This is a genomic window from Sporosarcina koreensis (genome assembly GCF_001531445.1).
In the GTDB taxonomy this organism is placed as follows: domain Bacteria; phylum Bacillota; class Bacilli; order Bacillales_A; family Planococcaceae; genus Sporosarcina; species Sporosarcina koreensis_C.
The window spans coordinates 1-57671 of sequence record NZ_LQYA01000003.1 but is presented as its reverse complement, the minus strand read 5'-3'; the positions used below and the strand labels follow the sequence as shown (position 1 = coordinate 57671).

Annotated in this window: 61 protein-coding genes and 1 riboswitch (1 of these 62 running past the window's edge); of the genes, 24 read left to right on the top strand and 37 right to left on the bottom strand. The window is 46.4% G+C overall.

Going from position 1 to position 57671, the window contains the following annotated elements; translation table 11 throughout:
- From clpC to AWV70_RS00775, 5 genes are all read right to left on the bottom strand, one after another.
- Nucleotides 1-111, bottom strand: partial view of an ATP-dependent protease ATP-binding subunit ClpC gene (gene clpC, locus AWV70_RS00795; RefSeq protein ID WP_060203365.1) — the 5' portion only. 2337 nt of this gene lie to the left of the window's left edge; 111 of the gene's 2448 nt are visible here — the first part of the coding sequence; its start codon is at nt 109-111; its stop codon lies off the left edge, out of view.
- Between the two features lie 177 nt (nt 112-288).
- Complete coding sequence (locus AWV70_RS00790; RefSeq protein ID WP_060203364.1) at nt 289-1371, bottom strand: protein arginine kinase; 1083 nt, start codon at nt 1369-1371, stop codon at nt 289-291.
- On the bottom strand, nt 1358-1924 hold the full coding sequence (locus AWV70_RS00785; protein WP_060203363.1) for a UvrB/UvrC motif-containing protein: 567 nt from the start codon (nt 1922-1924) through the stop codon (nt 1358-1360). Before AWV70_RS00785 ends, AWV70_RS00790 begins: the two co-directional genes overlap by 14 nt.
- A 27-nt stretch (nt 1925-1951) precedes the next feature.
- Entirely contained in the window at nt 1952-2422 is a 471-nt protein-coding gene (locus tag AWV70_RS00780; RefSeq protein ID WP_060203353.1) for a CtsR family transcriptional regulator, read from the bottom strand.
- Nucleotides 2423-2971: 549 nt separating this feature from the next.
- Nucleotides 2972-4648, bottom strand: coding sequence for a hypothetical protein (locus tag AWV70_RS00775; RefSeq protein ID WP_060203346.1), 1677 nt, complete (start codon nt 4646-4648; stop codon nt 2972-2974).
- A 143-nt stretch (nt 4649-4791) separates the two neighbouring features.
- Between AWV70_RS00775 and AWV70_RS00770 the strand changes: the two genes are divergently transcribed.
- Nucleotides 4792-5496: a hypothetical protein gene (locus AWV70_RS00770; protein WP_060203339.1), complete on the top strand. Its 705-nt coding sequence runs from the start codon at nt 4792-4794 to the stop codon at nt 5494-5496.
- Between the two features lie 38 nt (nt 5497-5534).
- Here AWV70_RS00770 and bioB read toward each other — a convergent pair whose 3' ends face one another.
- The 3 genes from bioB to AWV70_RS00755 form a co-directional block, all read right to left on the bottom strand.
- Nucleotides 5535-6539, bottom strand: a complete 1005-nt coding sequence (bioB, locus tag AWV70_RS00765; protein WP_060203335.1) for a biotin synthase BioB — start codon at nt 6537-6539, stop codon at nt 5535-5537.
- The gene (locus tag AWV70_RS00760) at nt 6536-7132 is read right to left on the bottom strand and encodes a biotin transporter BioY (protein WP_060203333.1); all 597 of its coding nucleotides are present in this window, start codon (nt 7130-7132) and stop codon (nt 6536-6538) included. The genes bioB and AWV70_RS00760 overlap by 4 nt, the downstream gene beginning before the upstream one ends.
- A 133-nt stretch (nt 7133-7265) precedes the next feature.
- Nucleotides 7266-7451, bottom strand: a complete 186-nt coding sequence (locus tag AWV70_RS00755) for a hypothetical protein (RefSeq protein ID WP_060203330.1) — start codon at nt 7449-7451, stop codon at nt 7266-7268.
- Between the two features lie 114 nt (nt 7452-7565).
- A riboswitch (SAM riboswitch) is annotated at nt 7566-7672 on the top strand.
- A gap of 236 nt (nt 7673-7908) precedes the next feature.
- Here AWV70_RS00755 and AWV70_RS00750 point away from each other — a divergent pair.
- Both AWV70_RS00750 and metH read left to right on the top strand, forming a co-directional pair.
- Entirely contained in the window at nt 7909-9756 is a 1848-nt protein-coding gene (locus tag AWV70_RS00750) for a bifunctional homocysteine S-methyltransferase/methylenetetrahydrofolate reductase (RefSeq protein WP_060203328.1), read from the top strand.
- A complete protein-coding gene (metH, locus tag AWV70_RS00745) occupies nt 9749-13186 on the top strand; it encodes a methionine synthase (RefSeq protein ID WP_060203326.1) in 3438 nt (1145 codons plus the stop codon). Before AWV70_RS00750 ends, metH begins: the two co-directional genes overlap by 8 nt.
- A gap of 192 nt (nt 13187-13378) precedes the next feature.
- Here metH and AWV70_RS23330 read toward each other — a convergent pair whose 3' ends face one another.
- Complete coding sequence (locus AWV70_RS23330; protein WP_153009871.1) at nt 13379-13642, bottom strand: spore coat protein D; 264 nt, start codon at nt 13640-13642, stop codon at nt 13379-13381.
- Between the two features lie 183 nt (nt 13643-13825).
- Nucleotides 13826-14002 carry a hypothetical protein gene (locus tag AWV70_RS23675; RefSeq protein ID WP_160327610.1) on the bottom strand — a complete coding sequence of 59 codons (177 nt, stop codon included), beginning with the start codon at nt 14000-14002 and terminating at the stop codon, nt 13826-13828.
- Nucleotides 14003-14205: 203 nt separating this feature from the next.
- On the opposite strand from AWV70_RS23675, the gene AWV70_RS00735 reads away from it, so the two are divergent.
- Both AWV70_RS00735 and AWV70_RS00730 read left to right on the top strand, forming a co-directional pair.
- On the top strand, nt 14206-14598 hold the full coding sequence (locus AWV70_RS00735; protein WP_060203322.1) for a thiol-disulfide oxidoreductase DCC family protein: 393 nt from the start codon (nt 14206-14208) through the stop codon (nt 14596-14598).
- Nucleotides 14599-14776: 178 nt separating this feature from the next.
- Entirely contained in the window at nt 14777-16420 is a 1644-nt protein-coding gene (locus AWV70_RS00730; RefSeq protein WP_060203320.1) for an S-layer homology domain-containing protein, read from the top strand.
- A 324-nt stretch (nt 16421-16744) separates the two neighbouring features.
- Here AWV70_RS00730 and AWV70_RS00725 read toward each other — a convergent pair whose 3' ends face one another.
- Nucleotides 16745-17107, bottom strand: coding sequence for a DUF779 domain-containing protein (locus AWV70_RS00725; protein ID WP_060203318.1), 363 nt, complete (start codon nt 17105-17107; stop codon nt 16745-16747).
- Between the two features lie 40 nt (nt 17108-17147).
- A complete protein-coding gene (adh, locus tag AWV70_RS00720) occupies nt 17148-18689 on the bottom strand; it encodes an aldehyde dehydrogenase (RefSeq protein ID WP_060203316.1) in 1542 nt (513 codons plus the stop codon).
- 356 nt (nt 18690-19045) lie between these two features.
- On the opposite strand from adh, the gene AWV70_RS00715 reads away from it, so the two are divergent.
- Entirely contained in the window at nt 19046-20197 is a 1152-nt protein-coding gene (locus tag AWV70_RS00715) for a S1C family serine protease (RefSeq protein WP_060203314.1), read from the top strand.
- A gap of 239 nt (nt 20198-20436) precedes the next feature.
- On the opposite strand, the gene AWV70_RS00710 is transcribed toward AWV70_RS00715, so the two are convergent.
- From AWV70_RS00710 to AWV70_RS00690, 5 genes are all read right to left on the bottom strand, one after another.
- On the bottom strand, nt 20437-21390 hold the full coding sequence (locus AWV70_RS00710) for a hypothetical protein (RefSeq protein WP_060203312.1): 954 nt from the start codon (nt 21388-21390) through the stop codon (nt 20437-20439).
- A gap of 90 nt (nt 21391-21480) precedes the next feature.
- Nucleotides 21481-23487 (bottom strand): dipeptide ABC transporter ATP-binding protein, encoded by a 2007-nt coding sequence (locus AWV70_RS25175; RefSeq protein ID WP_060203307.1) that lies wholly within the window; start codon nt 23485-23487, stop codon nt 21481-21483.
- Nucleotides 23488-23512: 25 nt separating this feature from the next.
- Nucleotides 23513-24427 carry an ABC transporter permease gene (locus AWV70_RS00700; protein WP_060203511.1) on the bottom strand — a complete coding sequence of 305 codons (915 nt, stop codon included), beginning with the start codon at nt 24425-24427 and terminating at the stop codon, nt 23513-23515.
- A 59-nt stretch (nt 24428-24486) separates the two neighbouring features.
- Entirely contained in the window at nt 24487-25422 is a 936-nt protein-coding gene (locus tag AWV70_RS00695) for an ABC transporter permease (protein ID WP_060203306.1), read from the bottom strand.
- 43 nt (nt 25423-25465) lie between these two features.
- Nucleotides 25466-26476, bottom strand: coding sequence for an asparaginase (locus AWV70_RS00690; RefSeq protein WP_060203304.1), 1011 nt, complete (start codon nt 26474-26476; stop codon nt 25466-25468).
- Nucleotides 26477-26735: 259 nt separating this feature from the next.
- On the opposite strand from AWV70_RS00690, the gene AWV70_RS00685 reads away from it, so the two are divergent.
- From AWV70_RS00685 to AWV70_RS00660, 6 genes are all read left to right on the top strand, one after another.
- Nucleotides 26736-27461: a gamma-glutamyl-gamma-aminobutyrate hydrolase family protein gene (locus AWV70_RS00685; RefSeq protein ID WP_060203302.1), complete on the top strand. Its 726-nt coding sequence runs from the start codon at nt 26736-26738 to the stop codon at nt 27459-27461.
- Nucleotides 27448-28413, top strand: a complete 966-nt coding sequence (locus AWV70_RS00680; protein WP_060203299.1) for a dipeptidase — start codon at nt 27448-27450, stop codon at nt 28411-28413. The genes AWV70_RS00685 and AWV70_RS00680 overlap by 14 nt, the downstream gene beginning before the upstream one ends.
- 24 nt (nt 28414-28437) lie before the next feature.
- Nucleotides 28438-30081 carry a peptide ABC transporter substrate-binding protein gene (locus AWV70_RS00675; RefSeq protein ID WP_060203297.1) on the top strand — a complete coding sequence of 548 codons (1644 nt, stop codon included), beginning with the start codon at nt 28438-28440 and terminating at the stop codon, nt 30079-30081.
- A 90-nt stretch (nt 30082-30171) separates the two neighbouring features.
- Nucleotides 30172-30873 (top strand): response regulator transcription factor, encoded by a 702-nt coding sequence (locus AWV70_RS00670; protein ID WP_060203295.1) that lies wholly within the window; start codon nt 30172-30174, stop codon nt 30871-30873.
- Nucleotides 30870-32276 (top strand): sensor histidine kinase, encoded by a 1407-nt coding sequence (locus AWV70_RS00665; protein ID WP_060203293.1) that lies wholly within the window; start codon nt 30870-30872, stop codon nt 32274-32276. The genes AWV70_RS00670 and AWV70_RS00665 overlap by 4 nt, the downstream gene beginning before the upstream one ends.
- 184 nt (nt 32277-32460) lie before the next feature.
- On the top strand, nt 32461-33003 hold the full coding sequence (locus tag AWV70_RS00660) for a hypothetical protein (protein WP_060203291.1): 543 nt from the start codon (nt 32461-32463) through the stop codon (nt 33001-33003).
- 219 nt (nt 33004-33222) lie between these two features.
- On the opposite strand, the gene AWV70_RS00655 is transcribed toward AWV70_RS00660, so the two are convergent.
- From AWV70_RS00655 to AWV70_RS00640, 4 genes are all read right to left on the bottom strand, one after another.
- Nucleotides 33223-33828: an alpha/beta hydrolase gene (locus AWV70_RS00655; protein WP_060203290.1), complete on the bottom strand. Its 606-nt coding sequence runs from the start codon at nt 33826-33828 to the stop codon at nt 33223-33225.
- Between the two features lie 99 nt (nt 33829-33927).
- Nucleotides 33928-35124, bottom strand: coding sequence for a DUF3238 domain-containing protein (locus tag AWV70_RS00650; protein WP_060203288.1), 1197 nt, complete (start codon nt 35122-35124; stop codon nt 33928-33930).
- Nucleotides 35125-35465: 341 nt separating this feature from the next.
- Nucleotides 35466-37136: a ribosomal protection-like ABC-F family protein gene (gene abc-f / locus AWV70_RS00645; protein WP_060203283.1), complete on the bottom strand. Its 1671-nt coding sequence runs from the start codon at nt 37134-37136 to the stop codon at nt 35466-35468.
- Between the two features lie 299 nt (nt 37137-37435).
- Nucleotides 37436-37987: a histidine phosphatase family protein gene (locus AWV70_RS00640; RefSeq protein WP_060203280.1), complete on the bottom strand. Its 552-nt coding sequence runs from the start codon at nt 37985-37987 to the stop codon at nt 37436-37438.
- A gap of 127 nt (nt 37988-38114) precedes the next feature.
- Between AWV70_RS00640 and AWV70_RS00635 the strand changes: the two genes are divergently transcribed.
- Complete coding sequence (locus AWV70_RS00635) at nt 38115-38300, top strand: hypothetical protein (protein ID WP_060203278.1); 186 nt, start codon at nt 38115-38117, stop codon at nt 38298-38300.
- Nucleotides 38301-38337: 37 nt separating this feature from the next.
- Here AWV70_RS00635 and AWV70_RS00630 read toward each other — a convergent pair whose 3' ends face one another.
- Genes AWV70_RS00630 through AWV70_RS00615 form a run of 5 tightly spaced genes read right to left on the bottom strand, consistent with a single transcriptional unit; the run spans nt 38338 to nt 42125 of the window.
- Nucleotides 38338-39324 (bottom strand): alpha/beta hydrolase, encoded by a 987-nt coding sequence (locus tag AWV70_RS00630; protein ID WP_235588500.1) that lies wholly within the window; start codon nt 39322-39324, stop codon nt 38338-38340.
- Between the two features lie 40 nt (nt 39325-39364).
- Nucleotides 39365-39508: a hypothetical protein gene (locus AWV70_RS24255; RefSeq protein ID WP_235588499.1), complete on the bottom strand. Its 144-nt coding sequence runs from the start codon at nt 39506-39508 to the stop codon at nt 39365-39367.
- Nucleotides 39509-39538: 30 nt separating this feature from the next.
- Nucleotides 39539-40315, bottom strand: coding sequence for a 3-hydroxybutyrate dehydrogenase (locus tag AWV70_RS00625; RefSeq protein WP_060203276.1), 777 nt, complete (start codon nt 40313-40315; stop codon nt 39539-39541).
- Between the two features lie 24 nt (nt 40316-40339).
- Nucleotides 40340-41608, bottom strand: coding sequence for a DUF4179 domain-containing protein (locus AWV70_RS00620; protein ID WP_060203275.1), 1269 nt, complete (start codon nt 41606-41608; stop codon nt 40340-40342).
- The gene (locus AWV70_RS00615; protein WP_060203273.1) at nt 41601-42125 is read right to left on the bottom strand and encodes an RNA polymerase sigma factor; all 525 of its coding nucleotides are present in this window, start codon (nt 42123-42125) and stop codon (nt 41601-41603) included. Before AWV70_RS00615 ends, AWV70_RS00620 begins: the two co-directional genes overlap by 8 nt.
- A gap of 170 nt (nt 42126-42295) precedes the next feature.
- On the opposite strand from AWV70_RS00615, the gene AWV70_RS00610 reads away from it, so the two are divergent.
- From AWV70_RS00610 to AWV70_RS00595, 4 genes are all read left to right on the top strand, one after another.
- Nucleotides 42296-42589 carry a PadR family transcriptional regulator gene (locus tag AWV70_RS00610; RefSeq protein WP_235588502.1) on the top strand — a complete coding sequence of 98 codons (294 nt, stop codon included), beginning with the start codon at nt 42296-42298 and terminating at the stop codon, nt 42587-42589.
- Nucleotides 42586-43686 (top strand): DUF2812 domain-containing protein, encoded by a 1101-nt coding sequence (locus AWV70_RS00605; protein ID WP_060203269.1) that lies wholly within the window; start codon nt 42586-42588, stop codon nt 43684-43686. Before AWV70_RS00610 ends, AWV70_RS00605 begins: the two co-directional genes overlap by 4 nt.
- 259 nt (nt 43687-43945) lie before the next feature.
- Nucleotides 43946-44710: a peptidoglycan editing factor PgeF gene (pgeF, locus tag AWV70_RS00600; protein ID WP_060203267.1), complete on the top strand. Its 765-nt coding sequence runs from the start codon at nt 43946-43948 to the stop codon at nt 44708-44710.
- Between the two features lie 840 nt (nt 44711-45550).
- Nucleotides 45551-46639 (top strand): CotH kinase family protein, encoded by a 1089-nt coding sequence (locus AWV70_RS00595; protein ID WP_060203265.1) that lies wholly within the window; start codon nt 45551-45553, stop codon nt 46637-46639.
- Nucleotides 46640-46689: 50 nt separating this feature from the next.
- Here AWV70_RS00595 and AWV70_RS00590 read toward each other — a convergent pair whose 3' ends face one another.
- From AWV70_RS00590 to AWV70_RS23665, 5 genes are all read right to left on the bottom strand, one after another.
- The gene (locus AWV70_RS00590; RefSeq protein WP_060203262.1) at nt 46690-47361 is read right to left on the bottom strand and encodes a hypothetical protein; all 672 of its coding nucleotides are present in this window, start codon (nt 47359-47361) and stop codon (nt 46690-46692) included.
- A 2-nt stretch (nt 47362-47363) separates the two neighbouring features.
- Nucleotides 47364-48017 (bottom strand): GNAT family N-acetyltransferase, encoded by a 654-nt coding sequence (locus AWV70_RS00585; protein ID WP_060203507.1) that lies wholly within the window; start codon nt 48015-48017, stop codon nt 47364-47366.
- A 4-nt stretch (nt 48018-48021) separates the two neighbouring features.
- A complete protein-coding gene (locus tag AWV70_RS00580) occupies nt 48022-48918 on the bottom strand; it encodes a carbon-nitrogen hydrolase family protein (protein WP_060203260.1) in 897 nt (298 codons plus the stop codon).
- Nucleotides 48919-49137: 219 nt separating this feature from the next.
- Nucleotides 49138-49293 (bottom strand): hypothetical protein, encoded by a 156-nt coding sequence (locus AWV70_RS23670; protein WP_160327609.1) that lies wholly within the window; start codon nt 49291-49293, stop codon nt 49138-49140.
- Between the two features lie 69 nt (nt 49294-49362).
- On the bottom strand, nt 49363-49512 hold the full coding sequence (locus tag AWV70_RS23665) for a hypothetical protein (protein WP_160327608.1): 150 nt from the start codon (nt 49510-49512) through the stop codon (nt 49363-49365).
- Between the two features lie 118 nt (nt 49513-49630).
- On the opposite strand from AWV70_RS23665, the gene AWV70_RS00570 reads away from it, so the two are divergent.
- Nucleotides 49631-50536: an NAD(P)/FAD-dependent oxidoreductase gene (locus tag AWV70_RS00570; protein WP_060203258.1), complete on the top strand. Its 906-nt coding sequence runs from the start codon at nt 49631-49633 to the stop codon at nt 50534-50536.
- A 60-nt stretch (nt 50537-50596) separates the two neighbouring features.
- On the opposite strand, the gene AWV70_RS00565 is transcribed toward AWV70_RS00570, so the two are convergent.
- From AWV70_RS00565 to AWV70_RS00550, 3 genes are all read right to left on the bottom strand, one after another.
- A complete protein-coding gene (locus AWV70_RS00565) occupies nt 50597-51394 on the bottom strand; it encodes an N-acetylmuramoyl-L-alanine amidase (RefSeq protein WP_060203256.1) in 798 nt (265 codons plus the stop codon).
- Nucleotides 51395-51630: 236 nt separating this feature from the next.
- Entirely contained in the window at nt 51631-51831 is a 201-nt protein-coding gene (locus tag AWV70_RS00560; RefSeq protein WP_060203254.1) for a BhlA/UviB family holin-like peptide, read from the bottom strand.
- Nucleotides 51832-52073: 242 nt separating this feature from the next.
- Complete coding sequence (locus AWV70_RS00550) at nt 52074-52496, bottom strand: DNA-binding response regulator (RefSeq protein ID WP_235588498.1); 423 nt, start codon at nt 52494-52496, stop codon at nt 52074-52076.
- A 170-nt stretch (nt 52497-52666) separates the two neighbouring features.
- On the opposite strand from AWV70_RS00550, the gene AWV70_RS00545 reads away from it, so the two are divergent.
- The 4 genes from AWV70_RS00545 (at nt 52667) to AWV70_RS00530 (ending at nt 54223) form a co-directional block, all read left to right on the top strand.
- Complete coding sequence (locus AWV70_RS00545) at nt 52667-53002, top strand: helix-turn-helix domain-containing protein (protein WP_060203250.1); 336 nt, start codon at nt 52667-52669, stop codon at nt 53000-53002.
- Between the two features lie 9 nt (nt 53003-53011).
- Entirely contained in the window at nt 53012-53461 is a 450-nt protein-coding gene (locus AWV70_RS00540) for an ImmA/IrrE family metallo-endopeptidase (protein WP_060203248.1), read from the top strand.
- Between the two features lie 128 nt (nt 53462-53589).
- Nucleotides 53590-54009: a hypothetical protein gene (locus tag AWV70_RS00535; protein WP_235588497.1), complete on the top strand. Its 420-nt coding sequence runs from the start codon at nt 53590-53592 to the stop codon at nt 54007-54009.
- 40 nt (nt 54010-54049) lie between these two features.
- A complete protein-coding gene (locus AWV70_RS00530; RefSeq protein ID WP_235588496.1) occupies nt 54050-54223 on the top strand; it encodes a type II toxin-antitoxin system HicA family toxin in 174 nt (57 codons plus the stop codon).
- 220 nt (nt 54224-54443) lie between these two features.
- Here the strand turns inward: AWV70_RS00530 and AWV70_RS00525 are convergent, their stop codons facing one another.
- Both AWV70_RS00525 and AWV70_RS00520 read right to left on the bottom strand, forming a co-directional pair.
- Nucleotides 54444-55904, bottom strand: coding sequence for a protein adenylyltransferase SelO (locus tag AWV70_RS00525; RefSeq protein ID WP_060203501.1), 1461 nt, complete (start codon nt 55902-55904; stop codon nt 54444-54446).
- 50 nt (nt 55905-55954) lie between these two features.
- Nucleotides 55955-56335 (bottom strand): VOC family protein, encoded by a 381-nt coding sequence (locus AWV70_RS00520; RefSeq protein WP_060203241.1) that lies wholly within the window; start codon nt 56333-56335, stop codon nt 55955-55957.
- Nucleotides 56336-56562: 227 nt separating this feature from the next.
- Between AWV70_RS00520 and AWV70_RS00515 the strand changes: the two genes are divergently transcribed.
- The gene (locus tag AWV70_RS00515; protein WP_060203239.1) at nt 56563-56802 is read left to right on the top strand and encodes a YkuS family protein; all 240 of its coding nucleotides are present in this window, start codon (nt 56563-56565) and stop codon (nt 56800-56802) included.
- A gap of 110 nt (nt 56803-56912) precedes the next feature.
- Here AWV70_RS00515 and AWV70_RS00510 read toward each other — a convergent pair whose 3' ends face one another.
- On the bottom strand, nt 56913-57104 hold the full coding sequence (locus AWV70_RS00510; protein WP_060203236.1) for a hypothetical protein: 192 nt from the start codon (nt 57102-57104) through the stop codon (nt 56913-56915).
- 295 nt (nt 57105-57399) lie between these two features.
- On the opposite strand from AWV70_RS00510, the gene AWV70_RS00505 reads away from it, so the two are divergent.
- The coding region (locus AWV70_RS00505; protein WP_201024291.1) for a hypothetical protein at nt 57400-57671 on the top strand (272 nt) is incomplete at its 3' end.

Here is a 57671-nt window from a genome sequence, read left to right as displayed (position 1 = left end):
TCCCAATAAAATATGCTCGGTGCCGATGGATTCATGTTTCAGTCTGATCGCTTCTTCTTGTGCAAGTTGCAGGACTTTTTGTGCCCGCTGTGTAAAACGATTGAACATCATATTCATTCCACTCCTTCTATAGTAACGTCTATCCCGTCCCCACTACTGAAAGTGCGGAATAGGAATTCCTTTTACTCTATTCCAATGGATCATAAAGCAATCCCATTCCGATAAATTGACTTTGACCATCTTTGACGTAAGTATAATAAAAAGAAAAGTCCGTTGCAAAAGTATCGCTCAATTTTCGTTATTATTTTCTTCGATTTGCTGTTCCGATCGCAGTCTTTCCCTGAAGAGATCGGCTCTGAATATATCCCTTTCCTCCGCCGTCAATTCCGCTCCAGCATATTGCTGAAGGAACCCTGGCTGCATGAAAATCATCAGTTCATTCAATATGGACATATCCACATCTTCGATAATTCCGAGATCGATGCCAAGACGAACATCTGATAGGCAACGGGCCGCTTCGCCCGATGGCAGCAGTCTTGCATACGAAATGATGCCGAGAGAACGGAACAGCTTGTTTTCTAGCGCAATACGCGATTTAGATAGAAGAAGTTCACGGGAACGCCGCTCGTGGGCGATCAGCCGAAGCGCCACATTTTTCAAATCGGAAAGGATCTCACCCTCCGTTTTGCCCAAAGTCGTCTGATTCGAAACCTGATAAATATTGCCCGGCGCCTCGCTGCCCTCTCCGTAGCTCCCCCTGACGATCATTCCCAGCCTTGTAATTGCCGGGATAATTCGCTCAATCTGCTTCGTGATTGTCAATGCGGGCAAATGCATCATGACGGACGCCCGCATGCCTGTACCCGTATTTGAGGGACAGCTCGTCAAATAACCGAAATCCTCGTCGAAGGCATAAGGAAGTTCATTCTCCAAATAGTTATCGACATCGTCTGCATGCTCGTATGCATTTTCCAGTTGGAATCCAGGATAGATGCATTGGATGCGGATGTGGTCTTCTTCGTTCACCATGATGCTCAGCGTCTCGTCTTCCGACAGGATGACCGCTCCATGGCGCTTCACGTCCGTCAATTGCGGACTGACCAAATGCTTCTCAACGAGCACATGCCTTTCAAGTGCGGGAAGCTCCGACATCTTCATATAGGCATACCCTTTTTCATCGGAAGTAAGCAAGGCAGCCGAAACTTGTGCATCGACTTTTTGTGCTTCATCTGCTGTGAACGCAATCGGAAATCGATAGCCCCGTAAATTCCGGGCCAGCCGAATCCTCGTCGACATGACAATATCCGAGTGTTCACCATGCGATGTCATCCATCCCGCAACGGCGCCTTTCATGAATTTATTGATTGACATCGCTGCCTTCACCTCCATTGCCGCATTCCGCTAAGCGGTCTTTCAGCGCCTTTGCCTCATCGCGCAATGCAGCGGCATCTTCAAAACGTTCCATCTCGATCGCTTCCTGCATTTTCAAACGGATTTCTTCGATTTTCTTCTTCAAAGAGAATCGCTCATTGAAGGATTCCGGCATTTTTCCTACATGTGTCGTATGCCCGTTATGGAGCTTGCTGAAAACGCGAGGCAGTTGCTCCCTGAACGTCTCATAGCATGTTGGACAACCGAACTTGCCGATATCAAGGAATTTCCTGAACGTCAATTGGCAGTCGGGGCAAGTCGGCCCTTCCGGCATGCTTTCCCTAGTCTGCTGAAAAGGCTGTATCGATTCGCTCCCTCCGAACCAATGTGACAGGAATTGTTGGATTGACAACGGCTCCTGATTTGGATCAAAATGAAACATTTGTGTTTGGAACGCGCATTTCTCACATAGATGCCGTTCCGTAGATCCGCCCATGCCTTCCTGAGTGAAAATCACGGAAGCCGGCCGTTCTTTGCAATTGTCGCATAGCATACTGTGCCACCTCGTATTCGTCGAATTCTATTCAAGCTGCTTGTAAATAAGCGTCTGGAGCATTGCCTGCATGATCCGTGCACGTATCAAATCTCGCTCCGGCAGCGGGTAATGCAGCGTCGTCCGGTCTACTGCGGCGAGAATGATCCTTGCCTCCCTCTCCGAAATGACCTCCTCGTTCAACAGTCTGTAGATGATCCCTTCTGCCATTGTATATGTGGCACCTTGTTGGATTCCTTCTAAAATATGTTCAATCAATTCTTTATGCGAATTCGTCTGGACGCGGTAAATGCGGATATAGCCTCCGCCTCCACGCTTCGATTCGACGGCATAACCGCGTTCGACGGTAAAGCGTGTGTTAATGACATAATTGATTTGCGAAGGGACGCATTGGAATTTCTCCGCGACCTCGCTTCGTTTGATTTCCACAGTCCCGCTATCTTCTTTTTCGATAATCGCCTTTAAATACCCTTCAATAATGTCGGAAATGTTTCGCATGATGTCACCTCTTTTCTCCGGTGTTAAGCCATTGACTTTGACTATCTTTGACTTAATTGTACATGAAAATACATTATACGTGCAATTGATATGCAAATTATCCCTTTCGATGTTTAGAATTGGATAAATCGGGTAATAAGGTACTTGAGGATTTTCTGAACCTCTTCTTCCTCTTCATGGGTTCTGTTTGAAAGGGCAGATGGAAACGATTGAGGCAAACAGTCGTCTTTCTCGCCCCGAGCAATCTGTCCTTTTGAACAAACTCCTTTCATCCTTCCCCGTAAAACCAAGGATGGGATAATTCTCTAGGATCAATACGACTTATTGAAGAAAGTGCTGATTTTATTGAAATGAAGACTCCCAAAAACGCATAAACAGCCGGAAAAGCTCATAAGTCGTTCTAAAAGTCCATAAATCGCTAGAAACATCCATAAAACGTTGAAAAAGTCCATAACCCGAAAAAGACGCGCATAAAACGTTGTAATTGCTCATAAATACTTGTCCATAAGCATAAAGGCAGCCCCCGATAGTCCGGAGGCTGCCTTTATTTTATTCAATCGTAGCGTTCTTCAATTCCTTGACCGGTAAGAAGAGTTCGCCCGCTTCGTAATAGGTGATGGCGAGATGGTCGCCTTCCTGGATATAGATTGCTAGCGGAACGGCTTCAGTGGAAACGATATAGTTCCGGCCGTCGTCGGCAAGGATCGAAACGATTGTGAAGTCGCCGGCACGTTCCTTATAGACTCGGACGACGTTTACAGATGCTTTCCCTTCCTCGGCGTTCGAGCTGCCGTCGACTGTATTGCCCCCGCGCTGCAATGCTGTTTTATAGAGCCTTAATGCTTCATTCGGCGAATTGGCGTAAACAGAAATTTCCGGGTTCGCCGCCGAAACGATGAAGTAGTTTTGAAGGAAGCCATTCGAGTCAAGTACCGGCGTCAGCCAGCTCGCTTCCCCGTAAAAGTTATAAAGCACCGGCATTTCCCCGGTCCATTTTTTCTCAATGAATTTCTTTTCAATAATCTGCAGAGTTCCTTGCGAATCCATATACGACTCTTCTAGATTACCCGTATAGTAAATCGCCTCGCCCGTGCGGCCATCCGTCAATGCATAGCCTAGCATTGAGTCGACCCCTTCTTTCGGACTTGTGAAATCAGTGAAGTAATACATATGTCCGTTTTCGTCGAACACCGGGCTGACATTGGATTCAGTCCCTTCATCCGAAGGCAGCTTCACATCTTTCTTTCCGACAATTGAATTCCAGAATCCATGGACGTACTTTCCGAAATAGCTGTTTTGGAGGCTGACCGCTTCAGGTGAAACGGCTCCATCGATGAATTCAGGAACTTTCGAAAGCGGATATTGGCTCACTTCTCCGGTACCCGGATCGACTACGACGATCCCTTGGACATCAAAACCGTTTCTCGCTGTAATGAAATTTCCGTAAGAGCGAATATAATGCGGCTTTCCTTCATCATCAATTTCAAGCTGTACATCGCCGTAAAAGATGAGATCCGGCATCGCCATCCGCATATGGCGCTCCACTTGTTTATGGAAGTATGATGAAGGCGTATATGACATTTCCGTCTTCACGAATTTCGGATTATCCGCAGAATCGGTCGCGCTCATCGTGAAGTAGCCGGGTGTCGTTTTTCCGTTCATCCATTTGAAGAAGCCCGAAAACTCGACAGGTGCGATATAGACAAACTTCCCGTCCACTTTTTGAATCTGCAAGTTGCCTAGCTCATAATAGCTCGTATTCGGCACTTGCCCGAATGCCTTCTTCATTTTATTTCGCGCAAATTTTGGCGGTACGCTTGCAGGTGTCTTCGTTTCGTCAAACGCCTTAATTTCCACCTGTTGATCCATTTCGACTGCTTTATATTTTTGATTCGCATTGAACAGCGGCGCGCTCAGGATGAACGCACTCCCCGCCAATGCCACTAACGCAAGGACAACTTTGAAGCTGCGCTCTTTACCGGTTGCAAACACGATGCCTGCAATTGCAACGAGCAGGAACAACGCCCACAACGACGTCCAATTTCTGTCCAGGTTCGTAATGTAATAAAAAGCGAAAGTGACGATCGTCATGAGAACGACTGTTGTAGACAGTGCGCCGATTCGATTGAAAGCAGGCTTCCCTTCTTTGGATACCGACGTGAAAGGTACAATGATCACCGCGGCAACGATGCCCGCGACTAATGAAAATAACAGTAAATTTATCATATGAACACTCTTTTCTATAGAAAATTAAACCTCCCCTACTATACGGATAAAGCCGTGAAACGATTCATATTTTTGATTATTATTTTGAATCCTTCCCCTTCATTCTTCCGTACAAAATTATGAGAAAAAGGAGTGGAGCCACAATGCAGAACAATGTTTTTCGCACCGATAAACCGCCAGCTAAAATGTCAGCAGCCAAAAAGGTTTATTACTATCTTGCCCTTTCCGGCTTCGGAGTGTTTGGCGTTGCACTATTATACTTGTCCATAGATACATTTTCGGACGGAGAATGGCTACTGGCAGCCCTGCTCGGTGGCATTTCCCTGTTCATCGGATGGATATTCATTCAGCTTCTAAAACTGCCCTGGCAAAAAGGGCCAACAACGTTCACAAAGGTGGAGGAACGAGATGGTTACACACTTTATTTCACCAACGAGTGGACCGGCGAAACGAAATCCGTCACCTTTCGCTACAACCAAATAACCGACCTGCTGATTGGCCTCTGGACGAATCCCGGGTTCAAAGGAAGGAAAAACGATTATATCGGAGCACGTCTTCTTTATCGATATCAAGAGGAGAATGGGAATATGAAATATTCTGAGACGGTCATCATTAGTGAGCCGTCACTGGAAGAATGGGTTACAACGATCAAGGAGCGCCAACTTCCTGCACGAATAACAAACAGAAATATTTCCGCAGTAACAGAAGCTCAGTTTGACGAAATGCTAGAAACGATTGAAGCGATACCTTTTGACAGTTCAATCTCCGTAAAAGATTATTTTATGCAGCAAGATGACTTTTCTTTTTGGCAGTCGCCATCAATGAAAAAGGGCAATCCACCAAGTTGAGACTTATCAACTTGAAGGATCGCCCTTTATTTATTCAATTATTTTATCACCGGTTGTTTCGCCAACGGTTCCAAATCGATTTCAAATCCTAGGTCCTCGAGCATTTGCCGATCCCGGTCGCTTTCCTGACCCGCTGTCGTCAAATAGTCTCCAACAAAGATTGAATTTGCAGGATAAAGGCCAAATGGTTGGAGAGAGCGCAAATTCACTTCACGTCCGCCGGAAATCCGAATTTCCTTTGTCGGATTCATAAAACGGAAAAGGCAGAGCACTTTCAAACAATAGCGCGGTGTCAGCTCATTCGTCCCTTCAAGCGGTGTCCCATCCACCGCATGCAAGAAGTTCACAGGAATCGAATCGGCATCCATCGCATGCAGGCTGCGCGCCATCGCGATGACATCCTCTTTCGTTTCCCGCATGCCGATGATCACGCCCGAACACGGCGAAATTCCCGCTTCCTTCGCAAGTTCCACCGTATTCACGCGGTCATCATACGTGTGAGATGTCGTTATGCTTTCATGATGTGCGGCAGATGTGTTGATATTGTGATTGTACCGGTCAACGCCCGCTTCTTTCAGACGTTTCGCCTGTTCAGGTTTCAAAAGCCCAAGACAGGCACATACGGTCATTCCATTGTATTTCGCCTTAATTTCCTTGACGGAATCAATGACGATTTCAAGCTCCCGGTTGACCGGCCCCCGCCCGCTTGCAACGATGCAATACGTTCCAGCGTTCACGGATGCGGCACGTTCTGCCCCAGCAACGATCTCCTCCCGCTTCATCATCGCATATTTTTCAATCGGGGCTTTCGAGACGATCGATTGCGCACAATACCCGCAGTTTTCCGGACATAGTCCAGATTTGGTATTGATGATCATGTTCAACTTCACTTTATTTCCATAATAATGCTTTCGAATCTTATAGGACGCATGCAGCAATGGAAGCAGATTATCATCCGGGCAACCCAAAACGGAAAGCGCTTCTTCGTCTGACAGCGCGCCGCCAGCAAGAACGCGGTCCGCTAGTTCCTCATAAACCGTCAATGCACCCGCCTCACTTTCAACACCTTATACATTCGATGACCGAAGATCCCAGCAAGAATCGAAAGGAGTATATCCTTCGGCAACGGCGGTACCATCCAGATCCACGCTACCTTATAGGTGAATACGTCTGGCGCGGCGGCCCAAAGCTTGTAAGCGGCATACATCCAATTCGTTCCGAACAGATAATTTACACTCATGGCAACTAAAGCTGCTATAACATAGCTTCTTAAGCTTCCGTTTTTTTCAACAATTTTCCCCGCAATATACGCGACAAGAATGAAAGAGACGATAAATCCGAATGTCGGAAGAAGAATTGCACTGAACCCGCCTTGGAATTTCGAGAATATCGGTGCCCCTGCTAAGCCTACCACCATATAGACCGTCATCGAAATGGCACCAAGACGGCTTCCGAGAAGAAGACCCGCCAAGACAGCAAAAAATGTCTGTAATGTAATCGGCACGCCGCCGATCACAAGGAACGGCACAAACGACGTAATATTCGCCCCGATCATCATCAATGCCGCAAACATCCCACAATAGACGAGACTGAGTGCACTCATCCCATTTTTCGTTTTGACTGTAGCTGTTGTCATAATTCACCTCGTAATTTGAGTTATCTTTAATAGAATAAAAGTTAACTTAAATTGTGTCAACCTATTTTTATTTTAAGTTAACCAAAATTCCAGAATAAAAAAACCGACAGCTTATTAGCTATCGGTCCGTGGTTCAACGTTCTTTGTCTTCGTTTTTCGGGAATAAAAAATGGGCAATTATTCCGCTTAGTATGGCTGCGCCTATTGTTATCCACACTCTGGATGTCCCCGGCACTTCCTGAAAGTTTTTATGGAGCATCCACCATGAAATTCCTGCGACAAGGAGCGCTATCGGAACGGCAAATTTGAAAATCCTCAACGTCTTCACCTTCTACTTTTTGTTCATATGCCGATTCTATCACAATTCGGCTATTGACGTATCTAACAATTAACGATATGATGTTTTAAATTATTCAAACAACTGCATAACAAATTCTTATCAAGAGAAGCTGAGGGACTGGCCCGTCGAAGCTTCAGCAACCAGCCGTTAACGGTCAGGTGCTAATTCCAGCAGGTCCGATTCGGCCTGGCAGATGAGAAGGAGCGAGATTTCACTTGTAAAGCCTTCTTTTTTAGCGAAGGCTTTTTTATTTTTCATTGCAGTCGGAACTTTTTGCGTATTTCGTGAGGATTATGCGCGGATTTTTAGATTTATGCGCAATTAGCGGTAGTTATGCGTGAGTTTTAGGATTTATGCGTTTCTGACAGCGGTTATGCGTCAATTATGGGATTTATGCGTGAATTGTGGATATCGAATGATGAGAGGATGAGTTCTTATGAGATTGCTTGATCGGTTAAAAGATAATGTACTGGTGGCAGATGGAGCGATGGGGACGCTGCTTTATTCATATGGCATTGACTTCAGTTATGAGGAATTGAATGTTGAGAAGCCGGAAATTATCGAGAAGATCCACCGGGAGTATATCGACGCGGGAGCGGATATCATCCAGACGAATACATATGGCGCCAATTCCCTTAAGCTCGCCCGCTACGGTTTAGATCATCGGGTAAAGGAGTTCAACGAGGCGGCGATCCAGATTGCAAAACGGGCAGCTGCACCTGGCAATCAATATGTACTCGGGACGATCGGCGGGCTGCGAGGCATCCGGAAAAGCGACGCTTCTATTGCCGAAGTGCTTACGATGGTTCATGAACAGGCAGACGCCTTACTTTCAGGAGATCCCGACGGACTGTTGTTAGAAACGTATTATGATTTTGAAGAGTTGTCAGCGGTTGTCACCGAATTGCGAAAGCTGACAGATATACCGCTTATTGCACAAGTCGCGATGGATGAGCCCGGTGTCTTGCAAAATGGAATGCATTTGAATGATGCACTTCATCAGTTGGAAACGCTCGGAGCGGATATCGTCGGCGTCAATTGCCGGTTGGGCCCCTACCATACAATCCAGGCATTTGAAAAAGTGACGATTCCAGATCGTGCATTTTTGTCTGCTGCACCGAATGCAAGCTTGCTCGATGTCGAGGATGGTCGGATCGTCTATGCGTCCGAAGCCGATTATTTCGGTCGCGCAGCTGCGCTTCTTCGGGATGAAGGCGTCCGTCTGATCGGAGGATGCTGTGGAACGACGCCGAAACATATCGCCGCCGCGAAAAAGCAGTTGGCAGGACTGCCGCCGGTGACGGAAAAAACCGTCACGCCGCAAAAACCGATCGTTATCCGGGAAGCAGAGCCTGCAAAACACGAACCGCTTCACATCAAAGCGAAGACAGAGCGTACCATCATTGTGGAACTCGATACGCCCCGCCATTTGGAAACGGAGAACTATTTCGAAGGCGCGAACCAATTACATGCAGCCGGCGTCGATGCCGTTACGTTGGCGGACAATTCCCTCGCCTCCCCTCGCATCAGCAATATGGCGATGGGATCGATGTTGAAGCATGAACATCATATACGTCCGCTCGTCCACTTGACGTGCCGCGATCATAACTTGATTGGCCTGCAATCGCATTTGATGGGGCTCGACGCGCTAGGAATACATGATATCCTTGCCGTCACAGGCGACCCGACGAAAGTTGGTGACTTCCCTGGCGCGACGAGCGTCTATGACGTCTCCAGCATGGAGTTGCTGCAACTCATCAAACAATTGAACGAAGGAATTTCATTCACAGGCAAGCCACTTCGCAAAAAAGCGAAGTTCTCCGTCGCCGCAGCGTTCAATCCGAATGTCCGCGTACTCGACCGTGCTGTGCAACGGCTTGAAAAGAAAATTGAATGCGGAGCGGATTATTTCATTACGCAGCCTGTTTATACGAAGGAGAAGATCGTCGACATTTACGAAGCGACGAAGCATTTGGATACACCAATCTTCATCGGCATCATGCCGCTGACAAATATACGGAATGCAGAATTCCTGCATCACGAAGTGCCAGGCATCAAACTATCCGATGAGGTGCTCGAACGGATGCGCGCCTGCGGGGATGATCGCGAAAAAGCGACCCAAGAAGGCATCGACATCGCCAAGGAACTGATCGACACAGCGGCGGAACTTTTCAATGGCATCTATATCATTACACCGTTCCTCCGCTACGACATGTCTTTGGAGCTGATCAGCCATATAAAAGAGCTTGACGCTGAGAAAGAGAGGAATATTGTCCATGCCTAAACATCCAATCGAACAACAACTGAAAAATAGAATCCTCATCATAGACGGAGCGATGGGCACGATGCTGCAAGCGGAAGATCTCTCAGCAGACGATTTCGGCGGAGAGGAATACGAAGGCTGCAACGAATATTTGAACATTTTACGCCCGGATATTTTGGACCGGATCCACCGGGCCTATTTGGAGGCGGGAGCGGATATCATCTGTACGAACACATTCGGAGGCACTCCACTCGTACTGGACGAATTCAGCCTCGGGCCCCGCGCTTCAGAGATTAATAAAAGAGCTGTGGAGATCGCGAAACAGTGCGCAGCCGACTACTCGACACCGGAGTGGCCGCGTTTCGTCGCCGGTGCAATAGGTCCGACTACGAAAACTCTGTCCGTCACCGGAGGGATTACATTCGATAAGCTTTCCGAGGACTTCTACGTTCAAGCAAAAGCCTTGATCGAAGGCGGCGCGGATCTTTTATTGATGGAAACGAGCCAAGATATGCTTAACGTAAAAGCCGGAACGATTGGTATCAAGCGGGCATTCGATGAAACAGGCATCGAGCTGCCTGTCATGATTTCCGGGACGATCGAACCGATGGGGACGACGTTAGCCGGTCAAAGCATCGAAGCATTCTATATTTCCATTGAGCATATTAAGCCGCTATCTGTCGGGTTGAACTGTGCAACGGGACCGGAATTCATGACCGATCATCTGCGGTCGCTTTCCGATCTCGCAACGAGCTTTGTCACTTGCTATCCGAACGCCGGGCTGCCGGATGAGGAAGGTCATTATCACGAGTCACCCGAATCATTGTCGCAAAAGCTGAAAGGATTTGCGGATAAAGGATGGCTGAATATGGTCGGAGGCTGTTGCGGAACGACGCCTGACCATATTCGTGCAATCCGCGAAGCGGTGGACGGTCTTGCTCCGCGACAAAAGCCGGAGAATGAACATGAGCATGCCGTTTCCGGGATTGAACCGTTATTGTACGACCCATCGATGCGGCCGCTATTGATCGGTGAGAGGACGAATGTCATCGGGTCAAGGAAATTCAAACGGTTGATCGTTGAGGAGAAATTCGAGGAAGCTTCCGAGATCGCACGTGCCCAAGTGCGCGGCGGCGCACATGTCCTGGACATCTGCCTCGCGAATCCTGACCGTGATGAGCTCGAAGACATGAAGAACTTCATGCAGGAAGTCGTCAAAAAGGTGAAAGTGCCTCTCGTCATTGACTCGACAGATGAAAAGGTCATCGAAGAGGCGTTGAAATTCTCCCAAGGAAAAGCGATCATCAACTCCATCAACTTGGAGGATGGCGAAGAACGGTTCGATGCAGTGCTGCCTCTCGTGAAGAAATTCGGCGCTGCGGTCGTCGTCGGGACGATCGATGAAATCGGGATGGCAGTAACGCGCGAACGGAAGCTTGAAATCGCTGAACGTTCGTATGACCTGCTTGTGAATAAATGGGGAATCGCCCCTGAAGATATCATTTTCGACCCGCTCGTGTTCCCTGTCGGAACGGGTGATGCACAATACATCGGTTCTGCGGTCGAAACGATTGAAGGCATCAGGCTCATCAAGGAGAAAATGCCGCGGTCATTGACGACGCTTGGTGTAAGTAATGTATCCTTCGGGCTGCCTCCTGTTGGCCGGGAAGTATTGAACGCGGTGTACTTGTATCATTGCACCCAGGCAGGACTCGATTACGCGATTGTCAATACAGAGAAATTAGAGCGCTTCGCCTCGATTCCTGAGAATGAAATAAACCTTGCAAACGATCTTCTATTCCATACGACAGATCAGACACTAGCAGATTTCACTGATTTCTACCGGGATAAAAAGAAGGAAAAGACGGAGGATGATATTCCGAAGACGGTGCCTGAACGGTTAGCTTATTACGTTGTGGAGGGGACGAAGGAAGGATTGATCCCCGACTTGGAAGCTGCGCTTACGATGTATGACACGCCACTAGATGTCATTAACGGACCGTTGATGGAAGGCATGTCCGAGGTCGGCCGCCTCTTCAACGATAACCAGCTGATTGTCGCGGAAGTTTTGCAAAGTGCGGAAGTGATGAAGGCGTCGGTTTCATTCCTTGAGCAGTTCATGGAGAAGAAAGAGGATGATTCCGGCAAAGGGAAAATCATTTTGGCGACCGTGAAAGGCGACGTCCATGACATTGGGAAAAACCTCGTCGATATCATTTTGAGCAATAACGGATATCGCGTCATCGACATTGGCATTAAAGTGACGCCCGCGACGCTCATTGACGTTATTCGGAAAGAGAAGCCGGATATTATCGGTTTGTCCGGCTTGCTTGTGAAATCGGCGCAGCAAATGGTAATTACCGCTCAGGACTTCAAGGCAGCAGGCATTGATACGCCTGTCATGGTTGGAGGCGCTGCGTTGACTCGTAGATTTACGGAAACAAAGATTGCTGCGGAATATGATGGACCTGTTATTTATGCGAAGGACGCCATGCAAGGGCTTGAACTTGCGAATCGATTGCAAGGCGGCGACAAAGAGGCATTGTTGAATGAACTTGTCGAGAAGCAGGAAAAGCGGCTTGAGTCGGAGGCGATCCGAGCGACGCGGGATACTGCGGTTGCCGTGTTACCGAGACCTGTGAAGACAGTACGGGAGGATGCACCGGTATTCGTTCCGTCGGATCTTCGTAGACGTGTCCTGAGAGATTATTCCGTTTCACATTTGTATCCATACGTCAATATGCGGACGTTGATCGGGCATCATTTAGGCTTGCGCGGAAATGTCGACAAGATGCTTGCGAATGGTGAGGAGCGAGCGGTGCAGCTTCATAAGATGGTGACCGGATTTTTGGAATCAGGTAATTTATCAGCTTCTGGCATGTATCAATTCTTCCCTGCACAAGCTGACGGTGACGATGTGATCATTTATGATCCGGTAGACGGGAAGACGGAAATCGAGCGGTTCACATTCCCTCGTCAAAGCAAGGAGCCATTCCTTTGTCTTGCCGACTATTTGAAGACGGTCGATAGCGGGGAGATGGATTACGTCGCATTTATGCAAGTAACTGCAGGTCACGGCGTTCGGGATTATGCGAATAAGCTAAAAGCGGAAGGGAAATTCCTTGAGAGCCATGCGTTCCAAGCGACTGCGCTTGAACTCGCAGAAGGCTTCGCAGAACGTGTCCATCAGGAAATCCGTGACCAATGGGGCTTCCCGGATGCTACCGACTTTACGATGCGCGATCGGTTCGCCGCCAAGTACCAAGGCCAGCGCTTCTCGTTCGGCTATCCGGCTTGTCCGAATTTGGAGGATCAGGCGAAGCTGTTCGGATTGCTGAAGCCGGAAGATATCGGTGTGCATCTGACGGAGGAATTCATGATGGAGCCCGAAGCATCAGTGTCTGCAATCGTGTTTGCACATCCGGATGCACGTTATTTTAATGTGGATTGAAAATTGTAGTCGCCTCCTATTCGGGGGGCGGCTTTTTGTTGGGAATTAGACCTACGAGGTACTACTTTGGACGCGCGGGGATTGCTTTGGACGCGGGGATATCGCATGCTTCAGAAATTCCACCTACGCGATTCAAGCAAAAAAGCTGTCCCTTTGTCGATGTGCTCGACGCTGGAGACAGCGGTATTGCTGTTAGTATCCTCTTCTCCCAAAGAAGCCTCTGCCTCTTCTATCGAAACCAGGCCCTCGTCCAGGGAATACTGGCGCTCCCATTACGTTTTCCGTTGTTTCGGTGAAATAATGTCGCGGTGTAACAACCGGATGCTGCCTATTCACGTTTACAATCGGATGGATAAATGGTTGTTCAACTGGGAAGAATTGGTCATGGTAACGACATTGTGTCGGGCATACGATTGGCTGCAATTGGCTCTGTGGCATTTGGCTGGCTGGCAACATTCGGGTCCCTCCACAGTGCCCCCCACAGTGGCCTCCGCAATGTCCACAATGTCCATGGTGCATCATCATCTTCACTCACCCCCCTCTATCTATTACATGTGAAAATGGACGGGACATACGGGCGAGCGACCATGGACAGCGGAGAAATAAAGTGAAACTGCTGAGATAGGCAGTTTGTGTTTGTTATTGATAAGCTTGCGGCAATTCATTCGGATCATATCCGGCAGTTTCTTTTAACTCCTTCTTTGTGTACTGCGGATAATGGACAGGTGACCCTTCGCCGATCATTTCAAGTGATGCGATATAATCGGGATCCTGTCTTAGCTCCATTTCGTACGGATCAATGAATACGCGTTCCATTCAATCACTCTCCTTCATATGGTACCCAAGGCAAATGTGACGAGAATTGAAAACACTGGCCGCGATAGAATAAATTCACGGGATCATCTTTCTTCACTACTATTATACCGAATTTTCTGTAACAATCAAAGAATTACAGATTGCGTTTCTTTTTGTTCAATAAGGATATAATGATACTAAGCATGTCGGAAGGAGATACGATGATGAAGCGGATTGTGTTATTCGATGGGGAATGCAATTTTTGCAATTCAAGTGTGCAATTCATTATAAAACGGGATCCTGCCGCCCACTTCCTTTTTTCTTCATTGCAAAGCGAGACCGGCGAAAAGTATGTGAAGCAGTTTCATATTCCGGATGATGTCGACAGTCTCGTGTTGATTGAAAATGGTAAGGCATACACAAAATCTTCTGCTGCTCTTCATATCGCAAAGAAGTTGGATGGTTTGTGGCATCTCTTTTTTATATTTATACTCGTCCCACGTAAAATACGTGACGGCTTTTACGACTATTTTGCGCGCAACCGGCATCGTTGGTTCGGCAAAACGGAAGGCGCATGCATGCTCCCATCTCCTGAGGAAAGAAAACGATTTATTTAACGGTATTCCGGTGCTTCTTCTTTTATGAGAGGCGCCTTATTTTTTTGCTCATACGATGGTAAAAGTGAACATACATATGGCAGTGGGTAGCAGATTGTCCAACAAGATTTTCCATACCATATTGAAAAATTCCCAATAGTCAGGTAAAATTAAAAAAATAGTTCCAAAGGGAGGAAATATGAGAAAAAAGTTCTTATGCAATTGGTTCGCTATTTTGGCGCTCGTGCTTTATGTCGGACTCGCGCCAACGCAAAATGTAAGCGCTAATACAACGGTAGAAGAAAACACGACAGAAGTTTCCGCACCGACATGGGTCGCTTCCGCTAGCTATCTCGCTTTGGGGGACTCACTCGCTGCCGGAATGGACCACCTCGGTGAAATGGGCGACGGCTATGCCGATTATTTGGCAGGCACTATGGAAGAAACGGGGCTCTTGGAATCTTTCAATAAAACCTTCGCCGCGCCTGGCTATACGACAAAGGATGTGCTGAAGGATATTGAAGAAAATGCGACGCGGGACGTTGGCGGCAAGTCCATTCGTCTTCATGACGCGATTGCCAATGCCGGTCTAATTACGATCAGTGCGGGTGCGAACGATGTCCTTGCTCATGTGAAAATCGATCCGACGACGTTTGCTGTCATGTATGACGAGCAAGCGCTCCAGTTGGAAATCAAGCAAGTCGGCATGAATCTGATGAAGATCATTACAGCTATCCATACGATCAATCCTGAGGCGCAAGTTTACGTGATGGGTTATTACAATCCTTACCCTCATCTACCGAAGGAGATTCAACCTTTGCTTGCGCAGCTGTTGGCCGGTGTAAACAAAGCGATTGAAACGGCAGCACAATTGCCGAATGTCGATTGGGTGCAAACGGCTGATATCGTTGCAAAAGATTTCAAGGCCAATTTACCGAATCCGCAAAATATCCACTTGAGTCCGGAAGGCTATCAGGTCGTGGCGGAACTGTTTTGGAATAAAGTCCAAGCTGATTATCCGTGGATTCCAGTCGACGCTTTTGTAGCGGATGAGGTTACAACTGATTCTGTCACACTTGCTTGGAAGGCGGCGACCACCGAAGGGCAGATTGCGACATATGATATTTATCTACAGGATGAAAAGATTGGTTCTGTTGATGGCGATGTGCTTTCATTCACGGTCGAGGATTTGGATGAAAATCAATCGTATGCTTTTTCCATCATGGCAGTAGATGGAAACGGAAACAGCAGCGAGGAATCACCATCCTTAAATGTGACGACGGAAGCAGCCGTCTCTTCGTTCAGCGATGTTAAAGGTCATTGGGCAGAGGGTGCAATCGAGCAGGCCACATTGCTCGGGATTTTCAATGGATATGCGGACGGGACTTTCAAGCCGGATAATGGATTGACTCGCGCGCAAGCCGCTTCGGTTTTCGTGAGGGCGTTGCAGCTGCCAGCGGCCAATGTTGCGGTTCCATTCGATGATATCGGGGATTATTCAGAGGCTACGCAAGCCGATATTCAAACCGCTTTTGCGAACGGCTTGGTTAAAGGCGATAACGGCAATTTCAAACCGACAGAAAATGTGACACGTGCACAACTTGCACTTATGGTATGGCGTGTAGCTGCGAGTGAACTTGGTGGCGATATGCCTGCATCCAATACATTCACGTCGCCGACGGATATGGGCGATTATGACGTGGAGACGATCCAAGCAATTGCAACGATGAGTGGACTCGGTGTCATTTCGTTGGAGGACGGAGCTTTCCATCCGACTGAACCGGCGACGCGCGCGTTTGCTGCGAGTCTATTGACGAAGTTGTTAAGCCTGACGAATCAATGATTTGAAAAAGGACTGTCCAGAAGGTCGATGGATCGACTTTCAAGGGCAGTCTTTTTTGCGTGGGGGTGACATTTTACACACTTGCTGAGATTTATGATCATTTGTTGTGATTTATGATCGCTTGCGGAGTTTTATGATCACTTGCCAGGTTTTATAATCGCTCGCTGAGTTTTATGATCACTTATCAGGTTTTATGATCACTCGACGTGATTTATGATCACTTATCAGGTTTTATGATCACTCGACGTGATTTATGATCACTTATACTAATGAAACGGGGCTATCCAGAAAGTTAGTAAAAACTGACTTTCCGGATAGCCCATTCTATGCTTCTTGCTGGAGCTTTTCATTTTCCTCTGACGTGAAGGCACGGGACCGCGTGAGGAACCGCTTCCCTTCCACTCCTTCCAATGAGAACATGCCTCCCCTGCCTTCCACGACGTCAATGATCAGCTGGGTATGCTTCCAATAGTCAAATTGGTTTTTATGCATGTAGAAAGGCGTGCCGCCGATATGTCCAAGAAGGACGTCCTGGTCTCCAATGATCAGGTCGCCTTCCGGGTAGCACATCGGGGAGGAGCCGTCGCAGCATCCTCCCGATTGGTGGAACATCAATGGGCCGTGCTTTCCCTTCAGTAATTCGATCAATTCCAAAGCGGCGTCCGTTGCAAGAACGCGTTCGGGCATTGGCATTCCTCCTTTCATTCAAAGATCATAGATTACTTCATCAAAAGAATCCTAATTTGTCCTCGCTATAGCTAACGAGCATATTTTTCGTCTGTTGGTAGTGCGACAACATTTGCAGATGGTTTTCGCGTCCGATTCCGGATGCTTTGTAGCCTCCGAACGCGGCGTGCGCCGGATAGGCATGGTAGCAATTCGTCCAGACGCGCCCTGCTTCAATGCCGCGCCCGAAGCGATATGCTGTGTTCATATCGCGTGTCCAAACGCCCGATCCCAAGCCATATAATGTGTCGTTCGCAATTTCCAACGCTTCTTCCTTCGTTTTGAACGTCGTGACGGAAACGACCGGCCCGAAGATCTCCTCTTGGAAGATGCGCATTTTATTATTCCCTTTGAAGACTGTCGGTTGGACGTAGTAACCTTCCGCCAGTTCTCCTTCAAGCTTGTTTTGCGCTCCTCCAGCGAGGCACTCGGCTCCTTCCTGTTTCCCGATATCAAGGTACGAAAGGATTTTTTCCAATTGCTCCGTCGAGGCTTGTGCACCCATCATGACTGTAGGGTCGAGCGGATTGCCGATTTTGATCGCCTTGACGCGCTCAAGTGCACGTTCCATGAACTTGTCGTAAATGGATTCCTGGATCAATGCACGCGAAGGGCATGTGCACACTTCCCCTTGATTCAAGGCAAACATGACGAATCCTTCGATCGCTTTGTCCAAGAATGCATCGTCTTCAGCCATGACATCCTCGAAGAAGATGTTCGGCGATTTCCCACCGAGCTCAAGCGTCATCGGAATCAAGTTTTGCGATGCATATTGCATGATAAGCCGACCTGTCGTCGTCTCGCCTGTGAATGCGATTTTACCGATTCGTGGATTCGATGCAAGTGGCTTACCAGCTTCTAGACCAAAGCCGTTGACGATATTGACGACTCCTGCTGGCAAGAGGTCCTCGATCAATTCCATCAGCACAAGGATGGATGATGGCGTTTGCTCAGCCGGCTTCAGCACGACGCAGTTCCCCGCAGCAAGCGCAGGCGCAAGCTTCCACACCGCCATTAACAACGGGAAATTCCAGGGGATGATTTGGCCGACTACCCCGATCGGCTCATGGAAATGGTACGCGACTGTATTGTTGTCGATTTGGCTGACGCCGCCTTCTTGCGCACGGATCGCTGAAGCGAAATATCTGAAATGGTCGATTGCGAGCGGCAAATCGGCATTCAATGTTTCGCGGACCGCTTTTCCGTTTTCCCATGTTTCCGCAACGGCAAGCATTTCAAGATTCTCTTCTATGCGATCAGCGATTTTCAAAAGGATATTTGCACGTTCCGTAACTGAAGTCTTCCCCCAGGCATCCTTTGCCGCATGAGCCGCATCCAGCGCAAGCTCAATGTCTTCAGCAGTCGATCTCGCCACTTGCGTAAACACTTTGCCTGTGACAGGCGTCGGGTTGTCGAAGTATTGCCCATTCACCGGGGCGACCCATTTTCCGCCGATGAAATTATCATAGCGTTCCTTGAAATTCACCTTCGCCCCTTCTGTGTTCGGAAATGCATAAACGTGATTCTCAACAGCTTGTACCATGTTCCATTCCTCCCTATTCTTTATAGATTGCTATAGTAAGTGCAATAATTGCACACAAAGCCACCATATGCAGAAGTATGCAGCGCCATTCGCATTGAATGCGCTTACATTTAATGAATGAAGAGTCTGTTAATTCATTCTATCTGACTATATAATTTATTGCAAGTTACACAGTTTGTCACTGCTTAGGGAGAAATTATCACCGCTCGGGCTATGTTTATCACCGCTTACGAAGACTTTATCACCACTCACAAAACTTTCATCTGTCACTGTTTACCACTTGTTCATTCCCCCGTAATAATTTGTTCATACTTTCCACTTACAATGAAAACAACGAGAACAAGAGAGGGGTAATCATGATGGAAAATTCATTTGGCAAACGTTTCATCACAACAGTCGGCGCAGGCATCCTCGGATCCGCGCTAACGCTCGGCGTCGTGGCGAACACGGACATCTTACAGGCAAAAACACAGAACGAGGCAACGGCGGGCGCTACGGAAAATTCGGCCAACACACCGAATGTCGTTCAAACTTCGGCAAACTCCCCAACCTCACTTTCTGATATGGTGGAGCATGCATCAAAAGGGATTGTCGGTTTATCGAACTTCAAAAATACAGGCAACCGGTTCGCCGGCAGCTCGGAGCTTTCGGAATTTGGGACTGGCTCCGGCGTCATCTATAAAATCGATGGCGGCGATGCCTATATCGCAACGAATAACCATGTCATCGAAGGAGCAGGGAAAATCGAAGTGACATTGCACGGCGGGGAAAAAGAGACCGCGGAGCTAATCGGTAGTGATGCATTGACCGATTTGGCCGTCCTGAAGATTAGTAGCAAACAAGTCGATACTGCTCTTGAATTCGGGGATTCCGACAAATTGCGGGCAGGAGATTCGGTCGTTGCAATCGGAAATCCGCTCAGCCTGGATTTCTCTGGCACCGTCACGCAAGGCATCATTAGCGCGCCTGTACGATCCATTGACGTGAAAACAACTGCAGGCAACTGGGAAATGAATGTAATCCAAACCGACGCGGCGATCAATCCCGGCAACAGCGGCGGCGGTCTTCTGACAACCGACGGTAAAGTAATCGGCATCAACAGTTTGAAAATCGCGGAAAACGGCGTAGAAGGCCTTGGCTTCGCGATCCCGAGCAATGAAGTCGTTCCATTGCTTGAACAAATTACGAAAAACGGCAAAATCGAACGACCATATATCGGTGTCAGCCTCGCGGATTTGGCCGAAGTTCCGTATATGTACGTTCAAAACCTTCCTGAGGAAGTGAAAGGCGGAGTGATGGTCGCAAGCGTCGACCCAGCGTCCGCTGCGGGCAAAGCAGGATTAAAGGAGCAGGATGTCATCACGGCGATTAACGGAACCGACATCAGCACTTCCATGGAGCTGCGCAAATTCCTTTATTCCAAGCTTTCCATCGGCGATAAAGCGACGCTAACCGTCTACTCAGGCTCCCAAAAAAGGACAGTCGAATTAACGTTGACGAGCAAATAAACAAAAGCGCAGGGCGCCTGTCTAGGGGCGACAGGCATAAGACAAAGATGCGGCGTGGCGCCCTTTTCGCTGCTCGTAACGCTACGCTTTTACTCGCAAAAGCCGTTCTTCGTGACGGATTTAGCTTTGACTTATGACCCCGAGCCACTGGCGCCCGGAGTCTAGACGTCCCAAGAATTTTAAAGTTTCCTAAATGAATAAACACCTCTGCCATTTTCAGTTGTGGCGGAGGTGTTTGTTTAAGATTGAATCGAATTTTCTGCCTGCAAATAGCATTCTCCTAAAGTCGTGATTGTCGTCCCGCTTCTTCCTTGGCGGGCGTTCAACAGTTCAAGTTCTTGCAAAACCTCCAATCGAAGGCGGATTTGCTGTTCAGATAAGTAAATATCGTGCGCTTCTAATAGCTTTTTCAGTTTGACTCTGCCAAAGGTTTTTAGCTGCGCCTTCCCTTCCGCATAAATGCCTAGGATCCTTATACTTTCCTTCAAGAAGCCATGTTCTTCAATTTTCCTGTTTATGAACTGGATCTCTTCAGGGGATAGGGTCGCATTAGTAGCATGAGAATCCTGTTCGAGCGCAAAGCTGGCAGAAACCGATTCTGCAAGTGATACTTGGGATTTCACATAACGATTCACCAGTTGTTCGTGAGTGAACCCTGCCTCCAATGCTTCCGCAATCGCCCATACTGTTCCGTAAGATAACAATCGATCACCAATATCGATGACATTTGAATACCTGTTAGGGACAAACTCCATCTCTCCCGGAGTGACGATATAATCGATATCCGCAGGGATAGCTTGATCCGGATTGTTTTCATCATCTAAATAGTACATATGGGTAAAGAAAATATTTTTTAAGGAATCCAATGTTTCCTGAGCGTTTTCAAGTGTATCGTTTACAACTAATAATTTCTGACCCGCCGGCAAGTCAATCAATCGCTTCGTGTTCGCGATATTCACTTCCCGATGTGCAATAATCATCTTGCACTCTTTCGGAATGAAGGGACGGATGACCCCCATCAGAATTGACCTTGATAAAACCACAATGTCCTCCGACGAAATACTATCGCCATCCAAATCTTTGACGACCAATTTTGAGACGATTGCTTTATCACCAAAAATTAATTCCAGTTGTTTAGAGATTATCGTTAAATAACCTTCTTGTATCGAAATGATGTGAATTTTGGTTTTCATTCTTTCTCCTCATCTTCCATTATCCATCTACTCATTTTGCATCTATCATACCATAATTCCATAGGTCAATAGACAGTAGATCCGCATCAATCAATCGATGAGATGACAGGCAACCCAATGATCCTTTTCAGCCTCTTTCCAAAGAGGAATCTCCTTACACTTTTCCATCGCATATGGACAGCGTGTCCGAAAACGGCATCCCGTCGGCGGGTTCATCGGATTCGGAAGATCCCCCGTTAAAACGATGCGTTCTCTGTCCCGTTCTTCCATCGGATCCGGCACCGGCACTGCCGACATCAATGCTTGTGTATAAGGATGAAGGGGCCTTTCGCTGATCGCTTTTGTCGGGGCGAGCTCAACAAGATTCCCTAAATACATGACACCGATCCGATCGCTTATGTATTTCACCATCGAAATATCATGCGCGATAAATAAATACGTCAATTCCTTCTCATATTGCAAATCCTTCAGCAAATTCACGACTTGGGCTTGGATCGACACATCCAGCGCGGATATTGGCTCATCCGCAATAATCACATCGGGGTTTACCGCCAAGGCACGCGCGATTCCTACTCTTTGCCTCTGGCCCCCTGAAAATTCATGCGGATATCGGTTCATGAATTCCTTATTCAGTCCAACAACTTCAAGAAGGTTTTGCACAATATCCTTTCGATCTTTCGGACTGGTAGCAAGCTTATGGATGTCGATGCCTTCCGCGACAGAATCGAGAACTTTTTTCCGGGGGTCAAGGGAAGCGTATGGATCCTGGAAAATCATCTGGATCTTTTGTTTCATTCGATTTTCCTGTCCCTTATTCAACTGTCCATGAATGGGCTCCCCATCGAAGTACACTTCTCCGCCTGTCGGTTCATATAGACGGATGATCGTTCTGCCGGTCGTCGATTTTCCGCATCCCGACTCCCCTACCAGGCCGAGTGTCTCTCCTCTGTTGATGTCAAATGAAACGCCATCGACAGCACGCAATTGCTTGTTCCCGGATAGGTGAAAATGCTTCTGCAAATCTTTTACCTGAATGATCGGGGATGAATCGGCAATCAACCTATTCCTCTTTTTCGCTACTGCCACCCTTTCCCTCTCTTTCACTTGAATAACTGCTGAAAGATCGGGAGCCTTCGGATGCAGCAGCCACGTCGCTGCAGAATGGCTATCGGACACTTTAAACATCGGCGGCTGGGTTTTATAATCGATGGCCAATGCAAATTCGTTCCGCACGGCAAACGCGTCTCCGACAGGCGGGTGCAATAAATCCGGAGGCGAACCAGGGATGGAGTACAACTCCTCCTCAGCATCCAAATCGGGAATCGATTTCAATAGCCCCCATGTATAAGGGTGCTGCGATTCATAGAAGACTTCATTGACCGTCCCCTCTTCAACAATTTTCCCTGCATACATGACCGCTACTTTATCCGCCATATTCGCAACGACGCCCAAGTCATGAGTAATCAGGATGATAGCCGTTCCCATACGTTTTTGAATATCCTTCAATAAATCCAAAATCTGCGCTTGAATCGTTACGTCCAAAGCCGTTGTCGGTTCATCCGCAATGAGCAGCCTTGGATTGCAGGCAATGGCAATCGCGATGACGACACGCTGCCTCATCCCTCCCGAAAACTGATGGGGGTATTGATTTACACGAGTCGCCGGCTCCGGAATGCCAACCAGCTCCAATATTTCGATTGCCCGTTTCTGTGCCTCTTTTTTCGATAAACCCTGATGTTTCATGACACTTTCCGCGACTTGCTTTCCAATTGTCATTGTCGGATTCAGTGCCGTCATCGGGTCTTGGAACACCATGGCAATTTCCGAACCGCGGACGACTTCCATTCGCCGTTCCGGAGCTTCCAACAGATTTTGACCGTCGAATAGAACCTGCCCGCTATCATACGTCGCAATCTTCTCTGGCAACAATTTCATGATCGCTTTGGATGTGACCGACTTTCCTGATCCCGATTCCCCTACAATGGCTAATGTCTCTCCTTCATTCACAGTAAAATTGACGCCTCTGACGGCTTTGACAACGCCCGCCTGGGTATGGAAAGATACATGTAAATCTTTCACTTCCAGTAATGGCTTCATTGAAATCCCCCCTCGGATCATTACTTCATTTTTTCATTTTCGGATCGAGCGCATCCCGCAGACCATCCGCCAATAGATTGAAGCAGACCATCAGTCCGACAATAACCAATGCCGGGAACAGCAAGAGATAGAAATGGTTTCTCATTGCTTGGAATCCGTCGTTTATCAATACACCTAAAGAAGCGAGCGGCTCTTGCAGTCCAAGGCCGATAAAACTTAAAAATGCTTCCGTAAAAATCGCAGCAGGTATCGTGAACATCATATTGACGATGATGAGACCGAGCGTATTCGGGATAAAATGCTCCTTGATAAGCCTGCCGTTCGAAGCGCCCAATGCTCTTGACGCGAGGATGAATTCCTGGGTCTTCAGTTTGAACACTTGCGAACGGACAAGCCTCGCCATATTCACCCATCCCGTAATGACCATCGCAATGGTAATTGTCACAATTCCCGGTTTCATCAACATAATGAGCAGGATGATCAGAATGAGGTTCGGAATACCGACTAACACTTCAATGATCCGCTGCATCACGTTATCCACCCGTCCGCCTAATAGAGCGGAAACAGCTCCGTACATAACCCCGATGATCAAGTCAAGAGTAGCAGCTAAAAATGCGATATATAAGGAAATTCTTGTCCCTTCCCAAATCCTTGTCCATTGGTCTCTGCCGAAACGGTCCGTCCCTAGCCAATGCTCGCTGCTCGGTTTTTGGAACACTTTATCATAATCGGTTTGCTCGTAGGAGTACTCGTTAAGATGCGGCCCGATAATCGCCATGACAATAAGAATAGATAAAATAATCAAGCTTAGCATCGCGCCTTTATTTTTCTTAAGACGTATCCAGCTTTCCTTGAACATGCTCATTTGCGGTCGAGTGATGATTTCCTGTGAATCTTTTTGGTAGCCGACGACTTCAAAAGAGTTTTCATCGAATTCCATTTCAACCAAATCTTCCAGCCCGGCTTCATATTCTTTTACACTGTTGTTAGACATCATTCTCACCCCTTCGACTCTGTCAAACGTATTCGCGGATCAATGATTCCATATAGTAAATCGACGACCAAAATGGTTAGGATATAGAACGCACTGTAAAACAGCGTCAAGCCCATAATCGTCGTATAATCATTCACCTTGATTGAGTCAACGAACAAACTTCCGATCCCCGGTATACCGAAAATATTCTCAATAACGAGAGAGCCCGTGAGCAAGCTGACGGTGATTGGCCCCAATATCGTAATGATTGGAATGAGTGAATTTCTGAGCGTATGGTTGAAAATGACGCTCCATTTGGAGAGCCCTTTTGATTTTGCAGTCAAAATATAATCTTGCTGCAGCACTTCAAGCATCTCATTCCGCGTGAATCGCGCAATAAGGGCGATGACCATCATCGCTAGAGCGATTGTCGGCAACACGGAACTGCTATAGCTTTCCCAGAAAGCGACGGGAAGGATCCCCCATTTCAACCCAATATAATATTGCAGCAATGCAGCAAAAACAAAGTTCGGTATCGAAACACCGATGACGGCAATGAACATCGTGAAGTAATCCCAAGCTGTATTATGTCTGAATGCAGCTATCATCCCGAGAATAAGACCGATAGACATTCCTAAAATGACCGCCTGTAAGCCTAGCAACGCAGAAGGCCCAATTCTATCTTTGATAAGTGATTCGACCTTTTGCCCTTTGAAATAGAAAGACGTACCCAAGTCGCCTTTCACCAAGTTCTCCATATAGATTCCGTATTGTATGATGATTGGCTTATCAAGCCCGTATTTCGCATAGAATTCAGTCCTTGCCTCTTCCGATAAACCGGCCAGCTTTTCTTCATCAAAAGGCGATCCCGGCAATAACTTCATTAGGAAAAATGTGGCAGAAGCAATGACAACAAGTGTCAAGATGATATTAACGACTCTGACGACAATGAATTTCTTCATCCCTTTCACCCCTTCGCATGAATATCCTATTCATAAGTTCGTCTTATACTTTTTGATAAATGGAAAATACGGGTTTCAGCATACCCACCTTCTCTTTTCTGGCATTTAACAATGTCGGAAAATGATAGGATTCAAGTACCTTCGCTTCCTTTTCATCAATCAGATCCATCTGGCTAAGGATTTCCAGTATGACGGAGGAAGTCGCACGGGAATTGCCATCTTCAATCTTCACCGCAATCCCGATGCCTGCTTTTGGGACCCCTACACAGTAAACCCCTTCCGCACCCACTTTGCCAAACATCTTTCCACGCATATGCTTCATGAAATCCGTGCAGAAACGAGAGGTGCCGCCAACCATTTCCGGTGCATTCATCATGGCATCCGTCACTCGGCCAATCGATTGTTGCCGTGTTTCTTTCAGATCACTCGGATCAGCCATTCTTGCGAACCCAAGCGCCAAATTCCGCAACGGGATTCCATGGACCGGAACGCCGCATCCGTCTGTGCCGATTTCGATATCTTCTTTTGGCACATCCGTCAACTCGCTAATGACTGATAGGATTCTTTGTTGAACGGGATGGTCGATTTTGTAATAATCGTCCACATTTTCATTCATATATTTTGCAGTGGCCAACATTCCGCTATGTTTGCCGGAACAGTTATTATGAATCGCTGTGCTTTCGCCTCCACTCCTTATCAATTCCTCATACGCCTCCTGCCGCCTTGGAGGATGTGTGCCACATTTTAAATGAGCCTCATCTAATTCCAATCGGCTTAAAATCGAAGTAGCTCTCTTGGTGTGCTGCTTTTCACCATTATGGGAAGCACAAGCCAATGCCAAATCTCCATCGTCAAAATGATAATGATCGGCTGCACCCGTCTCAATAACTGGAATGGCTTGCAACGGTTTCATGGATGAACGTGCAAATACAACCTTTCCAATGTCACCGACCGAGGAAATTACTTCCCCTTTTGCATTGACAATTGCAATGTCTCCCCTATGTATACTTTCAATCAATCGGCCACGCTCTACTGTAACAAGCACCTCAGACATGTACTAACACTCCCATTCTCTTTATTTTCAAACAAGTATAAAGCTTGAAACAACTTATTTCAACCATATAATTAAATAACTTTATATTTTCTATTAAACAATTTATTCCATCTATAAAAAGTATATAAAATAGTTTAAAAACAGCTTGAAAGGTTCTTTCAGGTTTGATAAGGTTATAACAACTCATTCGTCAGACTATTCTGATGGGTGGTAGAGATGTGTTTCTACTAGTTTTTATTCACAAAAGGAGGATTGAAAATTGAAACCGATCATCGGCATTACTTCCAACATAGATTCGACAGTACACACGCTCCAAAATACGTATATCCAGGCTGTCATCGCCTCGGGTGGCGTACCTTTGCTCATACCGACCGGGGTGGAAAATGACGCCCAGCAAATCACTACGCTTGTGGATGGTTTGATTGTTTCAGGTGGGGGTGATCTGAATCCTCAACTATTCAACGAAGAGCCTTTGCCCCAGCTTGGAAACGTCACTCCAGAAAGGGATGGAATCGAGCTAGAGCTTGTGAGGCATATGCTCACACTGGATAAACCGATTCTCGGCATTTGCAGAGGTCACCAAGTTCTGAATGTCGCTTTTGGCGGAACACTTTACCAAGACATCAATTCACAAAGCACCAACCCGCTATTACAGCATGATCAAAAAGCGAAAAGAGAACACCAATCACACGCTGTCCATATTGAAAAAGGCACTCTTCTCGCGTCCATCACTGCGTCCGAGAAAATCATGGTGAATTCCTTTCATCACCAGGCGTTGAAAGATGTCCCTTCTCCGCTCATCGTTTCAGGCAAAGCTAGTGATGGAATTATAGAATCGGTTGAAAGCCCGGAGCATCATTTCGTTGTAGGTGTGCAATGGCATCCAGAGGCTTTAATGGAAAAAGATGACCAAGTATCCATGCGCTTGTTCAGCGCTTATATGAAAGCTTGTCTAGAGAGGATGGGTGCAGTTGAATATCATTGATTTGCATTGCGACGTATTGTTAAGAATGCATAAGGCAAAAGGGGAAATTTCATTTACAGATTCCAGTGAACTTGATGTCACGTACAACAAGCTGAAGCAAGGCGAAGTGCACATCCAGGCATTCGCTATTTTCATTTCGCCATCCATGAAATCGGACCAGAAATTCCAAGCGGCACTCGATCAGATCCATTATTTTTACACTGAAGTGATTGGCAGAAATCCGAATATGAAAGCACTGAAAACATGGGACGATTTTGATCAGCTTCAAGAAGGGCAGATCGGTGCATTTCTTACACTCGAGGGAGTCGATTGCATCGGGAATGACATGCAAAAGCTGTCGATCCTACGTGAACTCGGCGTCTTATCGATCGGGTTGACGTGGAATAATGCGAATTTGGCGGCGGATGGTGTCGGGGAGGAACGCGGTGCAGGCCTTACGTCTTTCGGAAAAGAAATTGTCGGATTCTGCAATGAAAATAAGATTCTAACAGATGTTTCCCATCTAAGCGAAAAGGCTTTTTGGGATGTCATGGATGTGGCTCATTTTCCAATCGCGAGCCATTCCAACTCGAAAACGCTTTGCGACCACAGACGGAACTTGACAGATGAGCAAGCGACGCAATTGTTCAAAAAAAATGGACTGATTCACGTCGTCTACAACCCGCCTTTCGTAGTTGGAAAAGGTCCTGCATCCATTTCGGACCTCATCACGCATATCGACCATTTCTGTTCCCTCGGAGGTGTCGATCGGCTTGGCTTAGGGTCAGATTTTGACGGCATTTCGGAAAAAATCATCGGTCTTGAAGACGCCTCCATGCACCCCGCATTGATCAACGAGCTGTTGAAAACGTATAGCGAGGATGAAGTGAAGGGATTTGCATATAGAAACTTCCTCAACAACCATCCCGGCAAATTGGTCTCGCGACTCCCGGAGGAAGAAGTACTTTCATAAAACAAGAAGAATAGGGGGATTCCAATGAAAACAAAATTCAATTTTTTACTCGTACTCTCATTGATCATGGCCGTCTTTTTGAGCGGCTGCGGCTTCAGCGACTCAAAGGATAATGATGGGGAAAAGGCTGGTGAGAAGGATGGCAAAGAAAAAGTCGTCAACTTGAGCCTCGCCAATGATATTCCCGACTTGAACCAAGTGCTAACGACGGACGGTATTTCATTCTCTGTGTTAAACAACGTGATGGAGGGGCTTTACCGTTTGGATGAAAACAATGAACCACAGCCCGCTATGGCAGAGAGTGTAGATGTGTCAGATGATAAATTGACGTACACCTTCCATCTACGCGATGGCATCAAATGGAGCAATGGCGATCCTGTAACATCAAATGACTTCAAATACTCCTGGTTACGGGCAATGCATCCAGACACAGCGGGCGCATATTCCAATATTCTTGCCGATTACATTGTAGGCGGACAGGAATTTGTGGACGGCGAAGCTGAGGCCGATGCAGTCGCGATTGAGACTCCCGACGATAAAACGATTGTCGTCACCCTTAAAGCTCCGACACCGTTTTTCCTTGGTTTGACGGCTTTCGTCACGTACTTCCCATTGAATGAGAAATTCATCAATGAAGTCGGTGAAGATAAATTCGCACTGACAGCGGATGCGATTTTGTATAACGGGCCGTACGTATTGACCGAATACAACCAAGCCCAAGGCGTCACATTAGTGAAGAATAAGGAGTATTGGGATTTCGATAATGTAGATGTCGACAAAGTGACGATGAAGGTCATCAAGGAGCAAAGCACCGCCTTGAATCTATATGAAGCCGGCGAATTGGACCGTGTCTACTTGGCATCTTCTGACGTTGACTCCTACAAAGACAGCGAAGAATTCGGAACGGAAACGGAATTCATTTCCTGGTATTTGCAGTTCAACTTCCTCGAAAAACCATTCGACAATGTCAATATCCGTAAAGCGTTCCAACTCGCATATGACGCGGAGACATTGACAAAAACGGTTCTGAATAACGGCTCCGTCCCTGCGTATGGATTAGTCGCAGCAGGCGTTATGGGGGATGGGAATAAAACATTCCGAGAGCTAAGCGGAGACCATGCGAAAATGGACGTTGCCAAGGCGAAAGAATACTTGGAAAAAGGAATGGCCGAAGTAGGCGAACTTCCACCGCTTAAAATTTTGACTGCGGATGACACGATTGCAAAAGACACAGCAATCTTCCTGCAAAGTGAATTCAAGAAGAATCTTGGTATCGATGTGCAGATCGATACAAAACCATACAGCGGCCGCCTTGATGCGATGAGAGCCAACGAGTTCCAAATGGGTATTTCCCGCTGGGGTGCGGACTATAATGACGCGATGGATATTTTAAGCCTATGGATTGGCGAACCGCTGCGCGGACTTCGCGGAAACTATTACAACGAAAAGTATAAGCAGCTGATCGATGACGCCCTTGTCGAAGCAGATGAAGATAAACGTCTTCAAATGTTGATAGACGCTGAAAAATTGATGCTCGTTGATGACGGCACATTAGGTCCATTATACTTCGAAGGAAAAGCATATTTACAAAAGCCTAATGTCAAAGGTGTAGTAATTCACCCGTATGGCGCTTCTATTGAATTGAAGACGATTAAAGTAGTTGATTGATTTCTCCGCCCGCTTACATCGCTAAGCGGGTTTTTCTTATTCATTCCGTTATAATCAAAGAAGAGAAACCTTTATGTAGGAGGACAGACTATGAATATTCTCGTCATCGAAGACAATGCAAGCGTCTCTGCCATGATCGAACTTTTTTTTGAGAAGGAAGGGATTCACGGAGAATTTGTGGGTGACGGGCTGCAAGGCTATGAAAGGGCCATGTCGGGAAGTTGGGATTGTCTGATCATCGACTGGATGCTGCCAGGGATGGATGGGGTGACAATCTGCCGGAAACTGCGCCAGGCAAAGACGGCTGTTCCGATCATCATGCTGACCGCGAAGGATAGTGAATCCGATCAGGTACTTGGACTTGAGATGGGTGCGGATGATTATGTCACCAAGCCATTCAGTCCGCTTGCGCTCATGGCGCGCATTAAAGCGGTCACACGCCGGTATTTGATCGCGAAGGAAGACAGTGTTGACGCGGACACATTGAAAACAAAACATTTCATCATCAATACGTCGACACGTGAAGTGCTATTGGACGGCAAACCTGTGCCAAATTTGACACCGAAGGAATTCGATCTGCTCCATTTTTTCATTCAACATCCAAAGCAGGTGTTTTCGCGCGAGCAACTGCTTGACCGCGTGTGGGGCTACGACTTCTACGGCGATGACCGGACAGTCGATGTGCATATCAAACGGCTGCGCTCGAAAGTGTCGAAGGTCGATCAGCCGTTTTTCCATACAGTATGGGGAGTCGGCTATCGATTTGACGAAACGACCGGTGATCCGGCATGAAAATCAAATATTTCTATCAGCAATTGGCAAGTCATTTCAGTATCATCATCATCGCTTTTTTAATTCTCAGTCTGCTATTTTCCCACTTCGTCGAGCAATTCGTCTATGACAATAAAACCGAGGAGCTCGCTTCCTATGGACAATCGATTTTGCGTGATATCGAACAAGTCCAAGGCAGCTCGCGGGACATTTTAAAATCGTACGGACATGTATTGGAAGAAAGGGATATTCAATATAGCCTATTCAATGAAAAATCGGCCATCATTTATTCGACCGAGCTGAAGACGCCTTTGATTGAACTCAATGAAGAAGAGTGGCGGGCATTGCAAGGCGGGAAAACGATCACCGTGAAACAGGAATTCAAACGATTCGAACAGGCGGTCACTTTTGTGCTCCTCCCTTATTTCCACAGGAACCAGTTTGTCGGCGGTGTTTTATTAACCTCCCCGATCAAAGGCTCCCGGGAAGTCATATCCCAAATGAACAGCTATTTGATTTACACTACATTCATTGCCTTAGCAATTGCGTTGGTAATGAGTGGACTTCTATCAACTATTAACGGCAGACGCATCAAGCGACTGCAATCGGCAACTGCGAATGTGTCGCAAGGCGATTATTCCGTGCGAATTCCGACTGCGGGTGTCGATGAAATCGGAGAACTTGCAGGAGATTTCAACAGGATGGTTGAGAAGCTTAAAACGTCAGCAGAAGAGATTGAAAACCTTGAAAACCGCCGTCGGCAATTCATGGCAGATGTTTCGCACGAACTCCGTACGCCCCTTACGACAATCCGCGGCATCATTGAAGGATTGCACAATGACATGATTTCAGAATCGGAAAAGGAGCGGGGCTTGCAACTCGCAAGCAGCGAAACAATGCGACTCATCCGGCTTGTGAATGAAAATCTCGATTATGAAAAAATCCGTTCCAACCAAGTGACGCTGTTGAAGCAGGAAATCCAACTTGGGGAACTGCTTGAAATCATTCAGGAACAACTGGAAGAGGCAGCAGCGGAACGCGGCGATCAAATCACGGTGGAAGTTTCGCAGGAAGTGTCGGTGTTCGCCGATTACGATCGACTCACCCAAGTGCTCATTAACATCGCAAAAAACAGCATCCAATTCACAGAGAACGGAACGATCTGGCTCCGGGGATACGCGCAGGAAGATGGTACAGTCATCGAAATCGAAGATACCGGCATCGGGATGGACCCCGAAGAGATCGAGAAGATTTGGAGCCGCTTCTACAAGGCGATTGATTCACGGACAACGAATCCATACGGCGAATTCGGACTCGGGTTATCGATTGTAAAACAGCTGGTCACCTTGCACGGCGGAACGATTGCTGTTGAAAGTGTGAAAGGCGAAGGAACGAAATTCCGGATTGAGTTGCCGAATGAATGAGGCTGCGCACGAGAGATAATTGAGTCCTTGTGCGATTAATTGTGCCCTTGATGAAACGAAAAAAGGTCTGTCAACCGGTTCGCAGCCAATTGGCAGACCTTTTTTATTTGTACAAACTGTGAATCTTCCATTCTATGGTACGATACAATTGAACAATACAGCCGTACAAAAAAGAGGTGTTTTTATGAACTTCATTGCTTGGATCATCATTGCTTGCGAAATCGGATTTTGGGTCGTCATCGCAGCAGGACTTGTCACAAGATATATTTTCAACAAAAAGCGTCTCGGTCTATTTTTTCTAGCTTTAACCCCAGTCATTGATCTGTTATTGCTAATTGTGACAGCGAATGACCTCTACAACGGTGCTACCGCCACGCAAGTCCATGCGCTCGCCGCCATCTATCTCGGCGTTTCCGTCGCATTCGGAAAAAGCATGATTCGCTGGGCGGATGAACGATTTTTGTATTATGTCAAAAAACAAGGAACGAAGCCGGCCCGCAAATATGGCCACGCCTATGCCAAACACTCAATGAAAGGTTCGTTGCAGCATGTGCTTGCATTCATCATCGGCGGCACCTTCCTTTTTGTGATGATCTACCTGATCGATGACCCATCCAAAACCGAAGCCTTATCCGGCATGTTGAAAGTATGGGCACTCATCCTTGGCATCGATTTCGCCATCTCTGTTTCCTATTTCATCTGGCAGCGCCCACAAAAAACAAGATAAACGCAATATAAGCCGTCCCAATTTGTTGGAGCGGCTTCATTTTTCATCTCAATCACGCATAAATCGATCTAAAAACGCATAAAGTCCTCTAAAAGTCCATAAACCTTTCTAGAAGCGCATAAAACTCCGTAAAAGTCCATAAACGCTTATAAATGCGCATAAAATGATCCAATCGCGCATAAATTGAAAAGCCGTACTACGAAGGATCGGCTTTTTACATTAAAATTTCTTGCGATACCATTCCGCAGCTGCATCCACTTCTGTCCGCGTCAACGAGTGTCCGTTCATTTCCCAATGAACTTCCGTCGAAGCACCTGCATCCGTCAACAATGCCTGTAAGTCCGACGACTCCTGCGCCGTACAGAGTGGATCGTTCTTCCCTGCGGCAATGAACACCGAAACTCCCGCCAAATCAGGAAGCTCGATTCCTCGCCTCGGCACCATAGGATGATGCAAACTGGCGCCTTTCAACGAATCCGCATAATGGAACAATAGGCTCGCTGCAATATTCGCGCCGTTCGAGTAACCGACAGCCACAATATTCGACCTGTCGAATCCATGCTCTTCTGCTGCCTCATCCAAAAATGTATGCAATTCCTTCGTCCGGAAAATTAGGTCCTCCTCATCGAAAACACCTTCCGCTAAACGACGGAAAAATCGGGGCATCCCGTTTTCCAGCACATTTCCACGCACACTCAATACGGAAGCTTCCGGGTCGATCAATTCCGCAAGCGGCAATAGATCCTGCTCCGTCCCCCCGGTTCCATGCAATAAAAGAAGCGTCGGTTTCGATTTATTGGTTCCTTGTTTAAAAATATGTCTCATAGTTGCTCCCCCTTAGTTTCTTATAGTAAAACGAACGGATTATATCTTGAATTCGAGACAATAATAACAGAAGCCAACTCTGATGTCAAAAGGGATGATTCATTCAAAGTTCGAGCAACGCCAATAATGGTAGGCGATTGCTTCAGACATGAAGCCGAGCCCCCTGCTTTCGACTTGCAAGATAGGCTGCCATGCCTCTCCTCTTCCTTTCATCAAATAAATTTCGTGATGGGGCGCCGGATCGAAATAGCCTGACATATCGAATGTGCCATTCCTTCTGAAGACCGCATTCACTTCATAGTCGATTTTCGGCGCTGTTGTCAACGGATTGCCGACAGCATGTTCCAACAAAAAGCCGCTTTCCCCTTTTTGGTGGTCTGTCCTTTTCAACGTAATACCGTCGGCGGACGCCCTTGCCGATTCCCTGTAGCGCTTCAGATGATCATATGCAATGGTCGTCCCTACTGTTTTTGTGAACGTCATTGGATCCCCCTTCTCACCATAGGCGAGCTCAATGTCGACACGCGTCCGAAAGCCTTCCCCGTTCGGATCGAATCCCCGCCGGTCACCTTCGAAGAAATGATTCAACGAAAGCAGATTCGGATTTCGAACCCACTCATCTGCAAGGAACGTCGTGTAGCGGAATTTCCACTGGTCGACGTTTGCAACTTCCTGCACACGTTCATTTGTCGGCTTCAGCATTTCACTCAGCTTCCCGATCGATTTGACCGACGTAAACGTTTCAACAGCCGATTCCTTCCTTGTCGTGGCAGGATTCAATATGCCGAAAAGGTTGGAAATCGCCGACTTGACCGACGTCAAACGCTCTTCTGATTTATTCAACGGACGTCTTGAACGGATCATATAAACGTACGATTGGTTCACATCAATGTCCCGGTCGATGAATTTATTCATATCGGTCGTTGCGATGTAGTCCCCGTTCCGGTATATTTCATATTCTTCAACGTCTTTTATTCTTTCCCATGACAGCGCGATTTGCGTTCTAGCGACAATCGTCGTCATGACAAGCATTTGTAACGGGTTTTCGACATTTTTCTGTTCGGCAAAGGCCGATGTCTGCATCGCGATTACATCGACAACTTGATTGTTTTCAACCCGTTCAATCGTATAGTGGTATAGCTTGCCGTGCTTGAATTCACCGTCTTGGAATTCGGCAACGGACCCTTCATACAAATGCTTGCCGTCCTTGTATACATTGTAGAATCCGCCGACATCATTCCAAGTGAATGATATCAGGTCATGCTTATGCTTCACTGATTTGATTTCAAATCGCATACGGACCACCTCCTGCTTTCATTTTGCTGCATTGGCTGATCGCCTAAACATCGTATAGCTTTTTCTTGTCAATGCCCTTGTTGGTTCGTGGTGAAACAATGGGATCGGCACACTCGCGCAAAACCACCTAATGAAATTTGCAGGGAGGTCGGAAAGTCCCGTTTTGGTGATAAATTCGTTTATTCAATAGATAACTTTAAGGATTCAATAGATAACTTGCTCGATTTGATAGATAATCCCGCGTATTCAATAGATAACTTTCCATATTCAATAGATAACTCCTCCAATCTGCTCGCCCCTATAATAAAACCCGCTCCGGCACGTGTCCGAAGCGGGTTGCACTACTTCAACTCCCTCAATTTTCTGCTTAACTCATGAAACGCCCTGTCCAAATCAACATATTCCGCATCGCCAGGCTTCAACATGCTTAATTTTCCTAAAACTGCTTGTAGCTCAGTTTCCACACGCAATCGTTCGTCCACGGAAGGTTTCTTTGGCGGCGCATTCTTCTGTTCCTCCCACTCCTGCAATGTCGTCGGCCGTTTCCGGATGCTTCCGTTTTCGAAGATGAGCAATCCATCCGCCATTCGCTCTGTGAAATACCGGTCATGCGAGGCAAAGAGCAACGTTCCCGGAAATGACGCCAATGTCTTTTCAAGTTGTTCCCTCGACGGCAAATCGAGATGGTTCGTCGGCTCATCCAACAGCAACACATCCGTCCCTTCCAAGATGAATTGCATCAGCTTCACTTTCACTTTCTCGCCTTGGCTCAATTGACCGATCGGCAAATGCCAATGTTTTTCACCAAAACCGAGATTCGTCAACTGCGTTCGAATCATCCCTTGTTCCTGGAATGTATCCGCATGGAAATGGTCCGCAAGCGTTACATCTTCCGGCAAATCGAGAACGGCCTGACTCATATAGCCGATTGACATGCCCTTTGTCAGCCAAAGATCCCCCTCAAGATCTTCCTGTCCCATCATCATGCGGAATAGCGTCGACTTTCCGCTTCCATTTGAACCGACAAGTGCAATCCGCTCGCCCGCTTGCACGGTAAAAGACACATTTCCAAACAATTCATTCCCGTGAAAAGCTTTGCGCACATCCTTCAATTCCATCACACGATGCCCTTTTCTCCGTCTCCCTTTCACATCGAATTCAACGGCAATTTCCTCTTCAGGCTTCTCTATGCGCTCCTTCTCGAGCTCCGCCTCCAACCGCGTCCGCTTCGAACGGATCTGAACATCCTTCTTTTTCGCCTTCATTCGCCAATATTCTTTTGCACCCATCACGCGGCCACCCTTTTTCGTCGATTCTCGATGCGCTTTCTCCGACCAATTTGCAAGCTGCGCCATCTGCTCTTCCACCATGGCTATTTTTCGCTGCTGTTGAATGAAATGCTGTTCTTGTATAGAACGATCCATCTCCTTTTTCTCGCGGTACGCCGAATAATTCCCCGAGTATACTGTCAACTTCCTATGTTCAATTTCAAAGACAAAATCCGCAGTCTTGTCAATGAAGTGCCGGTCATGCGAAACAATCAAGTACGTTGATTTCCCTTCATTGATGATCCTCACCAATTCATCTAAACTTTTTCCATCCAGATGATTCGTCGGTTCATCTAATAAAACAATCTCGCTTTTCACGGACAGCGCTGCTGATAGACGCATTTTCATCCGCTCCCCACCGCTCGCACATGCATAGTCCGCCTGCTCCGGAACATTCCATTTCGAACGGTAGAATGATGTCTCCGATTGCTCCCAGTCAACACTGCCTTCGTCCATTTGCTCCTGTTTGAAATAAGTGATGCTGGGCTTTTTGCCAATCCAATCAACGGAACCCGACGTCGGTTTAAGCTCCCCCGCTAGCACTGATAAGAATGTCGATTTTCCTGCCCCATTCGGACCCACAATTGCAATACAAGCCCCTTCCGGCAATTCTGCTGAAACCTTATCCAATATGACCGCATCTCCAATCGAGTACGTCAAATGATGAATATTTCCTACTAACATACTACTTCCTCCCTTGAAGGAGGGCATAAAAAAATCCCTCCGGATGATAACGGAAGGATTGGCACTCATTATCCAATTTTACAATACCTCAAAAAACCCCTGTAAATAGGGAAATAAGCCGTTTGAGGAAATGACGTAAAAGTGGACAGACCAATCCTGTTTTCCGTAAGAATAAAACATGTTCTTTTCCGGAACTCCAAGATTAGTTGTACATCGTCCACACGTCATTCCCTTCCTCTTTAGATACATTTCATTATACTATAGTTTCAAAATTCTTTCAATGAAATCTTCAATTGAATTCAATGCAAGACTTCTTCCTTCCAAATCCGCTCCACATGCGCACTGCCATCCATCACTTGCACACGATAGACATCCGGATTCGTCAACGCCTGCCATTCCTGAAAACCGATCCGCTCATCATAACATCTCAACAAAAGTGTCATCAGATTCCCATGTGTCACAAGCGCAACCTTGGAACCATCGGGCAATTCATCCACCACGTTACAAACACGCTCCATCGCCTCGTGGGAAGATTCCCCACCTTCGTATTTCAAATGGACATCAAGAAAAGAGTCCTCTAATTTCAATAGCCAATCTTCAAATGCACGCGTGCTCAATGTCCGTTCCGCCAATCGACTGTCCTCTTCGATGTGGATCTGTTTCCTATCCGCAATCGGCTCAGCAGTCCTCCGCGCACGGATGAAAGGGCTTGAAATCACTCGCTCCACTTCCAGCTCCTCAAAAAATTCCGCCAGTTTCTCTGCCTGGACAATACCTTCCGCAGTCAAATCTGCATGCGGCGATTGACCTTCTGCGGAACAATGACGAACAATGTAAATTGTCTTTTCCAATCCAACCACCTCCATTCTTGTTTTCCCTTGCCGAATTGAAAGAAAACATATATCGCTCCATAACAAACTTCGACAAAAGAATAAAAAACCCTTCGCTAGGAATCCTAATGCAATGGAGGTGGAGACAATGAAGATTTCGAAAAAATTCACAGTGGCAGGAACTGACATCGAAGAAGTGAAAAAGCAAAATGCAAACTCGGGGCTTAGCTATAACGAAGTGAAAGAAGTTCTTGCCCGCACCAGTGGTATAGGGACAGCGAAATATAGCGACACAGATCCTGCACAAATTAGAAAAGATAACGAGCCTAAGTGAAAAGAAAAAACCGGTTCCCATGACGGGGACCGGCTCTTCATTTCATATAATGGTCAAGAAAATGACCGACCTTCACTTTATATGTTTCACCGGCAAGCGCAAAGGCTTCTCCGTGGTTGGCTTTCGGGACAAGGAATATCTCACTGTCACTCGACGTGTTGCGTTCCAATTCCCCCGCCATTTCCGTTGGCACAAATGTATCATTCATCCCATGGATATAAAAGATCGGTACACTCGCTTTTCTCACTTGCTTCAAGGCACTGGCTTCCCTGAATGAATAACCGGCACGGACTTTCGTCAACGCACTCGTGCTATCTAAAAGCGGGAATGCCGGCAGATGGAACATCCGGTTCATTTGGTAGGTGAACAATTGGTAGACGGATTGGTATGGACTATCTGCAATGATCGCTTTCACTTGTCGTGGAAGCTCTTCTTCGCCGCTCGCCATTAACACAGTTGCCGCCCCCATCGATAAACCATGGTACGCCACTTCCGTTCTCGGACCAAGCTTCTGCACTAACAGATTCGTCCAATCAATCAAATCTAGGCGATCCGGCCAGCCGAATCCATAATAGTCGCCTTCGCTTTTGCCATGCCCCCGCGCATCCGGCATGAAGATGTTATAGCCTAAATCATTATGGTAATACTGTCCAAAGAGCCCCATCTGTTTGGCGTGGCCTAAATAGCCATGCGTCAAAATGACAAGCTTGTTCGTCGGCTTGGCGGCTGGCAAATAATAGCCTGATAGCTTCAGCCCATCACGTGACGTCAAGTGGAGCGGTTCGAACTTTTGAGCAGCGACCCATTTTTTCCAGTCACCGTTCAAATAAAGTTCCAATGTATCATCTGAAACTTCCAAATCGGCATTTCCCTGCAAGTATTCTTTCGGACCGCGCTTAACTGCCAGCTCATAGAAGAAAAAGCTGCCCGCAATCTGTATCACTAGGAAGACGGTTGAAAACAGAACCAATAACTTCTTCCAATTTATTTTAATTGTTCTCATTCCCTTATAGTCTCTCAGCATTTACTATGCCTGCTCTTATTATATCGGATAATAATTGACTTTATATATGTAAATAATAGTTAATAGGGTCTTTTTTATTCCCCCAACGAAAAAAGCCGCGACTGATTGCAGGGGGGATGCAATCAATCGTGGCCTTTTCATTATTGGTCTTTTTTCCGTTTTTTATTCCCAATTTCTTTTGCATATAACACTTCCTCGGTTTAACCGACTGACCTCATTGAGCCGTATAGCCGCCATCCATGACGACCGCCTGCCCCGTTACACCTTTCGCCTTATCGCTCGCAAGGAAGCCGGCATAATCCGCAATTTCCTGAACGGACAGCAACCGCTTTTGGGGGACAAGCGGATAAATGACTTCTTCAAATACTTTCTCGAGCGGTACATTCCTCGTTACAGCAAGATCAGCCAACTGCTTCTGAACGAGCGGTGTGTCGACATAGCCTGGACATAGTGCATTGACCGTAACGCCGAATGGCGCTGCCTCCAATGCGGAAACTTTCGTCAATCCTATGACGCCATGTTTTGCGCTGCAATAGGCAGCCTTACCGGCAAACCCGATCAGTCCATTGATGGACGCCATATTGATGATCCGGCCGAATTGCTGCTCTTTCATGAGCGGAAGCGCCTTTTTCGTCGCAATGAAAGGCGCGGTGAGCATCACTTTCAGCAGAAACTCGAATTTGTCCGTCGGGAATTCCTCTAGTGGTGCCACATGCTGAAGTCCTGCGTTATTCACTAAAATGTCGAGACGTCCATATGTCTCGATCGTTTCCGCAAAACTCCGATCGACATCCTCTTCATTCGTCACATCGCAGCCGACAGCTAACGCTTCATACCCTTGAGCTTTCAGTTCTTCTGCCGCTTGGCCCGCCGCTTCTTTGTTTAAATCACTGATGACCACTTTGGCCCCTTCGCGTGCAAACTCCTGCGCAATCGCAAGCCCGATTCCGCTCGCCGCTCCTGTGATCAGTGCCACTTTGTTTTTCAACATACAAACGCCCCCTTTTTTTTTATTTCATTTTACAGGTATTTCAATCTTTTCACCAACTGCCTTCATATGGTGCATTCCTTTTATTTGTAAAGTGTCCGGCAGTGCGTCCGTCGCAAATAACAATGTACGTACCTTTACCACTTTTTCATTCTCAGTTGTTTCATAATTCTGCCTTAATGTTGTTTCCAGCGGAACAATACCGTCCTGCCCTTCAACACTAACATCATCCAAAAGGACATCCTCATCTGTCGCTATTGTAATTTCCACTCCGGCGTCAGTTTTCACTGCATCCTTTACCCACAGATCGTATCCGTTCATCTTAAAAGGCTGCTCAGCGGTCGTAGAAAGCGGAATTTGTTCATTTACTGTCGTATAGCCAACAAACTCATTAACTACGAGTTCCAAGGAATCTAATTTCTTCGGCAATGCACTAAATCGCAGCTCGAATTTTGCCCCCCCTAGCGAGGAGGTAATGCCACTTCCCAACAGTTCCACGGACTGTCCATTTGCGAGCAATTCGACCTTATCGAAAGGAAGTTGGACCCGATCGAGATTTTCCACATCCACTGTCCCTTTGATCATTGTCACTGTCGGCGTGGCAGTAATAGTTTTGAAGTTGATTTTCCCTTTATCGACTTTCACCTTTTTCTTGATGTTCTGCTTGATTTCGGTCTGCATCGCTTTATTCGGATCATAGGGGAATGAAATGCTGCCCGACATAAACGCACCGCCTTCGGTCAACTTCGTAAATTCCAACATCAGCTTCTTAGCAAATGGGCTAACGGGATCGAAAAACAATTCTCCTTTGATTTCAGACTGCTCTTCATTGAGCATTGAAGTTCCAGCACCCCTATTCGAATCTGTCAAAAAGCCTGTAATTTTTGCAAAAGTAATGTCCTCCTGATCCTTTACTTTTGAAAGTGTATAATAAAGGATCAATTGATTGGCATCCGTCATAATCCCATCCACTGTCAGTTGGGATCCATCTTCAAGCACTACCTGCTGCCCTATTGTCTGCCCCATTCCTTCTTCATTCAATTCGGCAAGTGTGCCGCCCATCAAGTCATCGAATCCTATGATTTTCTTGCCGTAATACGCCAATCCATTGTAGTTATAGCTGACAAGAGATAAAAAGAATAGGGCAACTATTGTCATAACCCATTTTGGCATCACTTTCTTTGTAACAGGTGCGGCATCCAGTGCCAGCTTAAGGCGTCCTTCCAGCTCATCGGGCGCTTTTATCTCGTCCAACTGCTTCTTCCGTTCAAGCAATTCTTTTTCGATATCATCCATCAACCTCACCCCTATATTGTTTCCTTATTTTCTTTATCCCTTGAAAGACCCTTGACTTCGCTGTTCCCACGGAAACTTTTGTCATCTCAGCAATTGTTTCGTAATCCAAATCATGAAAGTATTTCAATTGAATAGCTTCTTTTTGATGTTCATTCACAATCGTAAGCATCTCTTGAATTTCCATATGTTGTTCACTTTGCAAATATGGATCATGAGCCGATTCCTCTGAGTCCCATTCATCCACCAATACAAGGTTTTGCCGCTTTTTCAGCATCTGCTTGCAGCTATTCACAAGAATGGTTTTGCTCCAGCTGTAAAACGCTGCTTCTTTCTTCAGCTGGTGAATATTCATATATAAACTGACAATCATCTCTTCCATCGCATCCATTGCATCGTTTTCATTTCCCATATATGTTAGGGCAAGACGATAATAGTCATCCCGCTGATCCATGATCAGTTGAAGCAATGCCTCTTTGCTCCCCTTTTTCGCTTTCTTCACTAACCGAACGACCTTCACGACCTCACCTCTCCCCTATAAGAGTCATCATACCGTGAAAAAGTTCATTTTTATTAAAAATAAAATAAATGTTGTGCAAATATGTCGCATCGTGATATAGTCGAACCATGACATATCGATCTGAAAGTTGGAGGAATTACGTGGAGAAGTTGCTAAAGAAATATGTACCCATGACAGAAACTGCCTTTTACATACTGCTATCTCTTACTGAACCTCGCCATGGGTATGGGATTATCAAGCGGGTTGAGGAATTGACGGAAGGTCGGATTCGACTTGGTTCCGGCACCATTTACGGCACATTGATGAAAATGCAAAAGGATTCCATGATTACTGTTTTTGCGGATGAAAAGCGGAAAACGATTTACGAAGTAACTGCTAGCGGAAAACTGGTCATGCAAGCTGAAATGGAACGGCTAAAGGAATTGCACGCAAATGTATTGCGATTTGAGGGGGACTTCTTATGAAAAGAACTCGGTTGTTTTGGAGTTATCGAATCGACCAAACCGAACAATGGCTATCACAAATGGCGAGGGACGGCTATCATCTAACTAGTATCAATCCGTTATTACGGATGTTTTCATTCCAGGAAGGACCGAGTACCGTAGCGGCATATGCCATTCAATATGAGAAAAGCGATATTACTTCCGGGCTGCTCGCGTCAGGTTGGGAAGTCGCAACCACCTCAGGAAAATGGCGGATATTGAAAAACGAAACGGAGGAGATCACTTCCAGACCAATGCGCGATGCAATTCTAAAACGAACCCGATTGCATGCATATATTTTTTTGATGCTCACGACGCTTTGGCTTTCGCTCCAGTTACCTTTCTTTTTCATATGGGGGATCGCCAGCCACGTTTCGACAGGGAAACTAATGATAATGCCTATCTTAATTCCCCTTATTATCTTCTTGCTTCTAGGTTTTCTAACAATCTTCATTTTCCGAGCCTACCGTAAATTTGAAGTCAGGGAAATGGGTGCGAAAATTGAAAAGGGCAGTGTTGGACGCAAGGTACGCAAAATGCGGCCCGGCTGGATGTACCAGCCCTTGCAGACTAAGCAATGGCTCGAAAGATTGGCGAAAGAAGGGCTCGAACTAGAATCCGTTACTGCTGCTGTTTTTACATTTCGGGAGACGGAAGCTCAACTCATCAGCTATGAAGTGAATTTCGAGCCGAAAGTGAATACGGACTTTTATTCTTTCCATCAAGAAATCGGTTGGAAACTTAAATTCACATCCAATATTACATGGCTCAATTATTCTATTTGGGCAATGCCTTACGAGAAAGGCGAAGAAGTCCCAGCATTCAGCTATGACCCGAAAGAAAAAGTGCGCTATATAAGAAGGGCATTCGCCATGAATCTAAGCATGGGAGCCTTCATCCTGCTCGTCAGCTTTCAATCGCTTTACGTAAACATCATCGTAGTTCGTGATCCTTTTCTTGAATGGTCCTTTGGAGGTTTCATCCGCTTCTTTTTAGCGCTTAGTATCCTCGTATGGATTGTGCTATTTACAAAAATCATTGCGGGCTATCGCAGGGAAGTGAAAATGCTACGGCTTTAACTAGTTTGTTGTGGTTTGTAAATTGGAGTGTGGGTAAAGCATATACACGCAGGAGAAAAGTCATGTTTTGGTGATAAGTTTGCTTATTCAATAGATAACTGCAGTTATTCAATAGATAACTTGCCGGATTCAATAGATACTTTCATCTATTCAATAGATAACTGATTGTTTTCATTGAGGTAATGAAACTTAATCAAAAACGGAACAGTTGTCATGGTTGTCCATGATGTAATCGAGTATAGTAAGAACAGGTGATGATATGAAAACTAAACTTTATATTGATAATAATACATTCGTTGCAGGAACGACATTGAAGGACGGTACTGCGCCTGAACATAACAATATGGCGTTTCACGCTTGTGACAAGCCGGAATCCGTCCTTGAAAATCGACAACAATTGGCGGTTTCCCTTAATTGCGGGCTGAAAGATTTCGTTTCTGCCAGTCAGACCCACAGTGCCAACTTCCACAAAGTGACACTTGCCGACAAAGGGCGCGGCGCTGAAATCGGAGCGACTGCCATTCCGGATACAGATGCACTTTACTCTGTTGAACCAAATATTCTATTATGCAGCTTCACAGCCGATTGTGTGCCGGTCATTTTTTGGAATGAATCGAACGGCCTTATTGGGGTGATTCATTCCGGCTGGCAAGGGACCGTCAAGGAAATTACGTTGAAGGTGTTTGAGCATTTGAGCAAAGTCGAAGGGTGTAGGCCTGGCGATTTTAGCGTGCAAATCGGGATGGCGTTAAGTCAGGAGAAGTTCGAAGTCGACGAGGATGTGTATGTGAAATTCAAAGCGCTCGGCTATGCTGATGACTTCATGTATTTCAATGAGGCCACGAATAAATACCATATCGACAACCAGAAAACGGTGAAAAAGCAACTTGAACTGGCGGGTGTCCCGGAAAACCGGATTACCATCGATCGGACATGCACCTATGTGAGCCCGGATGGCTTCTCGTACCGTCAAGATAAGAAAGCGGGACGGCATTTGAGCTTCGTTATGAGGAAAGGTAGCTAACACACAAGAAAATACCCGCCCAGCAAGCGATGCTGTTGGACGGGTATTTCTTTTGCACTCATTGCACTTTGAATAGCTTAGTTCTCGAAATCTAAAAAAATCGAGTTCGACACGTAGCTCGGTTTCTGCAGTTAGGCCGGAAATTACGTTGGGTATCGAATACATTCTTTCTTCTGTTACGCGAAGTTACCCGATTTCTGCTTGTCACACGACGATTGCGTGATGTGACTCGAACCCTATTTCCACAACATCTTTTACGTGAAGTTACTCGAACTCTGCTCGTGCAGCGGCGATTGCGCGAAGTTACCCGAACCCTGCTCGTGCGGCGGCGATTGCGCGAAGTTACTCGAACTCTGCTCGTGCGGCGGCGATTGCGTGAAGTTACCCGAACCCTGCTCGTGCGGCGACGATTACGCGAAGTTACTCGAACTCTGCTCGTGCGGCGGCGATTGCGTGAAGTTACCCGAACCCTGCTCGTACGGCGACGATTACGCGAAGTTACTTGAACCCTACTCGTTCTACGTTTTTCCCGTGATGTACGTTTGTTGCTGCGAGGATCCTGAAACATAAAGTCTCTTAGCCCTAAACGATCTACCTTTTCCCTTGCTCTACGTATCTCATCTTCAAAAAAGAGTGACATGTCCAAACCTCCCCTCTAAATAGTAAGAGAAGGAATTCGGCAAAGCTTTTTGCTTTTCACTGCTATTCCCCTCGTATTACAATACGTCGCGAAATTGACAGGGGTAGAGTTAAGTGCACAAATTACAATAAACTTCGTCATGGAAACATCCTTCATTTTTATTCATAGAAATAGAATAATGAATGAAGGAGTGGGATTTCATGGGAACTATCGAGAAGCTGCCTGAATATCGACTATTTATTCACCCTTTGGATATAAGTGAACTCCGAAAAGACATTTGGATTGATGACCCGGTTTCTGCAAAGCTAACGATTCTTGGAAAGAAATACGAAATAGACATCGCTTATCGCGGTTCTCATATCCGTGACTTCCCTAAAAAGTCATATCAGATTTCCTTATACAAGCCTAAAACGTATCGAAATGCGAACACATTTCATTTGAATGCAGAATATAAAGATCCATCATTAATGAGAAATAAACTTTCCTTTGATTTTTTTAGTGAAATTGGGTGCCTGGCCCCGCAAGCTCAGTTTGTCTTTTTGAAATTGAATGGAAGAGACGAAGGGGTGTACTTGGAATTGGAATCAGTTGACGATCGATTCCTTGCAAATCGAAAATTACCAGCCGGTTCTATTTTTTATGCAGTCGACGGGGATGCTAATTTTTCGTTAATGAGCGACTTGGACAAAGAAATAAAAAAATCCCTTACGTTTGGATATGAACAAAAATGCGGAACGCAGAAAGACAAAGATCATTTACATCAAATGATCATCGACATTAATACGATTTCAACGGAAGATTTTGAAAAGAAGATTGTAAACTATTTAAACGTTGATAAGTATTTACGTTGGCTCGCCGGTGTCATTTTCACGCAGAATTTCGATGGATTTGTCCATAATTATGCACTTTACCGGAACAAGGAGAACGGTCTGTATGAAATCATTCCATGGGATTATGATGCGACCTGGGGACGGGACGTAAATGGCGAGGAAATGGAAAGCGATTATTTACGGATTACAGGATTCAACACGCTTACCGCAAGGATTCTTACTAGTAACACATTCCGAAACCGATATAAAAGCTTATTAAAGGACATTGTAAGTAATCAATTCACTGTGGACTACTTGAAACCGAGAATACTAGGAATGCATGCCTTGCTTCGGCCTTATGTTTTATTGGATCCTTATAAAAAGGACAGTATCGATCGCTTTGATCAAGAACCCGACTACATCTTCAACTATATCGAAGAACGTTCAGCATTTATTCTGAAAGAGATAGATACGCTGTAGATGAAAAAATCCACGCCCCCCTTAGTTAAGGGGTTGGCATGGATTTTATTTTATAACGGACGCAACGTAACTGTTTCCTTTTGTTTCAATGCTTCTACCATATCGAGCCATTGCTGCGGTTTATTCGGCAAGACCGAGTAGTAATCCGTCAAGAAATCAACGACTAGATTGGATGGGATTTCCGTCAATCGCTCATCTGTAGGCATGAAGCAGAAATCGAGTCCTTCCACCGCTTCCCCGTCATTTTTCCAAGATGGATGGACGTACGGGAAGTCAAGTCTCTTGTAGCCAAGATGGGACAGCACTTCCCTTCTTACATACGGATTCATAGCCATCACGCCGCCGAAAGTGAAGTCTTCACGTTCATGTGGGTTGTAGATTTCACCGAACATGCCAAATAATGTCTTGCCATTTTCCTGCGCCAGCCGCTGTAAATCCTCTTCGCGCTGTTTCGCCAAGAAACGGCCGATGCCTAGGCCCGACTGCCCGATGATCGTGAAATCGGTCATTGCGATATTCCAGTCCGGATAGTAACGGTACTCCGTTGCACCGACGACTTTCCCTTCATGCACTGCAACAAAGACGCGGATGCCCGAGTCTTCAAGCGGCTCTTTCCATAGTTCGAACTCCAAAACCTCTTCCGGCGGGAAAATATCCCCCAGTAATGCGTGCATTTGTGCAAATAGCGGATCTTCAATATTGTTTATGCGAATAAATTCCATCTCTAGTTCCCCCTCTTGAACGGATTCTTCCATTCCATCAATAGCGCATTGTTATGCGACTCTTCATCTTCTAAATAATTTTCAATCAATTTGACAGGCATGCGTCCGCAGCGGAGCAAAAACGTAATGACCGGATCCTTTAAAGTTCCTTCAACAACCTCTTCGACATATTGCTGTGCAGACATTTCTCCAGCGACTTTCCCGTAGCCGGGCATCCTCCCGCCGCCAAGGACCCGCTCCAGATCAAGCTTGACAGCGAGCAGGTAGATCGCCTGCATCATCCATTTGCCAAGCCCTGCCTTCCGGAACTCCGGGCTGATGCAAATGTCAACAATATAGAGCGTGTCGCCGTCGGAATCATGGGTTCGGATAAACCCGCCATCCGTCATGTCCTCCCATGTATGATCTAGCGAATCGGAAGCAAACCTTACGAGCAAACCTGTAAGCGAACCTATTATTCTACCGGCATGCTCAACGCAGACTGCCCCTTCCGGAAACAGGCTGACATGATTCTCCAACTGTTCCTGGCTCCACCATAGGTCCTCCGGAAACGGCGGCGGAAAGCAATCCGCCTGGAGTGCAATCATGGCATCGAAATCCGCACGTGTATAATTACGGACAACAACAGGAATGAAGCTTCCATTATGGGAGACCATCACTTCACTGCGATATGCCACTGCTCTCACTCCCGATTGGTTTTACTCCCCAATCCGTATACAGATCGGTTCTACGATCACGCCAAGTCGTCACCGAGCCTTTCTCGCGCACTTCATACAACAAACTCAAATCTAAATCAGCCGTAACAAGCATGTCGTGATTCAGCTCGCCTTCCGCCGCCAATCCTTTCGGCGGGAACGGAATGTCATTCGGGGTAATGATTGCGGCCTGCCCGAAGTTCGCGCGCATGAAATCGACCGTTTGCAAGGAGCCGACCGTCCCTGTCAACACAACATATACTTGGTTTTCAATCGCTCGCGCGTGGCTCGTATACCGGACGCGATGAAACCCATGACGATCGTCGGTGCAAGACGGACAGAAGATGACATCCGCACCTGCGGCCTTCACCATCCGGACGATTTCAGGGAATTCTATATCATAGCACGTCAAAATAGCGATTCTTCCTTTTTCTGTATCGAATACCTTCAGCACGTCGCCCGCTGCCATATTCCAGCCTTCTATTTCGAAAGGGGTAATGTGCAACTTCGCTTGCTCCTCCACTGTGCCATCCGGGAAGAAAAGATGAGCGACATTATAAAGGCGCCCCTCACGCTGGATGACATGAGTACCGCCGATAATATGCATGTTCGTTTCTTTTGCAAGCGACGTGAACAGTTCGATATATTGATGCGTAAAGCCTGGCAGCGCCTCAATTGACAGCGCTTTTCCGTTTTCATCACCAATCGAAAGCAACTGCGTCGTAAAGAATTCCGGGAATAAAACAAACTCTGCGCCATATTCCTGGGCATTTCGGATGTAGTGCTCACATTGCGCTGCAAACTCCTTAAAGGAGCGTATTGCATGCAGATGATATTGCACAGCGGAAACACGAAGTTTCATTGACAAAACCCCCTATTACATGTATTTAGCAACATCATAATATAGGGAAGAGGTAAAGTCATTCATTATTTTTTCAGGTTCACCTATAGGTATAAGGTCACAAAACGAGCATAAGTTGCGGAGATTGCGACAAAACCACCCAAAACTCGAGCATAACTAGCAAAGATTGCACCAAATGAAAAAGGATGCCTGCGAAATCGGCAGGCATCCGTCGTAAATCTATTGTTTCTGCTGTCTTTTCATTTCATCTCGTGCTTCTTGTTTGATTGATTCCATCTGCGCTTCGGCTTTCCTTGCTGCATCGTTCGCAAGTGCCGCGGAGTCTTTCGGAAGTCCATTTTGTTTATCGTCTTTATCGCCGGCATAGCTTTTCATGATGACGTTCCTCCTTACGTTGATACATGTAGTATTCCCAAAAAGGAGCCCTTCCAAAACCTTTTGGCATCATCTCATCAACGCGTAATAAAGAACATATAGCCAACCTAAGATTCCATGGAAAATGGCCCAAAGAATCGATTTGTGCACACTCCACGAAATGACGACAGCTAAACATGATCCAAGACCAATGCCGCGTTCCACCATCTTTTTCTCCACCTCATCCCTCCATAGTCCAGTATAAGTACGGACACCTACTTTCATGAAAGTTAACTGCGCGTAAGGCTTATTTTCATTTCCAACGGGTAAACTTTCACTAAAAAGGATGAATGGCTTCATGATATATGATTGTGTCATTATAGGCGGAGGTCCAGCCGGATTGAATGCCGCTCTTGTGCTTGGAAGAGCAACAAGAAACGTGTTGCTTTTTGACGATAATCAAGCCCGGAACCGGGTGACGCGCGAGGCCCATGGGTTCATTACCCGCGATGGCATTCTGCCCGACGAGTTCCGCCGTCTCGCTCACAGAGATATCGCCAACTATTCATCTGTGGAAATTAAAAGCGAAAAGGTCGATTTCATAAAACAGCTCAACAACAACCATTTTGAACTGAAAACGGCGGAAGGCAATCTCTTTCAAACGATAAAAATCATCTTGGCGACAGGATTGAAAGACGAGCAGCCGAACATTCCGAATATCGAAAAGTTCTACGGGACGAGCATGTTTAGTTGTCCGTACTGTGACGGGTGGGAACTCCGTGACAAGCCGCTCGCCGTCATTGCGGATAAAAATGTGTATAAGCTTGCAAAGGAAGTTTTTGTGTGGAGCAAGGATTTGGCGGTGTTCACGAATGGCGAAGGACGGCTTGAGGCGGATGAATGTGATAAGTTACTCGCGAAGGGCATTCAAGTTTATGAAGATACAATCGCCTCGCTTGAAGGCGAAAATGGCCAGTTGAAAGGAATCTGCCTAGAGGACGGGACACTCATTGAACGCGCCGGCGGATTCGTCACTCCCCTTTGGAGCCATTGCAATCAGTTCGCGGAGGAGCTTGGATGTGAGTTGAATGAATACGGAGGCATCCAAACGGACGAATATGGCAGAACGAATGTGTGGAACGTCTATGCTGCAGGCGACGCCGCCAACATCGTCCCTGCCCAGCTCGTCATCGCCGCGGGGTCCGGAAGCGCTGCCGCTATCGGGGTGAATGGCGATTTGACGAATGAATACTTTGGTGATTGATTCGGATATGTAAAGGCGCCTGTGCAAGCAACGATTGCACAGGCGTTTTTGTGTTATTGATTAATTAACCACAATGATAAACGCGTCAAATCCTTTAGCTTTCAAATCGGCCACTTGCTTGTCCGCATTTGCCTTGTCCGAAAATGAACCTGTGATGACTCGGTAATACGTAGTGCCATTCACGACAGCGATGTCAATGAAGCTGTCGAATCCTTTCGCTTTGAGCGCGGCAATCTGTTGATCGGCGTTAGCCCTTGTAGTGAAAGACCCGGTCACAACGCGGTATAATACTCCCGATGGAGGCGGATTGCTAACCTTTTGCAGGCCAAGCGCCTTGGCTAGTCCATTGACATGACCCCTTGCTGCCTTGTCAAGCCATGCCGATGTTTTCATTTTCGCAGCATCGCTCGCATTGTCGATGAACCCGTTCTCCGTGAGCATCGCGGGCATATTGCTTTCGCGCAGCACATGGAAATTCTCTTTCTTCTTTCCTCGGTTCGTCATGTCGATCAGTTTCACGATCTCTGCGTGAATCGTATTCCGCAATTGAGCGGTTGAGGACGAATCCGACAGCGCATTATGAATATAGTCCTCATACCCTGTTCCCCCTCCAGCGTTAATATGGATGCTCAAATAATAGGCAGCTCCCCAAGCATTTGCATCGTTAGTCCGCTGTACCAGGCTGACGGTCTGATCGCCTGTCCGACTCATCCGCACCGTCGCATTGGAATACTCATTCACAAGCATATTTTTGACACGCGTCGCGATTGCGAGTGTCACATCTTTCTCCTTCAATCCATTTCCCTGAGCTCCCGGATCTGTTCCACCATGCCCCGGATCGATATAAATTTTAACCATTTCTCATCTTCCTCTCGTTTTTTAGTTTTTTATTCCGTGACTATACATATTCCGCCGTTTTTGGACATCTACATGACAAGCACCCCCTTTCATGTCGTTTTCTTAAGGCACCACCTCCTTTCCGGTTGTGTGGATATGTTTTAAGCGAGTTTGGACCGGTTTTGCTCGAGTTGCGCATCGATTTGCTCACTTCATGACTTACGCACCATCCATTTCGCCAATAAAAAAAGCGATGCCTATTGCTTCGGCAACCGCTCCTTCACTTCTCGAATTTCTTCTACAATGTCATCGTATTTATCCGCCATCGTTTCCAATAATGACTGATAACGCTTCTCCCTTGACTCACTGCTTTTCACTTGATACCAAAACAACCATACGAACAGGACGGCAAAGGGGCCCTGTGTCAAAAAATATCCTAGAAGCTCTTTTGTAGCCATGCCAATCCTCCTTTTATTTCAGGAAAAGAAAAAGAACGCCCAATGGACGCTCCTTTGGAATTCCTTTTATTGTGTTGCATGCGGCCGATTTACTTGGCCTACACCCATTGTAACCCGCAAGATTTCCTTTCGTCATTTCTACGACATTTGCGGCATGTGCGACATTTGCGACAGGGTATGTTGCAATGACCAATTCCTTGGCCTGCACCCATTGTAACTCGGAAGATTTCACTTCGGCATTTCTACGACATCTGCGGCACATGCGGCATGTGCGACATCTTTTCGATGATTGCATCTTTTACTCTTCCGATTTGGCGGTCCGACACTTGCATATGTCTCCCAATCCAGCGCAAGCTCTTCCCTTCGAGCAACCAATGCAGCACTTCGATATCGCGGTCCTCTGTGATGAGTGGGATCCGTTCCTGGACAAGTTGGATCTTCCGCTCATAATCGTACACTTTCTTCAAGCGCCTTTCCCTTCTGTTGAATTCCCGGTAGATCGGATCGCTCGGACGGCCGCCGTTCGCTTTCGGCATCGCCGCTTCCAGTCCGTATCGCGCAGTCATCCCTTCACCGACTTCATTCATGCCTTCCCGTATGACTTTCACGCTGTTCATCATCCAATGATAATCCTTCACTAACTGCTCCATTTCCTCCTTCATCATCAATATCACCCCTTATTTTTGTTTCATTAATGAAACAAAATGTCACTAATGAAACTTGTTAGTCAACACTTTATCACGGTAATGTTTCATTTACAACTACTTCTAATGAATAAAGTTGTCACAAAGGAAACTTCAGTATATAATATCCATAACGAACAGGGGGTTGCACGATGCATTCTATAGGGTATGAAATTAAAAAGATTAGGAATGAAAATAAATTGTCCCAGGAGGAATTTGCGGAGCGGATCAATCAAAAGCTAGGTCTCTCGATTACGAAAGGGATGGTTTCGAAGTGGGAATCCGATTCAATTGAACCGAAAACGAGAATGATCAAGGCGATTGCGGAAACGTTTCATTTGTCGTTAGATCAAATGCTCGGGTTGAACACGCCGGAAAAGCCGTCGACAGTTGAAACGATCGCCGCCCATTTTGACGACGATCTGACAGAGGAAGAGCTGGCAGACATAAAAAAATATATTCAATTTATCAAATCGCAGCGAAAGTGAGGTGGTTCCATGACCTATGAATCCCTGATTGCCCAATACCCCCACTTGGTCATCAAGGAAGTCAAAACACTTCCATCCGGGCTTGCGGGCCTGTATATGGACGAAGTCGTACTCATTGATAAAAATCGAAGCCATTATGAAAAACATTGTATTTTAGCGGAGGAAATCGGTCATTACGAAACAACGTACGGCGATATTACGGATCTTCGGAAACTGACAAATTTAAAGTTGGAGTTAGCCGCGAGGAGGTGGGGATATGAAAAGATCGTCTCGCTGGATAAATTGATTGAATGCCATGAATCTGGTTTTAAGACGATTGAAGAAGTGTGCACGCATCTTGAAGTGACAGAGGATTATTTAATGACGTGCATTGGCCATTACCACTCCCGTTTTGGTGTTTCCACAATCCATGAAGGGTATGAGATTTTCTTTGATCCCCTTTATTTGCGGAAGCAGTAATTTTTTTTGGATGCAAAAAGAACACCCGTTCACTTCGTTTCTCGCTTTAATAATCTCCAGGAATCAATTATGCGTACATTGCGTACACTATGTACGGTATGATAAGATGAAAGGAGAAGGAGTGAGAAATGATGCATACTACACTTAGTGCTACTGATGTCCGGAAAAATTGGAGTCAGTTCAATGATGATGTGGTTAGAGAAGGTCCGCGATTCGTCCGACGAAATCGTGATGAATGGGCTGCCCTTAGCTCCGAACATTTAGAAGCAGCATTTGATCATTTAGAAATCAACTCAACCTTGTTTATCGAAAATGACAAGTCCTATACAATGTCAGTAAACGATTTGGATATTACAGAAAACGCAGAATCCCTAGAAGAAGTCTTGGACCTTGTTGCCGATGCTTTGGTGGATTATGCGCAAGAATACATGGATTCCTTCCAAATGTATTTCAACTCGCCGAATCGTAGGAAACATCTTCCCTATGTATTAAAGCTAATTGCACAACCCGACTATGGTGCTGTTCGATCGCTTATCGTCTATGCCTAGTTGGAGGGATATAGAGCAATTTTGTCGGCGTGATCACTGGGTGGAATATAAGAAAAAAGGCCATCATCTCTATTTTAGAAAAGTGATGGAAGACGGTACAATTAAACGTACAAAAGTCTCCAGAGGAACAGGAGAGGTCAAAGGACATTTATGGCAGGAAATCTTAAAGAAACAATTACAAGTTACTGAAGAATATTTCAATGATATAAAATAGAACCATACACGAGAAAGATTGACGTCTTGGTTTCGTAAAAAAAGACCAAGTCCATTTTTAGGTTTGGTCTTTTTTCATGTTGTTTATAAGCGGCTACAGCGACTTATGATTACTTTTTCGGATTTATGAGCGCCGGCCGCGGTTTATGATCACTTATATAGATTTATGAGCGCTCGCAGCAGTTTATGATCACTTAAACGGATTTATGAGCGCTTACGTATCATGTCCCGCAGAATGTTCTGTATGGCGTCGTCGATTCAGATGGTGAGATGTATTTTTCTTGTTCAGCTGTGTAAGCGTAAGGATTTTCAAGAGCGTCGAGCAACTTTTCCATCACGCTGAAGTCCCCTTTAATCGCCGCATCCAATGCTTCTTCCACTCGATGATTTCGCGGGATGACGGAGGGGTTGTTCTCTCGCATCAGCTGCTTCACGGCAGAGTCCGATTCCGGCTGTCTTTCCAATCTCGCAATCCAGCTAGCATGCCACTCGATAAATTCCGGCGTCTTGCACATTGGCAGTGCGTTCAGGTCGTCCATTGTCAATGAACGGAACGTATTCGTATAGTCCGCTTGATTGTTCTTCATTACTTTCAATAGATCCTTCACAAGCTGGGCATCCTGCTGTTCTTCATTGAACAAGCCGAGCTTGTTTCTCATCCCCGCTAGCCAATGGTCATGATACATCTTGGCGAACCCTGAAAGTGTCTTCGTTGCAATCTCGATGGCTTTTTCCGAGTCTTCGTCGAGGAGCGGCAAAAGTGTTTCGGCAAAGCGCGCCAGATTCCATTCTGCAATTCCGGGTTGATTGCCATACGCATAGCGTCCTTCCCGATCGATGGAGCTGAAGACGGTTGCCGGATCATATGTGTCCATGAAGGCGCACGGGCCATAGTCGATTGTCTCGCCACTGATTGCCATATTGTCCGTGTTCATGACGCCATGAATGAAACCGACTAACTGCCATTTAGCAAGTAACGAAGCTTGCTTTTCCATCACTCTTTGAAGCAATGCCACATATGGATTCGGTTCCTTCGCCACTTCCGGATAATGCCTTTCGATCGTATAATCCGCTAACGTCCGCAAATCTTCAACGACTTGGCGCGCGGCAGCGTATTGAAACGTGCCAACTCGGATATGACTTGTCGCAACACGCGTCAACACAGCCCCTTCGAGCGTCTCCTCACGATAGACCGGCGCTCCTGTCACGACGACTGCTAGACTCCGCGTCGTCGGAATGCCAAGCGCATGCATCGCCTCACTAATAATGAATTCCCGCAGCATCGGACCTAATCCCGCACGGCCATCGCCGCCGCGGGAAAAAGGCGTCCGCCCGGAACCTTTCAGCTGAATATCGACACGCTTGCCTTCAGGCGTTATCTGCTCGCCAAGCAACACGGCCCGTCCATCCCCGAGCATCGTAAAATGGCCGAATTGATGGCCCGCATACGCTTGCGCAATTGGCGCCGCTCCTTCAGGAATCCGGTTTCCGGCGAGGACATCCACCCCCCTTTCGCTTTGCAATGATTTGGCATCCAAACCGAGCGATTCCGCCAACGGATGATTGAAAATGACCAACTCCGGTGATGGCGCGACTTCCGGATCCGTCTTCGCGTAAAACGCTTCTGGCAGACGGATATAACTGTTATTAAAATGCCATCCGAACTCTTTGCTTTCTGTCATCGTCTTCAACTCCCGTTTCATAAGATGTCCGCTTCGTAATCAAAAGGGTTTCATTTCTTTTCCAAGACTGCAAAATAATTATCTTCGTTGTCTGCAAAGTTGAACACCCTGCCCGTAGGCATTGTAACCAATTCCCCGACTTTCACTTGTTTGTTTTTTAGCTCCTCATAAAGTGCATCCAAGTTTTCCGTGAATAAAAGCAGCGAAGGCGTTTGAAGATTCAATTCTGGCTGCAATTTTGCGATGAGCTCTTTATTATGCAGAACGATGCTCGTTTCCGCTTGAGCAGTCGGTGCGATTTCAATCCATATCATCCCTTGGCCGTTGTCTTCTTCAGAAATTACGGTAAAGCCGATTTTTTCTGTCCAAAACTGCTTTGCCTCATCTTGATTGTTCACATACAACATAATTTGTCCGATTTTATGAATCATGTTCAATTCCTCTTTTCCCTTATTTTATCTTGCGTTAATCGTAAACCTAATCTTACAGCAATCCCCTTGCAATCGCACAACTCAACACATTACCCATTTTGACGGCATATGCTGCAAAGATTGAACGGCAACAACCGATGACCGCCAGCTTTCACTCATAACTTCACCAATACGGGGAACCGTATAATAGAACTTCAATGGATATGAGTGAAAGGAGGAAAACGGAAATGGTGAAAATTGCCGTTGAACAACCATACGAAGACGTCATGCATGCACTCGTGGCAAAAGGATATGAAGCAAAGATGTTTAACACTGACGAGGACATCACCGGCTATGATATCGGCGTTGTCCGTGCGATTAATGAAGGGAATACGCATGAATTCAACTTCCCGGTCATCACGATGAAGGGCATGTCGCTTGACGATGTCGTCCAAGCCGTTGAAAAGAAAGCGAACCTCCTCCAATAAGCATCCCCGAAAAAACAGAATCTATGGCAGCTGCATAGGTTCTGTTTTCCCACCATCTACACAAAACAGCCCGCCAATCAACTAACTGATTGGCAGGCTGTTTTGATCACTCATGCATGGTAATAATAAGTCTGACGCCTGCGTGAAGCTTCCCGCTGTTCCGCTTTGTATCTACGTTGGAAAGCACGGAGCTCATCTAATTGACCATTCAGGCGGGGATCCTGTGACATCATTTCCTTTAACTCCGAAGGACCGATTCTCCCCTTTACCTTTTCAATTTCATCCTCGAAAAATAATGACATGTCCATACCTCCTCCCCTTTGATTGACAGTGGAGATTTGCATATTTGATTCACGAATAGCAATTCTCCTGTCTCCATAGAGTACGTTCAATTACCGACAGGACAAGAGGTAAGTGTACAGTTTTTACGATTTTCCATGAAAATTTCGTGTCAAATAGGCATGTGGAAGCACTATCTTCAACAGGAACCTACGTTCTCTCTCGTATGGACTTTCGTTTACATTTCCTGTATACTTTACACAACAGACTATACACGGATACGTAGACAACAGATGATAACGAAAGGAGGATAAAGTGATGGAGGAAAGGATTCTGCAATTGCTTGAAGGTTTGAAGACAGAGATGGGTAGTTTGAACGCCAAGGTCGACAATATTGAATCTGAAATGGGTGACCTGAAATCTGACGTCGGGAGCTTGAAGTCGGAAATAGGCGACTTGAAATCTGACGTTGGGAGCTTGAAGTCGGAAATGGGCGACTTGAAATCTGATGTCGGGGGCTTGAAGTCGGAAATGGGCGACTTGAAATCTGATGTCGGGAGCTTGAAGTCGGAAATGGGCGACTTGAAATC

Excerpts from the sequence above, each read along its gene's own strand:
- AWV70_RS00790 (WP_060203364.1), bottom strand. The coding sequence starts at position 1,371 with ATGTCAATCAATAAATTCATGAAAGGCGCCGTTGCGGGATGGATGACA.
- AWV70_RS00785 (WP_060203363.1), bottom strand. The coding sequence starts at position 1,924 with ATGCTATGCGACAATTGCAAAGAACGGCCGGCTTCCGTGATTTTCACT.
- AWV70_RS00780 (WP_060203353.1), bottom strand. The coding sequence starts at position 2,422 with ATGCGAAACATTTCCGACATTATTGAAGGGTATTTAAAGGCGATTATC.
- AWV70_RS00775 (WP_060203346.1), bottom strand. The coding sequence starts at position 4,648 with ATGATAAATTTACTGTTATTTTCATTAGTCGCGGGCATCGTTGCCGCG.
- AWV70_RS00770 (WP_060203339.1), top strand. The coding sequence starts at position 4,792 with ATGCAGAACAATGTTTTTCGCACCGATAAACCGCCAGCTAAAATGTCA.
- AWV70_RS00760 (WP_060203333.1), bottom strand. The coding sequence starts at position 7,132 with ATGACAACAGCTACAGTCAAAACGAAAAATGGGATGAGTGCACTCAGT.
- AWV70_RS00750 (WP_060203328.1), top strand. The coding sequence starts at position 7,909 with ATGAGATTGCTTGATCGGTTAAAAGATAATGTACTGGTGGCAGATGGA.
- metH (WP_060203326.1), top strand. The coding sequence starts at position 9,749 with ATGCCTAAACATCCAATCGAACAACAACTGAAAAATAGAATCCTCATC.
- AWV70_RS23330 (WP_153009871.1), bottom strand. The coding sequence starts at position 13,642 with ATGTTGCCAGCCAGCCAAATGCCACAGAGCCAATTGCAGCCAATCGTA.
- AWV70_RS23675 (WP_160327610.1), bottom strand. The coding sequence starts at position 14,002 with ATGGAACGCGTATTCATTGATCCGTACGAAATGGAGCTAAGACAGGAT.
- AWV70_RS00735 (WP_060203322.1), top strand. The coding sequence starts at position 14,206 with ATGAAGCGGATTGTGTTATTCGATGGGGAATGCAATTTTTGCAATTCA.
- AWV70_RS00730 (WP_060203320.1), top strand. The coding sequence starts at position 14,777 with ATGAGAAAAAAGTTCTTATGCAATTGGTTCGCTATTTTGGCGCTCGTG.
- AWV70_RS00725 (WP_060203318.1), bottom strand. The coding sequence starts at position 17,107 with ATGCCCGAACGCGTTCTTGCAACGGACGCCGCTTTGGAATTGATCGAA.
- adh (WP_060203316.1), bottom strand. The coding sequence starts at position 18,689 with ATGGTACAAGCTGTTGAGAATCACGTTTATGCATTTCCGAACACAGAA.
- AWV70_RS00715 (WP_060203314.1), top strand. The coding sequence starts at position 19,046 with ATGATGGAAAATTCATTTGGCAAACGTTTCATCACAACAGTCGGCGCA.
- AWV70_RS00710 (WP_060203312.1), bottom strand. The coding sequence starts at position 21,390 with ATGAAAACCAAAATTCACATCATTTCGATACAAGAAGGTTATTTAACG.
- AWV70_RS25175 (WP_060203307.1), bottom strand. The coding sequence starts at position 23,487 with ATGAAGCCATTACTGGAAGTGAAAGATTTACATGTATCTTTCCATACC.
- AWV70_RS00700 (WP_060203511.1), bottom strand. The coding sequence starts at position 24,427 with ATGGAATTCGATGAAAACTCTTTTGAAGTCGTCGGCTACCAAAAAGAT.
- AWV70_RS00695 (WP_060203306.1), bottom strand. The coding sequence starts at position 25,422 with ATGAAGAAATTCATTGTCGTCAGAGTCGTTAATATCATCTTGACACTT.
- AWV70_RS00690 (WP_060203304.1), bottom strand. The coding sequence starts at position 26,476 with ATGTCTGAGGTGCTTGTTACAGTAGAGCGTGGCCGATTGATTGAAAGT.
- AWV70_RS00675 (WP_060203297.1), top strand. The coding sequence starts at position 28,438 with ATGAAAACAAAATTCAATTTTTTACTCGTACTCTCATTGATCATGGCC.
- AWV70_RS00670 (WP_060203295.1), top strand. The coding sequence starts at position 30,172 with ATGAATATTCTCGTCATCGAAGACAATGCAAGCGTCTCTGCCATGATC.
- AWV70_RS00665 (WP_060203293.1), top strand. The coding sequence starts at position 30,870 with ATGAAAATCAAATATTTCTATCAGCAATTGGCAAGTCATTTCAGTATC.
- AWV70_RS00660 (WP_060203291.1), top strand. The coding sequence starts at position 32,461 with ATGAACTTCATTGCTTGGATCATCATTGCTTGCGAAATCGGATTTTGG.
- AWV70_RS00655 (WP_060203290.1), bottom strand. The coding sequence starts at position 33,828 with ATGAGACATATTTTTAAACAAGGAACCAATAAATCGAAACCGACGCTT.
- AWV70_RS00650 (WP_060203288.1), bottom strand. The coding sequence starts at position 35,124 with ATGCGATTTGAAATCAAATCAGTGAAGCATAAGCATGACCTGATATCA.
- abc-f (WP_060203283.1), bottom strand. The coding sequence starts at position 37,136 with ATGTTAGTAGGAAATATTCATCATTTGACGTACTCGATTGGAGATGCG.
- AWV70_RS00635 (WP_060203278.1), top strand. The coding sequence starts at position 38,115 with ATGAAGATTTCGAAAAAATTCACAGTGGCAGGAACTGACATCGAAGAA.
- AWV70_RS00630 (WP_235588500.1), bottom strand. The coding sequence starts at position 39,324 with ATGCTGAGAGACTATAAGGGAATGAGAACAATTAAAATAAATTGGAAG.
- AWV70_RS24255 (WP_235588499.1), bottom strand. The coding sequence starts at position 39,508 with ATGCAAAAGAAATTGGGAATAAAAAACGGAAAAAAGACCAATAATGAA.
- AWV70_RS00625 (WP_060203276.1), bottom strand. The coding sequence starts at position 40,315 with ATGTTGAAAAACAAAGTGGCACTGATCACAGGAGCGGCGAGCGGAATC.
- AWV70_RS00620 (WP_060203275.1), bottom strand. The coding sequence starts at position 41,608 with ATGGATGATATCGAAAAAGAATTGCTTGAACGGAAGAAGCAGTTGGAC.
- AWV70_RS00610 (WP_235588502.1), top strand. The coding sequence starts at position 42,296 with ATGACAGAAACTGCCTTTTACATACTGCTATCTCTTACTGAACCTCGC.
- AWV70_RS00605 (WP_060203269.1), top strand. The coding sequence starts at position 42,586 with ATGAAAAGAACTCGGTTGTTTTGGAGTTATCGAATCGACCAAACCGAA.
- pgeF (WP_060203267.1), top strand. The coding sequence starts at position 43,946 with ATGAAAACTAAACTTTATATTGATAATAATACATTCGTTGCAGGAACG.
- AWV70_RS00595 (WP_060203265.1), top strand. The coding sequence starts at position 45,551 with ATGGGAACTATCGAGAAGCTGCCTGAATATCGACTATTTATTCACCCT.
- AWV70_RS00590 (WP_060203262.1), bottom strand. The coding sequence starts at position 47,361 with ATGGAATTTATTCGCATAAACAATATTGAAGATCCGCTATTTGCACAA.
- AWV70_RS00585 (WP_060203507.1), bottom strand. The coding sequence starts at position 48,017 with ATGGTCTCCCATAATGGAAGCTTCATTCCTGTTGTTGTCCGTAATTAT.
- AWV70_RS00580 (WP_060203260.1), bottom strand. The coding sequence starts at position 48,918 with ATGAAACTTCGTGTTTCCGCTGTGCAATATCATCTGCATGCAATACGC.
- AWV70_RS23670 (WP_160327609.1), bottom strand. The coding sequence starts at position 49,293 with ATGAAAAGCTATGCCGGCGATAAAGACGATAAACAAAATGGACTTCCG.
- AWV70_RS00570 (WP_060203258.1), top strand. The coding sequence starts at position 49,631 with ATGATATATGATTGTGTCATTATAGGCGGAGGTCCAGCCGGATTGAAT.
- AWV70_RS00565 (WP_060203256.1), bottom strand. The coding sequence starts at position 51,394 with ATGGTTAAAATTTATATCGATCCGGGGCATGGTGGAACAGATCCGGGA.
- AWV70_RS00560 (WP_060203254.1), bottom strand. The coding sequence starts at position 51,831 with ATGGCTACAAAAGAGCTTCTAGGATATTTTTTGACACAGGGCCCCTTT.
- AWV70_RS00550 (WP_235588498.1), bottom strand. The coding sequence starts at position 52,496 with ATGATGAAGGAGGAAATGGAGCAGTTAGTGAAGGATTATCATTGGATG.
- AWV70_RS00545 (WP_060203250.1), top strand. The coding sequence starts at position 52,667 with ATGCATTCTATAGGGTATGAAATTAAAAAGATTAGGAATGAAAATAAA.
- AWV70_RS00540 (WP_060203248.1), top strand. The coding sequence starts at position 53,012 with ATGACCTATGAATCCCTGATTGCCCAATACCCCCACTTGGTCATCAAG.
- AWV70_RS00535 (WP_235588497.1), top strand. The coding sequence starts at position 53,590 with ATGATGCATACTACACTTAGTGCTACTGATGTCCGGAAAAATTGGAGT.
- AWV70_RS00525 (WP_060203501.1), bottom strand. The coding sequence starts at position 55,904 with ATGACAGAAAGCAAAGAGTTCGGATGGCATTTTAATAACAGTTATATC.
- AWV70_RS00520 (WP_060203241.1), bottom strand. The coding sequence starts at position 56,335 with ATGATTCATAAAATCGGACAAATTATGTTGTATGTGAACAATCAAGAT.
- AWV70_RS00515 (WP_060203239.1), top strand. The coding sequence starts at position 56,563 with ATGGTGAAAATTGCCGTTGAACAACCATACGAAGACGTCATGCATGCA.
- AWV70_RS00510 (WP_060203236.1), bottom strand. The coding sequence starts at position 57,104 with ATGTCATTATTTTTCGAGGATGAAATTGAAAAGGTAAAGGGGAGAATC.